This window comes from Achromobacter sp. Root565, assembly GCF_001427425.1.
In the GTDB taxonomy this organism is placed as follows: Bacteria; Pseudomonadota; Gammaproteobacteria; order Burkholderiales; family Burkholderiaceae_B; genus Achromobacter; species Achromobacter spanius_D.
On sequence record NZ_LMGO01000001.1, the window covers coordinates 793,377 to 851,047 of the forward strand.

Here is a 57,671-nt window from a genome sequence, read left to right on the forward strand (position 1 = left end):
GGGCTGGGACGGCGCAACCTGGAAGGCGCTCGCCGAGGCCGGCTGGACCTCGGTCACGGTGCCGGAACATCTGGGCGGATTGGGCCTGGACGCCGAGGTCCTGGGCGCGATTGCCACCGCCGTCGGCGAGTCGCCCCTGCCCGAGCCCTATCTGGGCGCCGGCGCCCTGGCCGCGCTGGTGCTGCCCGCGTTTGCGGACAATGCCCTCGCGCGTGAACTGCTGAACGACGTCGTCAGCGGATCGGCGGTGTTGGGTCTGGCGTGGCAGGAAAACCCCGGCGAACTCATCCCGACCTCGGTGTCGACCTCCGCCAGCATCGAAGGCGACCGCCTTCGTCTGGTGGGGAGCAAACGCTGGGTGTCACCCGTGGGCGCGACGGGCTGGCTGGTTCACGCCCGGCGCGGTGAACTGCCCACGCTCGTCTGGCTGCGACCGGACGATGCAGGCGTGAAGATCGAGACCGAGCTGCGCGCCGACGGTAGCCTGCTGTGCACGCTGCAGCTGGACGTGTTCCTGCCCGCCGGCCGCATCGTCGCGCAAGGCGAGGCCGTTGACCGCATCTGCCAGCAGGCGCTGGAGACGACCCGCCTGCTGCAGAGCAGCGAGCTCTACGGCATTGCCCGCCGCGTGTTCTGCATGACGCTGGACTACCTGAAGACGCGCGTGCAGTTCGGCAAGCCGATCGGCGCCAATCAGGCGCTGCAGCATCGCATGGTGGACGCCTATGTCGGCGTGATGGCGTGCGGCGCCCTGCTGGCCGATAGCTATCGCGAGGTGGCCGACGATCCCACCACCCTAGCGCGCGTGGCCGCGCTGGCCAAATCGCGCATCGCGGAACGCGTCATCGCGCTGTGCCGCGAAGCCGTGCAACTGCACGGCGCCATCGGGTACACCGACGAATACGACATCGGCATCTATCTCAAACGCGCCCTGCATCTGGCAAGCTGGCTCGGCAGCCCGCGCACGCTGCAGGCGCGCTACCTTGCCCTGCGGCCGTCGCGTGGCCACCAAGTTCAGACCGAAGGCCTTGCCGCGTCGGGCGACGATTACGCCGCCATGACGGACGACGGCTTCCGGCTGATGGTGCGCGCGTTCCTGCGTTCGAACTACCCGCAGCACCTGCGCCACGTGCCCCGGCGCCTGCGCCTGCACGAGGTGCGCGACTGGTATCAGACGCTCTCACGCAGCGGCTGGCTGGCGCCCGCCTGGCCGCGCGAACACGGCGGCATGGCGCTGCCGCCCGCCAAGCTGCTGATCTTCTTCGAGGAAATGGAAGGCTGGGGCGCGGCGCGCCTGCCAGACCAGGGCATCATCAACCTGGGTCCCGTGCTGATCCAGCACGGGACGTCTGAACAGAAGGCGCGCTACCTGCCCCGCATCCTGTCCGGCGAAGACATCTGGTGCCAGGGCTATTCCGAGCCCAACGCCGGCTCGGACCTGGCATCCCTGCACACCGAGGCCGTGCGCGACGGCGATCACTTCATCGTCAACGGCCAGAAGATCTGGACCACGCTTGCGCACGACGCGACCCATATCTTCGCGCTGGTGCGCACCGACAAGACCGTCAAGCCGCAGGCCGGGATCAGCTTCCTGCTCATCGACCTGAAGTCGCCCGGCGTCACCATCCGGCCGATCACCAACATCATCGACGAACAGGAGTTCTGCGAAGTCTTCTTCGAAGAGGTGAAGGTGCCGGTCACGAATCTGGTGGGTGAGCTGAACATGGGCTGGACCATCGCTAAGGACCTGCTCGGCTACGAACGCATCTTTGCCGGCAGCCCGCAGCAGTCGCGCCAGGCCCTGCACCACCTGGAGCAGTTGGCCGACAGCCAGTCGCTGTTCGAGTTGCCCGAATTCAGCCAGTCGTACGCGCAGTTGCTGGGCGACGTGCGCGAACTGGAGGCGCTGTATGGCCTTTTCGCCGACATCGTGCGGCGCGGCAGCCTGCTGCCGCCGTCCGTCTCGGGCCTGAAGGTGCTGGCCACCGAAACCTACGTGCGCATCGCCCGCGAGATCGTGCGCTGGGCCGACGAATCGGGCGGCACCTGGACCGGCGTTACGATGAACGACGGCACGTCGCTCCTTCCGCCCGCGCCGTTCCTGCAGTCGCTGGTCACCACGATCTATGGCGGTTCCAACGAGATCCAGCGCAACATCGTGGCCAAGGCCGTGCTGGGCATGCCGAACCGATAAGGAGTCCTCTTGAAAGCCGCCTTCTTTGACACCCCCGGCGCCGCCCGGGACGTGCTGCGCGTCGGGCACATGCCGGTCGAGCCGCCCGGCCCCGGCATGGTCCAGGTCCGCATCGCGGTTTCGGGCGTGAATCCTTCCGACGTCAAAACGCGCGGGGGCTTGGGCGCGCGCGCCAATCCGTGGCCGCGCACGATTCCGCATCAGGACGGCGCGGGGGTCATCGAACAGGTTGGCGCGGGCGTGGACGCGGGCCGGGTTGGCCAACGCGTGTGGCTGTACGAATGCCAGCTTGGACGTCCGCATGGCACTGCCGCGCAATGGGTAACCGTACCCGAAGGCCTGGCGGTGCCCCTGCCCGATGGCGTTTCAATGGAAACTGGCGCGTCGCTGGGCGTGCCGGCGCTGACGGCGTGGTACTGCACGGCGCAGGTCGAGGCAAAACCCGGGCGTTGCGTGCTGGTGCATGGCGCGGTGGGCGCGGTGGGCTTCTATGCCGCGCAGATGGCGCGTCTGCGTGGCGCCGAGGTGCTGGCCAGCGTATCGAATGAAGGCCAGGCCCGCATTGCGCAGGCCGCCGGCATCGAAACCGTGCCCCGCGGCGCCGACCTGCCGGCCGCCGCGCGGCAATGGCTGACGCAGCGGCAACGCGAAGGTTTCGACGCCTTCATCGACCTGGATTTCGCCGGCAACCTGCCCGTCAATCTGCTGCTGGCTGAAAACGGCGCGCAGATCGCGGCCTACGCGTCGGACACCGACCTGCACCCAACTCTGCCCGTGCGCGACCTGATGCGCCGCAACGTGCGCTTGGCCTTTCTGCTGGTGTACACCATGCCGCCGATCTTGAAGCGACAGGCCATCGCGCAGCTCACGCATTGGCTAAAGGATGGCAGCCTGCATCATGCCCAGGTGCATCCCTACGCGCTGCACGATATCGCGCTGGCGCACGAAGCCGTCGAGACGCGCAGACACGTGGGCAAGGTGGCGGTGATTCCTGATGGGGCTCCCCTGGGGTGATTCCGAAGGCGCGACGCGCTAACTGGTGGAAATTCCGCCCCGCAAACGCGGCGCGGGCCCGTTCAGCACCGTCATGCACGCCTCCAGCACGCGCCCCGGGTGAATCGAATTGATCTCTGACTCCCCCGCCTCGGGCACGACGTCGCGTGTGTAGTCCCGCGCCCAGAACCACTCGGGATTCGACTCGTTGAACACGCCCACGTAGGGCACGCAAAGCCCTTGGGCAATGTGGGATGGGCCGCAGTCGTTCGAGACGATCAGGCGGGCGTGCTGCATCAGCGCGACCAGCTCGGCCACGGAACGGGAGCATTCAAGGCGGAAGTCCGGCCGATTCATGTGTTTCAGGCGCTGGCGTTCGGCCGCTTCATCAGGACCGAGGACAAACGTGAAGCTGGCGTTCCCGCCCAGCCGCGCCTGGAGCAGGTCAGCCAGGGCGATGTAATGGTCCACCGACCACCGCTTGAACTGCCCTGAGCCGCCACCCGGAATCAATACGATGTCGGCCGGCTGCACCGTGCCCGCGCAAGGCCGTCCGATCTCGACGAAGCATTGGCGCGCGATGGCTTCGGGGTCGTGTTCCTGCACCGTGGACAGCAGCCGCAAGTTCGCCAGGCCGATGTATTCGCGGGTGTCCTTGATGTGGGAATGCGTCCAGACGCAGTCGCCGAGACGGCGGTTTCTGAAACCCAGGCGCAGCGCAGGCCGGCGCAGCAGGTTGATGAGCGCAAAGCGCTCGCTGGAATGATGCAGCGTCAACGACGCGCTGGCGCGCGGAGGCAGCGCCTTGACCTGATCGCCGAACGCTTCCGCGCGGACAAACTGGTCCACCCAAGGCAGCTGCGTATAGAAGTCCTCCACCTCAAACCGGGAGACGACGCGGACGCGCTTGTCCGGCCACAGTTTCTTGACTTGATACAGCGCCGGGAACGCCACGATCTGGTCGCCATAGCGCGACTTGCTGCGAACGAATACAACGATATCGGACATGGCTCCTCACCTCATGAAATCACGCACGAAATCCTGATTTCTTGCAGAAATGCGCACAATCGGAAAACTCTGAAATCGATGCGCAGGGGGGCTGACCTCAGCCCGGGCAGCCCGCGCCGGTGCGCGTCGCCGGCAGGGGCGTATCGCCCGACGTATTTCCCGCAAACTTGCGAATCTTTTCGGCCAGCTCGGGCGTGGCCTTCTCGTAGCCGTAGCAGTAAGGCGGCGTCGGCGCCGACTCGGGGCGGTAGTCCTTCAGCACCGGCTTGGCATCGCCCAGATACAGGTTGTCCTTCAAGCGCAGGAAGGCCTTGTAGTCGCGGGTGTAGCCGTGGTCCGCCTTGCGCTTTTCATACGCGCCGCGATCCGAGTCGCCGTTGTCCAGCGCGCTGCGCGCGGGCGCGATCGGGATGTAGCGGCAATAGTTGACGTTGATGCCTTCCACCGTGGGGAAGAACTCGGGCTCGACGCACTTGCGCTGCGCGTCGTTGTTGAAGATGTTGCCTTCGACCAGCGCCTTGGCTTCCAGGCTGAAACTCATGCCGTAGAAGTCCCAGTTCTCGAGCAGGTTGTTGAACAGGTGGAAGGTGCCGAACTGCGCGCGCGGATTGCGCTGCACGGTATTGAAGAAATAGTTGTGATGCAGCGTCACGCGCGCAATCGAATCGCGCTCGTAGTTCTGGAACAGATTCTTGGACGTGATGTTGTTCAGCAGCATGACCTTGTTCGAGTTGTGGAACTTCGTCCACGAGATCGTCACGTCGGTCGAGCCGTTCTTCACATTCAGCAGGCGGTCCGACATCCGCGACAGGTCCATGTGGTCGACCCACACGTCGCGGCTGTCGTTGGCCACATTCACGGCCTGCGTAAGCCGCGTGAGCCGCCCGTCGATCGTCAGATGCGTCAGGATGACGTTCTTCGCGCCATACACGCCCAGGCCGTCGTCGATCAGGGCGACCCGCTTGCCGCGGCCGTCGATGGTCGTGTTGGACGGGACGCGCAACTGGGTTTTCAGGACGATCGTCATGTCGGACGCGAAGCGTATCCATGCCGGTCCCTTGCGGGCCTGCGCCAGCGCGGCGCGCAGCGTGCCGGGCCCGGCGTCCTGGTCCGAGGTCACCTCGATGAACTTGCCGCCCAGGCCGCCCGTGGCCTGGGCCCCGTATCCTTCGCGTTGCGCGAGCAAACTGGAGACGAACGGGCAGTGTTCATCGGGCGCCTCGCATTGCCCGCTTGCTGCCGCCGTGCCGCCATACAAACCGGCCAACGTCAGCAGCCACACCATCACTGTCTTTCGTAGTCGCATCGCAACCGCTCCCTAAATCTTCATGCAGACGGATCCGCCGCCGTCACGTGGCGCCAGATGCCGCCACTCAACCGCAGGTTCTCCGGCGGGCCGGCCACGTGCTCGCGCAGCCGTTCGAAGTACGCCTTCTGCCAGCGCTGCGCATACGCGTCCGCGTCCTCGCCCGGATTGGCGGCCGGCAGCATTTCCAGCGTGTAGGCCACCTGCCCGTTTTCCCAGCGCGGCGCGTAGAACACCGACGGCACGCCCATGCGATGCGCCAGATGCGCCGCGAAACCGGAATAGGTGACGTCCTGGCCTTCGAACGTCGTGCGCGGCGCGGCGGGATTTGCCGCGCCGTCGATGGCCAGGCACAGCACGAATCCCGAATTGATCGCGCGCATGCAGGCCTTGGCGACCTGCGCCTCGGTCTGGTCGGCCGTCGAAATCAGCGCCTCGGCGTAACTGCTGCGGGCGATGCTGGGCGCCGACGCCAACCAGCGCGACGGGATGCCAACCAGTTCCAGCGCCATCAGTCCCGCATACATCGGCCCGACGTGCGCGGTGGCGACCACGACACCGCGGCCGGCGGCCAGCAGCGGCGCAAAGAAGCGCTCGCCGGTATCCAGTTCGCCCAGCATCGCCATCGCTTCTTCGACGCGCTCCTCACGGCACTCGAGCCAGTCGAACAGCAGATGGTCGATCAGGTGGCCCCAGCGCGCGCGGCGTTCCCACGTCGCACGGTCGATGTCCTTGTCGCCGCGCATCGACCAGGCCCAGTCCAGCCGCGCCTGCGGAATCGGCGCGGTGTCGAGCTGTTCTTCCATGCGCGCCAGCGCTTCCTGGAAGGTCTCCGGCAGCCGTGCGCCGCGCTTGGCGACGTATTGCTCGAACAGGGCCTCGGCCTCATCCTTGCGGCCCGCTTGCGACAGCGCACCAATGGCCGACCGCTGCCACAGCAGGTTGTCGGGCGACTTTTTCAGCAGGAACATCATCTGCTCGGCCGCCGCGTCGTACTGCAAGGTGTAGCGCAGCGCGCGGGCATACAAGCCCCGCGTCTGTTCAAGATCGGGCGCCAGTTCGATGGCGCGCGCCAACGGCGCCACGGAATCCTTGTAGCGCCCGGCGCGCAGCAGGGTTTCGCCGTGCAGCGTCAGCAGCCGCACATCGTCGGGTGCGGCCTGCAGGCCGGCTTCGAAGTGCGCCAGCGCATGGGTCTTGCGATCGGCTTCGGTGCCGCGCCGCAGATGCGCCAGGCCCAGCGACGATCGCAGCGCCGCGCAATCCTGGCCAGCGCTCAGTGCGCCGTCGCCAAGACGGATTGCCGCCGCGGTGCGGCCGTCGGCCAGCAACGCACGCACGGCCATCGTCGCCACCCGTTCATTGGGCAGCTTGTCCGGATCCAGCGAGGCCGCGATGCCCGACGCGTCGGCAACGTCTCCATTGCGCACGAATGCCATCATCCACGCGTAAGCGTCTTCGGGCGCGCTCTGCGCCAGCGGTAGGGTCGTGCGGGCGACTTCCGCCGCCTCGGGCACGCGCCCCGCCTGCACGCGCATCTGGATGCGCGCGGCATGCAGCGACGCATTGCCTGGCTCGATGCCGGCGGCGGCATCAGCTTCGGCGATCGCCCTGTCCCACTGTTCCAGACGGCTGAGCAGACTGGCGAGCAGGCGCCTGTCGTCCACCCGCGCGGGATACACGGCGACAAGCGTCTCCAGCGCCGCGATGGCGCTGGCCAGCTTGCCCTCTTTCACGTCGGGCGAGACCAGCAGCCGCCGGACGTCGCGCCAGCCGTCCTTGGCCTGGCGCAGCGCCGGTTCCAGCGCGGCCATGTCGCGCGCCGGGTCTGCCGACGCGCGGATCTGTCCGATGACATCACGCAGGCGCGCCGTAGCGTCCTGCGGTTCGGCGCCGGCTACAGGCACGCGGTTCTCGATAGCCGTATCAACCATGACGCAGCCCCCTCAACAAAGCCATCGCGACGCGTGCGATGAACATGAGCACAAATCCCAGTGCCAGCGCCTGCAACAGCAAGATGCCGGTGCGCGGGCTGCTGGGCCGGTCCGTCGGCACCGGCTGCGCGATGATCGACAGATACCGCTGCAGGCGCAGCGCGTCCGTCATCGCCTGCTGGTACGACTGCTGCGCCAACGTCAGGTTGGAATCCGCAAACACCTGGGCATTGCGCAGCGCCTCGTATTCCTTCAGTTGCTTGGCTTCCGTGTTGCCGTCGCCGCTCAGGCGCTGACGCACGGACGCCAACCGCTTTTTCAGAGCCGCCACCTGCATCTGCGCGGGCTTGAGCATGAAATGGTCCTTGTTCTCCAGCGCCCGGATCTTGTCCAGATTGATCTGCGCGGTGCTCAGCTCGCCTTCAAGCTGGCTGGACAGGTTCAACAGCATCGACACGGTCGCGCTGGGATCGATGTTGCCGTGCTTGGTGCGCCACGTCGTCAGCGCGTCGCGCGCCGCCAGCGCCTTCTCCTCGGCAAACTTGACCGACTCCTCGCTCACCTTCAGCTTGTCGGCCACGCCCTTCTCGTTCATCGAACTGACAAATTCCTCGGCCAGACCGATCAGCTCCTTGGACAGCGTGGCCGCGTCCGCCGACGAAAACGCGCTGACCCGCAGCACGTCGATCTGTTCCAGCGCGTTGAACGACACGTGCACCGACGCCTGATAGGCGCGATACAGATCGTCTTCGCTGGAGTCCTCGGCCAGGCGGTTGAACGGGTCCAACCCTTCGTTCATCAGGTAGCGGCGCAGGCCGACCTTGCGGTCAAGTTGCTGCATGCTGTCGCGCGACTTCAGAAAATCGGCGACCGCCCACCCGTCGACGAACCCGCCCAGCATGCCGCCGGAGTTGCCCGTGGTGAGCAGGCTGGCCGCCGCGCCGGCGCCGCCACCCTGGTTGGACGCCGACTGGACGAAGAACCGCGATTCGGCTTCATAGCGCGGCGTGGCGACGATCGACAGGTAGACCACCGCCAGCGCCACCGGCACCAGCACGATCAACGCGTTGATCCAGCGGTGGCGGCGGCGTTCGCGCAGCGCCGACTGCCGCTCGCGGCGGCGGCGTTCGATCTCGGAGCCACCGTCAGAACCCGAGCTGGCCTTCGTCGAAGCCGCCTCCGAGGACGTCGTCGCCTGTGCCGGAGTCGCTCCGTGATCGTCGCGGGGGATACCTGCGGAGGCACTGGTCGAGGTCGTCGTCGATGCTGAGCGCGCTTCGTTCATAGATCAAGCCTTTGAAGCAATAGTCCGCCAACTGATTCTGGCGATAACTGGAAAAAATGAGTGTCCGGCCAACCAGCCGCTCTTCGAAGAGCGCCAGCCAGAGCCGGGTGAAACGGCAGGGCTCGAAGGGGATGCTCCCTTCGATCACGTAGACATCGAACGCGGGCGCCAGCGCCAGCGCGAACGAAAACTCCTGCCGCACATAGAGCGGCCAATGCTCCATGGGCTTGGCCAGCATCTTGGGATCGCTGATCAGGTCCGCGACCAGTTCGTATGTGGCATCGGGGTCGATCTCGTACATTTCGCTGACGAAGTCGATCATGGAGAGGCCGCTGGCCTTGCCGCGGATGAAACCCTGCCGGCCGATCGCCCAGGAGACATTGCCGTCGTGCTTGACGAAGCCCTGCCGCGGCGGACGCAGACAGCACAGCACGTCCACCAGCTGGCGATGCATCTCCGGCGCGGGCGACAGCAAGGCGTAGCGCCCGGCCGGAATGTCGAGCGTGGCGTTGGCCAGCAGCGGCTGCCTGCTGCCGAAGGAATAGGGTTCGTCGGTTACGCCATTGAGATGGATCATTTTTCTCCCTCACATTGGCTGAACATTGGGACGGGCCAGACGCTCTGCCACCAGCGCGATCACCATCATGAACACCAGCGAGGTCAGGAAGTAACCCAGGCTGGCATCGTGCGATTCGTACGCGTGGAAATACGCCGAACGCAGCAACTGCATGCCGTGCGCCAGTGGCGACCACAGCATCCACGGCCGCAATTGCTCGGGAAACTGCTCCGATACGAAGAACACCGCCGCGAAGATCTGCAGGAAGCGTTCGATGATCGGCGCCAGCCGCAGAAAGAAATGCCAGTAGGTCGCAATCGACCCGAACAGCACGCCCATCGCCGCGCCCGCCACGCCCATCAGCACCACAAAAAGAATGAAGCCCGCCCAACTCTTGGGCAGCGTGATGAGTCCGATCGCGTGGCCCGCCGTGATCAGCACCGCAAACACCACCACGTACACCGCGACGTAAATCATGGCCTGCACCAGCGCGCACATCAGCGGCGTGACGCCCTGGAAATTCAGCAAGCCGCGCGCCGAGACATATGCCGTACTGCTGCGGAACGCGATCTGGCGGAACATGATCCAGGTCGTGGCGCCCAACAGTGAGAACGTCTGCACGTCCATCCCCAGGATGTAGTGCGTGCCCATCAGGATGTACAGCGACGAAATCAGCGTCAGCAGCACCACCGGACCGACCAGCGCCCACACCAGCGCGATGCGGCTTTCGCCGTGCATCACGCGCAGCTGATAGATGAACATCGCCATCAGCGTGCGGCCGATCGGCCGATGGCCGGCCGTGTCCTGAGTATGTCCCTCATGCAGGGAACGCAGCCGGTCGCGCAGGATGGCGAGGTCGCCCGCTTCGGTCTGCGCAACCTCGATCTCCAGCGCGATGTCGTTGCGCGACGCATGGCGACGCGCTTCGCGCGCCTCGTCCTGCTTGCGCCGCTCCACGCGGCGCGCATGCGCGGCGGCCAGCCGCTCGTCCTCGGCCACCAGCTTGGCCGGCATGTAGCCCGGCGCAAACACCTCCACGCCCGCGCGGATGTCCTGCTCCAGCAGGCGCACGATGATGCGCAGGCGCCGCCGGGAGAAATCCGCCAGGGTCTCATCGACTTCGCTGCGCGCGATCTCGGCATCCAGCTCCGCCTGCACGGCCTCGTACACCGCGCGCCGGGCCGCCACGGAGTCGTGCGGCTCGCCCTGCAGGCGGGCCAGCAGCGGCTTGAACAGCACGCCCGGCGGGGCCTTGGCCTCGAACAGCGCGGCCGGGTCCAGCCGCCAGTTGGCGACTCCGGACCCTACCGCGTAGCTGTTTTCCTTGCGGCGCGAGCGCCAGCCCTTTATCCGATCCTCGTTACTCATGGACGCGTTATTGGGCCACGCCGGTCGAACCGCCGCCCGAATCGCTGTCGATGGCTCGCGTGGCGCTGAAGCCGGCGCTCATCGTGACGCGGAAGGCCGACAGCACCTTCTGCACCTGCGTGAATGGCGCATCCGAGATATAGATGGCCTGTCCTTCATGCACCGTGAACTCGCGCGCCAGCGCCACCTGCTCCGGCCGCGTGAGGTCGAACTGGTACACGACGGGCAGCAAGTCCGGCTTGCCTTCGGCCCCGGCCCTTGCAGGCGTGAACAGGAACACCGACCGCGGATCGGCCAGCTTGTCGTCCAGACCGCGCGAATCCGCCAGCGCGTCCAGCACGCTGTAGTTGCGCTTGCTGATTTCCACCCGGCCCTGCTGGCCGGCCGCGCCCAGCACGGTCAGGAATTCCTTGGCGTCGTAGGCGGTGATCACATCGCCCGAGCGCAGCAGGATGTCGTTATTCTGGTTGCGGTAGATATCCGCCAGCCGCACCGAGGCCACCTGGTTTTCGCGGCGCAGGCTGATGATGAGCTGCTCGGGATTCGTCTGCACCGGCGCGGCCTGCGCTAGCGCGCTGCTCAGGCGCTGGGCGGTCTGCGTGATGGGATACATGCCGGGTTTGGTCAGGTTGCCCTGCACCGTCACCATCTGCCCGCGCGCGTCGGCCGCGCGCGTGACGCTGACGTCGGCGCCCACCACCAGCTTGCTCAGGCGCGCCACGATGGCGTCATGCAACTGCCCCAGCGTCCGGCCCTCGGCCTGGAACTTGCCGATGATGGGGAACGTGACATTGCCGGAACGGTCGATCTCCTGGTTGCCCAGGTCGCTGACGCCCGACGGGTCCGGGGCGAACACGCCCAGCCCGCCGCGCTCCCAGACGCGCACGTTGATGCCGTCGCCCGGCACCAGCTTGTCGAATCCCGCCTGCGTCAGATCGCGATAGCGCACGGGAAAGTCCGCCACGTCGGGCACCCGGCTCTTTTGCGCGAGTTCGCGCGACACGGGCATCACGATGACATCCTTGTCATCGTGAGCCCCGGTCATTTCGCTGAGCATCGGGCCGGACCGTGGGAGCTGGCAACCCGTGAGTGTCAGCGCTGCCAAGAGCAGCATGGCAAGCGTCGCGTGGCGTCGCGCGCCCAGGGCCGGGACGTTCATTTGCATAAGATCCTTCAGCTTCAGCACTTTAAAAAAGAGCAACTGCCCGTCACGCCTGCATCAGGCGCTTGGGCGCAACATCGATGCGCTCGTCGTTCTCGGACTCGGTCATGGCGGGCATGCAGATGCTCATGAACTTCGTGAGCATCGCGTCCAGCGAAAACAGCTTCTGCGCCCGCTGGCGGCTATTTGTCCGCATGTCCGCATTGCTGCGCACCTGGTCCACCATGTTCAGGACCTTCTCGCATGCCTCGTGCATGTCGGGATGATCCACGCAGTTGAGCAGGTGGCCCGTCTCGTCCTCGACAAAGCACTCTTCCGCGCCGCCGGCCGGCGTGGAAATCACCGGCACGCCGAGCAACTGCGCCTCGATCAGCACATTCGGCAGGCCTTCGTAGCGTGACAGCAGCACGCTGGCGTCCATCTTCGAATACCAGAAGCCCACGTGATTCGACAGCCCCACCAGCAACAGGCGCTCCAGCACGTCGTGCTCCAGCGCCAGCGCCTCGATGTTTTCGCGCAGGCGTCCGTCGCCCACAAGGAAAAAGCGCGCCTGCGGCCGCTCTTTCAGGTAAAGCGCCGCCAACTTGATGAAGAGCTGCGGACGCTTGTCCGGCTCCAGGCGGAACACGCCGCCGATCGTTTCCGTGGCGTCCTTGGTGCGCTCGTGGAAGGCTTCCCACTTTGCCTTGTCGGCGTCCGATGCATCGGTCGCCAGATCCGGCACGCCGTTGTACAGGATGTGGAATCGCGCAAGCGGCAGGTCCAGCCACTCGGCATACGCTTCCGCGGCCTTGCGGCTGTTGCTGACGAACACCACGCCCGGCACCAGGGCCAGCGCTTGAAACAGCTCGGGATACTCTTCGCGGAAGCGGTCCTTGCGGATGTTCGGCGGCAGGCCGCGGAACACCAGGTGGATCGTCGGCGTGCCGGCCAACAGCGCCGCGAGGGCGCCAAAGAGGCACGTGCCGTCCTGCCACAGGCTCACCACGTCGAACCGGTTGGCGCGCAGCACCGGCGCCAGACGCGTCACGCCGTAGTGCACGGGCGGGGGCAGTTGTTCCAGCAGGCGGCCCAGATTGCCTTCGGGCACCGACTGGTGCGCCACCGAGATCGCCGGCAGGCGGTTGATCTCCGTGACCGGAATCTGCGCCTTGATGAGCACCGGCAGGAAGAAATCGTCCTGCTTCTTGGGCGACCCGGACGGTTCGGTGTGCTGCTTGACCAGCACCTCGACCTTCTTGGGCCGCATCAGGATGTCCGGCGGCTGCTGGTCCGGCGACGCGGCCAGACGGGTCAGCTCGCCCGCCAGGCGGGTCAGCTGGCGCTCGGCGCCGCCCGGTCCCAGGCTGCCAGTGACCAGCGCCACCGACACCGGCTTTTCCGGGGTGTTTTCAGCGATCTTGCGGTTGCGGAAATGCAGGATCGCGTGCTTCATCGACACGATGCGCACGTCCTTGCCCGCCAGCGATTCTTCGGATTCGAAGCGCTGGTAGAACGCGAAGTCGCTGGCCAGCCCCTCGGCCAGTTCGGCCGCCTTGCTGCCGGGCGTCAGATGCTTGGCCACGGGCGCGATCGCGTCCCATGCGTCGGCCAGCAAGCCGCGCTTGCGCAGGCGCTTGGCAAACTCCACGCGCATGTTGCGATCCGTGTGCTGCGAGATCAGACGCCGGAACAGCGCGTCGGACTGCTCGTGCGCGCGGATGTCGCTCAGCAGCTTTGCCCGCGAGAACAGGCGGTCCGGATTGGTCGTCTCGGCCGGCAGGTGACGGTCGACCAGCGCCATGGCTTCGTCCAGGTGCCGTTCCTTCACCAGCCGCGTCGCGCAATAGCGCACGATCTGCAGGTCATCCGGGCATTCCTCGAGCAGGGTCGCCCACTGCTCGGCCATGCCCTCGTTCAGGCCCGCCGACTCCTGCAGGCGAAGCAGCAGGAAGCGAACCTTCGAGTCCTCCATGTAATCGCGGCCAAGCGCCTTGGCGCGTGCCAGGTTTTCCTGAGCGACTTGAACCCGCCCCGATGCCGCAACGATTTCCTCCAACTGCGCTTGAACTTGCTGAAGATCGGACTTGGCGTCCACTCGCTCGGTTATCAGAGGTGGATTCATGCTGCCTTTCTCCGGTTGATCTTCTCGATCCAAACAAGGCAGCGCTCGATGTAGTGGTCATACTGCGCCGGGTTCTCGGAACGTTCCTGCAACTGCTTCCAGTACGGCAGGGCCTGTTCGAAGCGGTGCAGACGCATGGCGCCGACCGCGGCCAGGCGCAGGCCGATGGGATCGTCAGGCACCAGCGACACGATGCGTTCGCCCAGCGCCAGGCGCTCGGTGGTGCTGGACGGTTCCAGGGCGCGCGCTTCGGCGTACAGGTAGGCCAGGATGCGGCGTTTCTCGTGGTCCACTTCCGGCATGCCGGGCCACGACTGCGCGACGCGATCCAGCAGCTTCCACGCGGCCTGATGGTCGCCGTTCGACAGGATCTCGCGGGCGCCGCGGATGGCGCGCGGGCCGAGCCTGCCGAGCTGACGTTCGGCTTCGTCCTTGGCGCTTTGATCGGCGCCCGAGTGGCCAAGCACGTCCTTGTACGCGTCGATCGCTTCACCGAACCAGCCGCCATTGAAGGCCACGCGGGCATAGTGCAGCTTGGCGCTGAACGGGGCGGCATCGCCGGCGGCGGCCACTTCCAGGTGGCGCATCGCCGTCTTCTTGTCGCCCAGCGCATCCGCCGCACGGCCACGCATGGCGTGCAGTTCGGGGAAGTCCACGTTGGTGTCGATGGCCAGATTGGTCAGGTCGATCACTTCCTTATGGTTGCCGGCCACCAGCGCGGCCCGCACGCCCAGGCGCATGGCACGTTCGAAGGCGCGCTGCGCACGGGCGCCAGCCAGCGCGTCGGGGTTCAGCAGACGATGCGCGCAGATGCGTTCGGCGGCGTCGCGCAGGCGTCCTTCCTCCAGCGCGCGGTTGCCTTCTTCGGCCCACGTCGCGGACTGCGATTGCAGCCATGCGCTGATATCTTCGTGCTCGCTCTTGGCCAGGCCGCACGAGGCCGCCAGCGTCGCCGCAGCCATGATGCAACCGCGCCACGAGGCTTCCTTGACCAGTTCCAGCGCGTCGCCCTCTTCCAGCTTGGGCTGTTCGCCGGCCAGATCGCGCAGCGCTTCGCGGTCGCCTGCCAGCAGGCGGTCGCGCCACAGCACCGCGAAACCGCGGCCGTAGCTCGGGATCGCCGCGCGCACTTCATGCACCCAGCGAATCGCCGATTCCATGTCGCCGCCCGTCTGCAGCAGCGACAGCACCGTGTCGGCCGCTTCCAGCGCCATCGCGTCGGTCGGCTCCGAGATACGGAACAGCTGCTTCCAGTTGCCCAGGCTTTCGTCCACATAGCCCAGGTGGCCCGCCGACACCGCCGCGATGCGGACGATTTCCGGCGTCTCGATTTCGTCGCCCAGGAGGCCGGCGGCCAGCGAGTACGCCACGTCGTAGCGGCCCAGCTTGAACTGGTTGCGCATCAGGATCTGCTCGGCCTTGCTGCCCGAGGACAGCGCATCGGCGCTGCCCAGGAGGGCCAGCGAGCCTTCGTAGTCGCCCAGTTCTTCCTGGATGCGCGCGAAGAGCACCACGTGATCCGGCAGGCTGGGGTAGCGGCGCAGCACATCGCGCACGCGGCGCGAAGCTTCGCGCAGCTCGCCCGAATCCCACAGCTTCTCGATGCGTTCGACGCTTTCTTCCGCGCCCAGCTTGGGCACCGAGACTTGCGGGGTCGAGGAGCTCATGCGCGGACGGATGAAGTTCTTGAACCAGTCGGTGTACAGGCGCTCGGCGAAGGCCGGCGTGTAGTGGGTCAGGTCCAGCCCGCCGTCTTCCATGGCTTCGGCCTGGCCCAGCTTGTTCATCAGCGGCGTCGGGTCGTAGCACGGCACACCGATGCGTTGCGCGGCGGCGGCAATGGCGGCGATCAGCTGCTGACGCTGTTCGATGGGCACGTTATCCGGCGTGTGGGCGTTGACGTGGGTGACGAACACGACCTTGTCGCGGCCCAGCAGCTCGACGAGCTGGCGCATCTCCTGCTCGATCTCCTCGTCCGTCTGGTCGCGCTTGACGACGCGGGCGAGCAGGTCGCGGTCTTCAGTGTTCAGGCTCTTGAAGACCGGGTCCTGGTCGAGCTGCGCGCGGCGCTCGGCCAGGCGGTCAACGGCGGCCATCGACCAGAACGCGCGGGTACGGGCGCGGTCGGCAAAGAACTCGCTGAAATAGCGGACCAGGTAATTCGATTGGATGGGATGGCCGTCGATCGTCAGCAGCTTGCGCGAGGAAAGCTCGACCATGTACAGGTCGGCCGGCTTGTGCGTGCCGCGGCGAGCCTGCTCGCCATTGGACGGACGGAAGATCAGGCGCTGCACGTCAGCCGGGATGTCGCTTTGGCTGAACATGAAACGCGCCTGCTGGAGCGCTTCGGCGGCCGTGTGCACGAATCCGTAATTGCGGCCGAGCTGAAGCTTGATCGGGTAGCGGCCCACGGCATCGCGCAGCGGCGTATGGATGCGGCAGGTTCCGATCGGAGCGATGGTAAATGCGGTCATTCAGGGTCTCTCCTGTATTGATGGATTACGAGCCTGAACTAGAGAGTCCAGTACAAAAGGTCGGCCGGGAGCCGTTTGGCATCCAGGACGGACTTCAAGTCGCAGACCATGCCGCCGTTCTTGACGAGCTGAGGCAGGTCTTCCCAAAGGGTTTCCATGGTTTCGCGGTGCGGCACCGCCAGGATCAGGACGTCCATGTCGCGGAAGTCTCCGCGGTCGGCGAGCTTGATCCCGTACTCGTGCTCCATCTGCTCCGGATCGACCATCGGATCGCACGCGACCGGGGTGATGCCGTACTGGCCCAGCGCGTGGTACAGATCGACGATCTTCGAGTTGCGGATGTCGGGCACGTTTTCCTTGAACGTCATGCCCAGGATGCCGACGCGGGTAGACGCATTCAGGCGGCCGCTGCGCGCAAGCTGCTGCACCAGACGCGAGGCGACGTGCGCGGCCATGCCGTCATTGATGCGGCGGCCGGACAGGATGACTTCGGGGTGATAGCCCAGTTCCTGGGCCTTGGACGTGAGGTAGTACGGATCGACGCCGATGCAGTGGCCGCCCACCAGTCCGGGCGTGAACTTCAGGAAGTTCCACTTGGTGCCGGCGGCCGCCAGGACCTCCGAGGTGCGGATGCCGACCAGATCGCAGATCTTGGACATCTCGTTCATGAGCGCGATGTTGATGTCGCGCTGCGTGTTCTCGAGCACCTTGGCCGCTTCGGCCACCTTGATCGAGGAGGCGCGGTGCACGCCTGCGTCGATGATCTGCTCGTACACGCCGGCAATCACTTCCAGCGATTGCTCGTCCTGGCCGGACACGATCTTGACGATCTTCTCCAGCGGATGCTCCCGGTCGCCCGGGTTGATGCGCTCGGGGCTGTAACCCAGCTTGAAGTCGACGCCAGCGCGTAGACCGGAAGCCTTCTCAAGCTCGGGGCCGCAGATTTCCTCGGTGGCGCCGGGGTGAACGGTCGATTCGAAGACCACGATGCAGCCCGGGCGCAGCACGGGGCCGATGGCCTGGCACGCCCGCACCAGCAAAGAGAAGTCGGGGTTGTTTTTCTCGTCGACCGGCGTCGGGACGGCCACCACGAAAAAGTCGCAGCCTTCCAGTTCCGACAACTGGTCGGTGAACTGCATGGGGGAGGCAATCAATACGTCGCGTTCGATCTCGCCGGTCCAGTCATCACCCTCTTTCAGCCGTGCGATTCTTCGCTTGTCCACGTCAAAACCGATGACATCAAAGCGCCTGGAAAATGCCACTGCCACGGGCAGGCCGACATATCCAAGGCCACACACTGCGATTCTCTTTACCACGGGGGACCTCACTGTTTTCGTCGTGTCGCAGACACTAGAAATCGACGCCCCGAAGCGAGTACGTCGACATGAAATCGAAATACCCTTGCCGTATAGGGGCGGACGTATAGCTAAAAATGAATTTGGCTCGGTATCCGGTTAACTATCCGGGTAGCGAGCCTGGGCATCGTAGAGGGGTCGCGCAGCAAACTTTTTGCTAAATATTTTTATTGCTGCGGAAATAAATCAGGACAACCCGTAATAAACCCGGGAAATCCCTAGAAAAATTACATTCATTACACAAACCGCAACATGCGACAGATGTGCAATGTAATCAAATATGAAAAGACGTTTTTCTTGGTCTGATTTAACCAAATTGAAAAGTCATTATCCAGATCGGTAGCTTATTTAGTTATTGCGTAAGGCAATATAAAAAACTGCACCATCCTGGATCACCGCTTCCCATTATCCGCACGAAACAGCCCGGATTTTCATTGCCCGGTAATAAATGACCGGGTCGCGGACAATCTAGCGGGCGATGTGGGAGGTCACGCTATATGAGGTGTCTGACACCCAGGTGAAATGACCTCAGGCTGGACGCAATGCCTCAAGGGTGTCAGACACCGGCCGAAATGACCTCAAGCTAGACGCAATGCCTCAAGGGTGTCAGACACCGGCCGCTGAGCAATAGTTTTTGCATTCAGCCGCGCAAATGCAAAAAAGCCGGCAGCGCTTGCGCGATACCGGCTTTCAGCCAAAAGGTGTCGGGAAACACCTTCTTGAATTCTCGACCACATGAAGTGGTCGGGGCGAGAGGATTCGAACCTCCGACTCCTGCGTCCCGAACGCAGTACTCTACCAGGCTGAGCTACGCCCCGATCTTGACTACTCATTTAGCGGTGCTCAGACCCGCTAAACGTTCACTGCACTTTCTTTACTGCACTTGCTTCACTGCTTTTTCACCTAGGCCATCTGACTGCTCAGATCGTTTCGGTGAACCTCGCCTGTGAATTTTTACCGCCGTTTTTTGCTAGCGATCTCTATTCACCGCGAAAGCGCAGAATTCTAACAGAGAATTTTGAAAAGGGGAAATGGGGTAGATCGAAAGGGCTTCGCGGGCCAGTTCGGCCTCGGCCACGGCGGCCAGGCGGGCGTGCTCCAGCGCGTCCGTGGCCTGGATGGCGGCGGCCACGGCGGCAAAGTCGGCGTCGCCCGTCTTGATGGCGTCGCGGATCAGTTGCTGCTGTTCGGGCGTGCCCACTTCCATGACACGGATCAGCGGCAGCGTGGGCTTGCCTTCGCGCAGATCGTCGCCGACGTTCTTGCCCAGCGCGGCGGCGTCGCCGCTGTAGTCCAGGACATCGTCGACCAGCTGGAACGCGGTGCCCACATGGCGGCCATAGGCGGCCGCGGCGGCCTCCTGCTCGGGCGTGGCGCCCGCCAGCACGGCGCCCACCTGGGCGGCGGCTTCGAACAGCTTGGCGGTCTTGTAGCGCACCACTTGCAAGTAGCGCTCTTGCGAGACGTCCGGGTCATGCACGTTCAGCAGTTGCAGCACCTCGCCCTCGGCGATCACGGTGGTTGCTTCGGACAGGATGCTCATGATGCGCATCGAGTCGGCCTCGACCATCATCTCGAACGAGCGCGAGTACAGGTAGTCGCCCACCAGCACGCTGGCCGCATTGCCGAACACGGCGTTGGCGGTCTCGCGGCCGCGGCGCAGATCTGATTCGTCCACCACGTCGTCGTGCAGCAGCGTGGCCGTGTGGATGAATTCCACCACGGCGGCCAGCAGTTGGTGATGGGTGCCTTCGTAGCCCAGGGCGCGCGCCACCATCAGCACCATGGCCGGGCGCATGCGCTTGCCGCCCGCCCCAATGATGTAGTCGCCGATCGTGCGGATCAGAACCACATCGGAATTCAGCCGCTCGCGGATAACCGCATCGACGGCTTTCATATCGTCAGCTATGGGGGCAATGAGCGCGGGGAGATTCAAGACGTATCCGACAAGTGTGAAGCGAGCCGCGTGACGGCTCTTACCGCTGGGCCCGCCAGCGGTCGGCGGGGGATTCGACCACGGATTATACGGGGAGTGCGCGGGAAATCCGGGCACGCATGCCGCAAGCGGCAGAGCCCGGCGCCACGGGCCCTGCCCCAGGTCGGATCCGCCGGCAGGCTCAGCGCCCGTACGGCAGCAGACCTCGCGCGGCCAGGTTGGCGTAAAGCGCGCGCACGCCAAAGGTCCAGGGCGGGATTTCGGTGGCCAACTGCACCTCGTTGACCAGCGCACCCAGGCGCTCCGAGGCAATGACGACCCGGTCGCCCGTCACGTGCGTGAAGCCCGAGCCCGGCCCCTTGCGATCCTTCGACGGCGAGAACATGGTGCCCAGGAACAGCATGAAGCCGTCGGGATACTGGTGGTGCGCGCCGAAGGTCTGGCGAACCAGATCCAGCGGGTCGCGGCTGATTTCGCGCATGTGACTGACGCCGTCCAGTTCGAAGCCGTCGGGGCCTTCGATGCGCAGCGAGACGTCGGCGTTGCGTACGCTGTCCAGCGTGAAGCCGCCGTCGAACAGCCGGATGAACGGACCGATGGCGCAGGAACCGTTGTTGTCCTTGGCCTTGGTCAGGAGCAACGCGCTGCGGCCTTCGATGTCGCGCAGGTTCACGTCGTTGCCCAGCGTGGCGCCAACCACCTCGCCCCGGCTGTCGACAGCCAGCACGATTTCCGGCTCGGGGTTGTTCCACTGCGATTCCGGCAGCACGCCGATCCGCGCCCCAAATCCCACGGACGCCATGGGCGGCGTCTTGGAGAAGACCTCGGCATCGGGACCGATCCCCACTTCCAGATACTGCGACCACTGGCCGCGCTCGACCATTTCGGCTTTCAGGCGGACGGCTTCGGGCGATCCCGGACGCAGCCGGGACAGATCGGAGCCGATCAGCGCCTGCATGCGCACGCGGATTTCCTCCGCGCGGCCGGCGTCGCCGCCCGCCTCTTCCTCGATCAGGCGTTCCAGCAGGCTGATGGCAAAGGTGACGCCCGCCGCCTTCACGGGCTGCAGATCGCACGGCGCCAGCAGGCGCGGCCCGTCCGCGCCTTGCAGCGTGGCAGCCATGAGGGCATGCGCGTCGCCCAGGGACTCGCCCTTGGCCTCGCGCGCCAACGAAACGCGGTCGGGATGGTCCAGCAGATCGGACACCGTCGGCACCGTGGCGGTGATGTCGATCACCTCACCCGCGCGGACAACGACCACGCTGGGTCCGCCGGCAGGATCGGGGCGCCACACGCGGCCCACGAGCAGGGCGTCGGGCAGGTCGGCAGGCAGCAGGTTGTTGTCGTTCATGGCGTCTCCTCGCTTGTGCCCGGTCAGTGGCGGGCGCGTGATTGTTTTGTGCCGGGCATGGCGAGACCAGTCTAGGAGACTTCATTTATCATGTCCAACATATTGCTTTTCAGTCCAACCTATTGGAATAATCGCCATCATGGCCGCCGATTACGACGTTCCCGCCATCCGCCGCGCGCACGACATCCTGCGCGTGCTGTCCGGCCGTCCCGCACCGGTGAAGGCCGCCGAACTCGCGCGAGCCTGCGAAATGCCCAAGAGCACGCTGTACCTGCTGCTCGACTGTCTTGAGCAACGCCGGTGGGTCGAACGCCAGGATGGCGGCTACATCATCGGACTGGAATTGATGGCGCTTGGCGCCGCCTACCTGCGGCACGATGGGCTGCAGGCGGCCTTTCACCAGGCCGCCGCCGGTTTCGTCGAGCGCTGCAACGAGGTCGTGCAGCTGGCGGCGCTGGATGGATTTGACGTGGTGTACCTGGCGCGGGAGGACGCGCGCCGCCCCGTGCGCCTGGTGTCCGACCTGGGCCTGCGGCTGCCCGCGCACGCCTGCGCGCTGGGCAAGGCGCTGCTGGCCAGCCTGCCGCCCGAGGACCTTGCCGCCCGGCTCCCCAAGACTCTGCCCCGCGTCACCGACCGCACGATCTCGGACCCCGCGCACCTGCACCGCGATCTCGACGACGCGCGGCGGCTCGGTTTGGCCCAGGAGCAGGAGGAGGTCGCCACGGGTCTGGTGTGCTTTGCGGCCTTTGTCGGTGTGACGCCGCTGGGCAAGCGGGTGGCGGTCAGCACGTCCATCCCCACCGACCGGCTGGACGACGCCCACCGGCAAGCGGCGATGGACGGCATCCGCCGGGTGGCGCGCGACATCGCGCTGCGTGTGATCCCGGGCGCATGAAGCCTTCACGCCACACCTAAGCCCTTAGCCTGCAACGGCTTTTTGACTTTCCAAAAGTCCCGGGCTAATATCTCGGATTCGGTCAGCAATGGCCGAATTACGTCGGTTGTTCGTGCACGCCGCCTGGCATCATCGGAAGTCCTGATTCAGCGGATTTTCGGCTAGTACAAGCGCTAGTACCAGCACTGGTACGGCAGGCCAGCACGGCATTCTTGCCCAGCAGGGCAGGCAGCTCGAACGAACCCATTTACCTATTTAAGGAATACCCCATGTACGCGGTCGTAAAAACCGGTGGCAAGCAGTATCGCGTTGCCGCTGGCGAAAAACTCAAGATAGAACAGATACCGGCTGACATTGGGCAAGAAATCACCCTGGACCAAGTGCTGTCCGTGGGCGAAGGCGACCAACTGAAAGTTGGCACGCCCCTCGTCTCCGGCGCCGTGGTCAAGGCAACGGTTCTTGCGCAAGGCCGCCACGACAAGGTCAAGATCTTCAAGATGCGCCGTCGCAAGCACTATCAGAAGCGTCAGGGCCACCGTCAGAACTACACCGAAATCCGCATCGAAGCCATCACGGCTTAAGAAGCGACTCGGTACCACTTAGCAGGAGCTAAACATGGCACAGAAAAAGGGCGGCGGCTCTACGCGGAACGGACGCGACTCAGAATCGAAGCGTCTGGGCGTCAAGGCATTCGGCGGCGAATTGATTCCCGCTGGTTCGATCATCGTGCGTCAGCGCGGTACTCGCTTCCACGCTGGCGTGAACGTCGGCATGGGCAAGGACCACACCCTGTTCGCGCTGATCGACGGCAAGGTTCAATTCGGCTTCAAGGGCGCATTGAACAAGCAGACCGTTTCGATCGTCGCTGCCGAGTAATTCGGATAGCGCGCCCGCGGACGCCAAGTCCGCGGTTGCAAACGATCTGGGACGCGGTCCGCCGCGTTTCCCGAACGGCAAAAGCCCTGTCGCGTGCGGCAGGGCTTTTTTGTTTGAAGGCAATTGGCGAGTAAGCTCTCGATTGCCTCCCGGCGGCTCCCCTGTAGGGACGCCCGCCCTCACCCACTACACGCGCAGACACCATGAAATTCGTAGACGAAGCCACCATTGAAGTGGTCGCCGGTAAAGGCGGCAATGGCGTGGCGAGCTTTCGCCGCGAAAAATTCATTCCCCGTGGCGGTCCCGACGGCGGCGACGGTGGCCGCGGCGGCACCATCTACGCGGTGGCCGATCGCAACATCAACACGCTGATCGACTTCCGCTACGCGCGCCTGCACCGCGCCAAGAACGGCGAAAACGGCCGCGGCTCGGACCAATACGGCGCAGCCGCTCCGGACATCACCCTGCGCGTGCCGGTGGGCACGATCATCCATGACGCCGACACCGGCGAAGTCCTGTTCGACCTGAACAAGCACGAGCAGCAAGTCGTGCTGGCCGCCGGCGGCCAAGGCGGCATGGGCAACATCCATTTCAAGTCCAGCGTGAACCGCGCGCCCAAGCAGTGGACGCCGGGCAAGGAAGGCGAGCACCGCTACCTGCGCATGGAACTGAAGGTGCTGGCCGACGTGGGCCTGCTGGGCCTGCCCAACGCCGGCAAGTCGACGCTGATCACCCGCATCTCCAACGCCAAGCCCAAGATCGCCGACTATCCGTTCACCACGCTGCATCCCAACCTGGGCGTGGTGCGCACGTCGCCGTCGCGCAGCTTCGTCGTGGCTGATATTCCGGGCCTGATCGAAGGCGCCTCCGAAGGCGCCGGTCTGGGCCACCTGTTCCTGCGCCATCTGGCGCGCACCCGCGTGCTGCTGCACCTGGTGGACGTGTCCACGCCCGACCCGGACGCGGATCCCGTCGAGCAGGCCGTCACGGACGCGCGCGCCATCGTCGAGGAACTGCGCCGCTATGACGCCGACCTGGCCGCCAAGCCGCGCTGGCTGATCCTGAACAAGCTGGACATGGTGCCCGATCCCGAGGACACCAAGCGCCGCTTCCTGGAACTCTACGGCTGGACCGGCCCGGTATTCGGCATCTCGGGCCTGTCGGGCGAAGGCACCCAGGACCTGATCTACGCGCTGCAGGACTACCTGGACGCCGAACGCGAGAAGGAACAACTTGCGCAGGATCAGGCCGAAGGCACCTACGTGGCGCCGGATCCCCGCTTCGACGAGACGCGCAGCGACGCTGACAAGCCGGCCGCGCCGCGCGGCGGTAACGAATAAGCCATAATCGCAGTCCTTTCGATTACGCTTTTTTTCGCCGCAGCCGGCCGCCATCATGTCTGCTGAATCACCCGCCGTTTCCGTCGTCACCCACGCCCAGCGCATCGTCGCCAAAGTCGGCTCATCGCTGGTCACCAACGAAGGCCGAGGCCTGGACCGCGCCGCCGTCGCGCACTGGGCCGCGCAGATCGCCGCCCTGCACAAGCAGGGCAAGCAGATCGTGCTGGTGTCCAGCGGCGCCATCGCGGAAGGCATGGCGCGTCTGGGCTGGCGCAAGCGCCCGTCGGTCATGCACGAACTGCAGGCCGCGGCAGCCGTGGGCCAGATGGGACTGTGCCAGGCCTACGAGGCCGCCTTCGCGGAACACGGGCTGCGCACCGCGCAGATCCTGCTGACCCACGAAGACCTGGCCGACCGCCATCGCTACCTGAACGCGCGCAGCACCCTGTTCGCCCTGCTGCGTCTGGGCGTCGTGCCCATCGTGAACGAAAACGACACCGTCGTGACCGATGAAATCCGCCTCGGCGACAACGACACGCTGGGCGCGCTGGTCACCAACCTGATCGAGGCCGACACGCTGGTCATCCTGACCGACCAGCGCGGCCTGTACGACTCGGATCCGCGCAAGAATCCGCAAGCCAAGTTCATCTCGCATGCCCAGGCCGGCGAACCCGCGCTGGAAGCCATGGCGGGCGGCGCGGGCAGCGGCATCGGCACCGGCGGCATGCTGACCAAGGTGCTGGCCGCCAAGCGCGCGGCCCACAGCGGCGCGCACACCGTCATCGCATCGGGCCGCGAACGCAACGTGCTGACGCGACTGGCCCAGGGCGAGTGCATCGGCAGCGAACTGCAGGCCGTCCTGCCGGTGTGGTCGGCGCGCAAGCAGTGGCTGGCTGATCACCTGCGCCTTCGCGGGCGTGTCGTGCTGGACGACGGTGCCGTGCAGGCACTGCTGCGCGAAGGCAAGAGCCTCTTGCCCATCGGCGTGACCGACGTCGAAGGCGAGTTCGGCCGCGGCGACGTCGTGGCGTGCGTGGACAGCCAGGGCCAGGAATGCGCCCGCGGGCTGATCAATTATTCGTCTGCCGACACGCGCCGCATCTTGCGCCAGCCGTCGTCGCAGATCGCGCGCATTCTGGGCAGCATGACCGAACCCGAGCTCATGCATCGGGACAATCTGGTGGTGCTGTAAGTCAGGCGCCGTCCATCCCCGAAGGCGCCCTGCCCGCGCCCTCGGGCAGCAGGATGTACCCCCAACCCCGCACCGCCAATAGCGGAAGTTCGATATTGAACCGGCGCGCCTTGCTGCGCAGCCGGGACACGACGACGTCCACGCGCCGCGCGCTGTCCAGGGGATCGCGCGCTTCCGCCGGAAAGAAGTTTTCGCGATGAAGACAGTGGCCCGGCGCATTGAACAACCGCACCAGCACGGCGCGCTCGCGAAGCGTGAGCGGCAGGCGTTGACCCGCGGGGCCCACCAGCACGCGTCCCGGCGACACGACGCGCCACGCCCCGGGTCCGCATCGCGCGCGCCGGTACAGGCTACGCAAGAGCGCATCCCATTCCAACGGCTCCGTGCCGGCCGGCACACAGGCGTCGACGCCCGCGTCCAGCGCCGCCGCGCGCTGGATCGCGGTGGCGCCACCGTCTTGCCACACCACCCGCGCGCCGGGCGCCGCGTGGCGCAAGCGGCCGATTAGATCGGCAATGCCAGCGCAAGGCCCCTGCAACGCGAGCAGATCCGGCGCGTCGTCAGGCAGGTGTTCCTGCAGCGCGTCCACCGATGCGAAGACGCGGGTGTCCCATTGAAATTGGCGCAGCACAGCGGCAAGCCGCCACCCCGCCACATTTTCAGATGGCATGATGAACACGCTGCCCCGCTCCCACATGCGACCGCCCCAGAAGTTATCACCCTAGTGTTATTTATATCCACCAACGTGACCGCCCCGCAAGCTTCAATCGCCGTGTGAAAACATTCTCAGACCGACTGAAGCATGCGCGTCTTCTTCGTGGCCACACGCAGAAGGCGCTCGCCCGCTTGGTGCGCATCTCCCAAAGTGCTATCGGCAGCTACGAAAGTGGTTTGCGGCATTCGAGCCGATCCGCGCGCAAGCTGGCGCAGGTGTTGAAGATCGAAGTCGAATGGCTGGAAACCGGCAAGGGTCCCATGGAGCTTCCCCTGGAAGCCTACGACTTGAGCAATACCTTGCCAGTATCAGGCGTTTCCGACGCGGCGCCGCGTCCCGGCGGCCGGCCCCGGCCCTTGGCGCCGTGGCCCTACCCCAATATTTCGCCCTCGCAGTTCGAATCGCTGACGCCTGACGAACGGGCAATGCTCGAAGCGTTGACCCAGACCTTCATCGAAACGACCCTGCTTCGCCGCGGCGTCAAGCCGCGCGGCCGCAAGATCGGCTGATTGCGAAACGCGCTGGCGGCCGTCGACGCGGAACCCGTCATCCCGCTCGTTTCCGGCCTGGCGCACACCATGCAAGCGCTTTCCCTTCCCGCCCAAAGTCGCGACGCAAAAAAACCCGGCTACAAGAGCCGGGTTTTTTGCGCGCCCTGAATCAGGGCTTGGCGGCGGGCGCAGGCGCGGGGGCCGTGCCACCTGCCGCGGGTGCGGCGTCGCCACGGATGCGGGCGGCGATTTCAGAGGCAGCCTGAGCCGAAGGCACGCCGAACGCCAGGACGCCGCGGTTGAGCGGTTCGCCGATCAGCGGCGCGGCAACCAGTTCCTGATCGATCACCAGGGCGAGCACGCTGCCGACGTTGGCGGTGCTGACGGTGGTGAGCTTGCGCGTACCGGCTTCGGAGAAACGCAGGCCAACGAAGTTCTGGCCTTGACGGTCGACCAGCGCGGCGGCATCGGTCAGGTCAGCGCGCGTGAGGACAGGCGTTTCCTGCAGATAGAGCTTGCCGTCCGGGAGGCTGACTTCACGCAGGCCGGCGCCGGGTTCGCGCTTGGCAAGATAGAAATCCACGCGCGCGGCGGTCGCGGGCGTGGCCGATTGCTGGCCTGCCTGAGGCGTGGCCGCGGCGTCGGACGTCTTAGTCGGGGCGGTCTTGCAACCCGCTAGCGCCAATGTCACGACAACGAGGGCGGGCGCCAAAGTGCGTAGGTTCAGTTGCATGCTCGATTCCTTCTTAAGTGGGCTGATGCCGAACGGTAAGACTCTAAGACTGTACACGCGGCGTGTGGAAAAAAGTGTACCGAACCTGCATGACGGTGTCTGCCTAGACTGAATCCAAATGTAAAGCAGTAATACCAGCCTGCTGGAAAAGCCCTATTTCTGCGGCTTGGCGGGTAGCGCGCAGATTGATGGCGGCACCGGGCGCACTTGGCTCTATACTTCGCGTTCACGCAGGGGTACTCGTCCCGCTTCAGGGCGGCGACGTGTTGAGAGAGTCCCTTCGTACCAGTACGGATAATGCCGATGCTGGGAGCGTATTCCCGCCGCGCGTCTTCGCACGCCTGGACGGGAGTCCATCCCGATCGGCTCCAACCACTCGCTTGGAGCTTTCCATGAACGCCAATCCCAAATTCCTGGCCGCTACCGCCGAAGTCGACGCGGCGGCCGTCGCACCGCTGCCCAAATCCCGCCGCGTGTATGAAGTGGGCTCGCGCCCCGACATCCGCGTGCCCTTCCGGGAAATCGAACAGGACGACACCCCGACGATGTTCGGCGGCGAAAAGAACCCGCCGCTGACGGTGTACGACTGTAGCGGTCCCTACACGGACCCCGAAGCCAAGATCGACATCCGCCGCGGCCTGCAGGAACTGCGACGCGCCTGGATCGATGAGCGCGGCGATACGGAGCTGCTGTCCGGCCCGACCAGCGAGTACGGCAAATCGCGTCTGACCGACCCCAAGCTGACGGCAATGCGCTTTGACCTGCAACGCCCGCCGCGCCGCGCAAAATCGGGCGCTAACGTGTCGCAGATGCACTACGCGCGCCGCGGAATCATCACGCCTGAAATGGAATACGTGGCCATCCGGGAGAGCCTGCGCCGCGAACACTACCTGCAAACGCTGCGCGACAGCGGCCCCGACGGCGAGAAGATGGTCAAGCGCCTGCTGCGCCAGCATCCGGGCCAATCGTTCGGCGCATCGATTCCCGCCGCGATCACGCCGGAATTCGTGCGCGACGAAATCGCCCGCGGCCGCGCGATCATTCCGGCCAACATCAATCACCCGGAAGTGGAACCGATGGCCATCGGCCGCAATTTCCTGGTGAAGATCAACGCGAACATCGGCAATTCCGCGGTCAGCTCGGGCATCGGCGAGGAAGTGGAAAAGATGACGTGGGCGATCCGCTGGGGCGGCGACACGGTGATGGACCTGTCCACGGGCAAGCACATCCACGAAACCCGCGAATGGATCATCCGCAACTCGCCGGTGCCGATCGGCACGGTGCCGATCTACCAGGCGCTGGAGAAGGTGGACGGCAAGGCCGAGGACCTGACCTGGGAGATCTTCCGCGACACGCTGATCGAGCAGGCCGAGCAAGGCGTGGACTATTTCACGATCCACGCAGGCGTGCGTCTGCCGTTCATTCCGATGACCGCGGACCGGATGACGGGCATCGTGTCGCGCGGCGGCTCGATCATGGCGAAGTGGTGCCTGGCGCATCACAAGGAGAGCTTCCTGTACGAACGCTTCGAAGAGATCTGCGAGATCATGAAGGCGTACGACGTGAGCTTTTCGCTGGGCGACGGCCTGCGCCCGGGCTCGGGCTACGACGCAAACGACGAGGCGCAATTCGCCGAACTGAAGACGCTGGGCGAGCTGACACAGGTAGCCTGGAAGCACGATGTGCAGGTGATGATCGAAGGGCCGGGGCATGTGCCGATGCAGATGATCAAGGAAAACATGGAGCTGCAGCTGGAACACTGCCACGAGGCGCCGTTCTATACGCTGGGGCCGCTGACGACGGACATCGCCCCTGGCTACGACCACATCACGTCGGGCATCGGCGCGGCACTGATCGGCTGGTACGGCACGGCGATGCTGTGCTACGTGACGCCGAAGGAACACCTGGGCTTGCCGAACAAGAAGGACGTGAAGGACGGCATCATCACGTACAAGATCGCGGCGCATGCGGCCGACCTTGCGAAGGGACATCCAGGCGCGGCGATCCGCGACAACGCGCTATCGAAGGCGCGGTTCGAGTTCCGTTGGGATGATCAGTTCAACCTGGGACTGGATCCGGATACGGCGAAGGAGTTTCATGACGAGACCTTGCCGAAGGATTCGATGAAGGTGGCGCACTTCTGCTCGATGTGCGGGCCGCATTTCTGCAGCATGAAGATCACGCAGGACGTGCGGGATTATGCGGCGGCTCAGGGAGTTAGCGAGAAAGAGGCGCTGGCGAAGGGGATGCAGGAGAAGTCGGTGGAGTTTGTAAAGAAAGGGAGTGAGGTTTATCACCGGCAGTGAGTTGCTGGCGGGGGATGATGTTGATGGAGTGTGGGGGTTGCGGCTTGCGGCTTGCGAGCTTGCGGCTTGCGGCGGATCGGGTTCTTTAGACGCCCGGCGCGGCGTGGGCCTGGGGCGGGCGGGGCTCCGATTGCGGTCCGGAGCCTTCGCTCCGGACTACCCCGTCCTCAACCTCGTCCGCCTTCGGCTCCCTTCGGTTTCCGTCGGGCGCATCTGAACGCCCCGCCCGCCCCAGGCCCACGCCGCACCGGGCTTTGTTGGTTTGATCTTCACGGGGGCCGGGGCGAGTTGGGTTCTTTAGGTTCTTGCCCACGGCGGAGTGGAAGAGAAGCGTCTTACGGTGCCCGCCCCCAGCCGGCCGCGCGGGCGGCCTTTGGGGGCTTACGCGCTGTCTTGCGTCGTGGTGAGGACGCTTCGCGAGTGGCAGCTTTCGGGTCAGGTGTCTGACACCCTGGTGAGATTCGCTTCATGCCAGGWTCATCTCCCGAGGGTGTCAGACACCGGCAGCRGCAGACGATCTCGCCAAGCTCAACCAAGKGAGGTGTCTGACACCCTGGTGAGATTCGCTTCATGCCAGGTTCATCTCCCGAGGGTGTCAGACACCAGCAGCGGCAGACAATCTCGCCAAACTCAACCAAGTGAGGTGTCTGACACCCTGGTGAGATTCGCTTCATGCCAGGTTCATCCCCGAGGGTGTCAGACACCAGCAGCGGCAGACAATCTCGCCAAGCTCAACCAAGTGAGGTGTCTGACACCCTGGTGAGATTCGCTTCATGCCAGGTTCATCTCCCGAGGGTGTCAGACACCGGCAGCGGCAGACRATCTCGCCAAGCTCAAGCAGTGCCGACACCGATCGCCACTTGAACTCCAATGCCCGATGACGACGGGGGGCCGCCTAGGCAAGTCCGGAGCGAAGGCTCCGGACCGCAATCGTGGGCAATCGTGCCCACGGGGGCCACTGAGTCGGGCGACCTACGAAGATCCGCCGAGACCTATGAGACTCAGACCCTCAACACCGCCTACAACAACTTCCCAGGATTCATGATCCCCGCAGGATCCATCACCTTCTTGATCTCCCGCATCAACCGCAGCTCCACCGCATCCTTGCTATGCAAGAAATGCTCCCGCTTCAACTGCCCGATCCCATGCTCCGCAGAAATACTCCCCCCATACCGATTCACTTCATCCAACACCGCATCCGTGATCGCCGCCCCATGTTCGGCCACCCAGTTGCGGTCGGCGCCTGCCGGGCGGGACAGGTTGTAGTGCAGGTTGCCGTCGCCGAAGTGGCCGAAGATGAAGGGGCGGATGTCGGGGTAGAGGGCGCGTACGCGGGCTTCGGCGGTCTGCATGAAGTCGGGGATGCGTTCGATCGGTAGCGACACGTCGTGCTTCAGGTGCGGGCCGTCGGCGCGTTGGGCTTCGGAGATTTCCTCGCGCAGCTTCCAGAGCGTCTGCAACTGCGCAAGCGAGGCCGAGACGGCGGCATCCAGGCACAGACCGCGTTCGAGCGCCGTGCCGATGACGCTTTCGAGCAGCGTGTTCAGCGCGGCTTCGTCGGTCGTGTCGGCCAGTTCCACCAGCACGTAGGCCGGGTAGCGCTGTTCGAACGGTTCCTGCACGCCCTCGGCGTGCGTGAGCACCAGGTCCAGGCAATCGCCGGTGAAGAATTCGAACGCCTGCAGGCGCGCGCCGCATTGTTCGAACAGGATCTCGAAGAGTTGCAGCGCCTGCGCGGGCGATTCGACGGCGGCCAGCACGACCGAGCGCACGTCGGTGCGCGGGTAGAGGCGCAGCGCGACGGCGGTGATGATGCCCAGCGTGCCTTCGGAACCGATGAGCAGTTGCTTGAGGTCGTATCCGGTGTTGTCTTTGCGCAGGGTGCGCAGGCCGTGGAAGATTTCGCCGGTGGGCAGCACCGCTTCCAGGCCCAGGACCAGTTCCCGCGCCATGCCGTATCGCACCACGTTCACGCCGCCGGCATTCGTGGCGACGTTGCCGCCGATCTGGCTGGAGTCTTCGGCAGCGAGGCTGAGCGGCAGCAGGCGGCCGGCGTCCTGGGCGGCGCGGCGCAGGTTGCCGAGGATGGCGCCGGCCTCGGCAACCATGGTGTTGGCCACGGTGTCGATGGCGCGCACGGCGTTCATGCGGTCCAGGCTGATGACCACGTTGGTGGCCTCGCCGTCGGGCGTGGCGCCGCCGCACAGGCCGGTGTTGCCGCCGCGCGGCACGACCGGCACGCCGGCCTCCTGGCACAGGGCAAGGCACGTGGCGACCTCGGCCGTCGTACGCGGACGAACGACGGCCTGGGCGTGGCCGTTATACAGGCCGCGCCAGTCGGACAGCCACGGCGCGATGTCCGCCGGGTCGGTGAAGACGGTGTCGGGGCCCAGGGCTTGGACCAGCCGTTGAGAAAAGTCGGATGCGCTCATGAGATGTGGGATGCGGCGGGAGAGAGAAGATCGAGTTGCAGGCGGCCGGCGGCTTGCTGCAGGTGGCGGATGGCGGCCTGGCGGGCGCGGTCGGGATCGCGCCCGCGGATGGCGTCGAACACGGCGACGTGTTCCTGGTGCACGACGGCGGTCAGGCCTTCCTGCAGGCGGCTGTTGGATCGGGCAGTGCTGACCGCCAGGCGCAGCTGCAGGTTCAGGTATTGCAGCAGGTCCTGGTAGTAGCTGTTGTGCGTGGCGGTCGCGATGGCGACGTGAAAAGCGATGTCGTGCTCGACGCCGGCCTCGGGGTGGTCGAGATGGGCTTGAAGCGAAGCCAGCGCCGCTTCCATGGCGTCCAGGTCCTCCGGCGTGCTGCGGACAGCCGCCAGCGCGGCCGCGCCGCCTTCGAGTTCCATGCGCAGTTCGTAGACGCTGGCGAGCTTCTTGCGGTCGACCGCGATGCCGGTGGACACCTGAAAGCCTTGCGCCCCGGTGCGCGAGACAACGGTGCTACCCGAACCCTGCCGGCTCTGGATCAGGCCTTGGGCGCGCAGGCGTTCCGTGGCTTCACGGATGACGGCGGCGCTGACGCCGTACTGCTCGGCCAGCACGCGGCCGGACGGCAGCTTGGCGCCGACGGCATGGACGCCATCCGCGATGTCGCTGGCGAGTTGCCGGGCGACCTGCTCGGTGAGGGTGAGGCTCTTGGTCAACATGGGCGGATTATAGACAGATTTTTCAGGTTATCTGATAACTTTTAGCCAGATTCGGACCAATTGGGACAATCGTGCCGGCCTATCAAGCCGCGACTGACGCGCTCTGCAATGCTTCGCTTTCCGCGACTTGCTCGCCCTGATCCACCACGCAGCAGCGGCCGCCCTGCGCCTTGGCGCGATAAAGCGCGGCGTCGGCGGAGTCCAGCGCGCCTTGCGGGGTGCGGTTGGCGCCGGACATGATCGAGATGCCGATGGACAAGCCCACGCAGACGCCGTTGCCGTCGGTCAGCGTGATGGGCTGGGACACGTCGCGCAGCAGGTGTTCGCCCAGCCGGAGCGCGGCCGTGGCGTCGATGCCGGTGACCAGCACGATGAATTCGTCGCCGCCGATGCGCGCGGCGACGTCGTCGACCCGGAGCATGGCCCGCATGCGGTCCGCGATGGTTTTGAGCACCTGATCGCCGCCGGCGTGGCCGTGCGTGTCGTTGATGCGCTTGAAGTCGTCCATGTCCATGTAGAGCAGCGCCGCGGCGCTGTCATGGCCGCGGGCGCTGGAGCACACGCGTTCCAGCGCGGCCTGCAGGCCGGCGCGGTTGGCCAAGCCGGTCAGCGCGTCTTCGCTGGCGCGGCGGTCGCTGTCGCGCTCGGCCAGCATCGTGGACACCAGGATGCGGTTCAGGCGGTGCGAGGCGATGACCATGCTGATCAGATAGAACGGGATCTGGATGAAGACGATCGCCATCACCCATTCACCGGTGAAGAGCGCGCCCAGACACATGGGCCCCAGACTCAGGAAGATCATGGCGCCCACCAGCCGCGGCGCGCCGTAGTTGCGGAAGCAGATCCCGCCGGCCATGGCGCCGCAGGATACGCCCGCCAGTGTCGCGGCGAGCCAGTCGCCGTTCAGGAAGGTGATGAAGACGCCATAGCCCACGCTGAACGCCCAGAACAACGCCAGCAGGATGTACAGGTCGGTGTGGGTGTTGCCGCCCTTTGGGGCCGCGCGCAGCGCGGATCGCAGGATGACGACGCGCACCAGCGCGAGCACGACCTCCAGGATCAGCCACGAGATATATAGCGGTTCGGGCCGCCGCCACGCGACGACGCCCGAGATCATCAGTGTGTTGATGACCCCGCCGGCAAAAATGGGAAGCGTGCCGAACAGACTGGCGATGAGCGCCGCGCGGATGTCCGCCGGCGTGTCATGCCCGGAATGCGTCAGCCAACGTGTCAGCCGCCACTTGGGCAGGCTGAACTTCAGTCCTGTTTCCACGCCGTCATGTCCATGCCCCTCTACCCGAATTCAGTAGGCTGGCTGGCGTTATAGCAGGTATTTGAAACCTTTAGTATTGTTCTTAAGTGCAATGCGGGCAGACTTCAGGCGTGCTCGCGGTGGCCGCAGACCGTGCATTCGGGGTCACGTTGCACGTTGACGCTGCGCCATTGCATGGTGCGCACGTCCAGCCAGAGCAAGCGGCCGGACAGGCTTTCGCCTACGCCGGACAGCAGTTTCAGGGCTTCGGCGGCCTGCATGCTGCCAATAATGCCGACCACCGGCGCGAAGACGCCCATGGTGGCGCAGTTGGCTTCTTCGACGTCGTCGGCTTCGGGAAACAGACAGTGGTAGCACGGCGCGTTGTCGTCGCGCAGGTCGTAAACGCTGACCTGGCCGTCGAAGCGGATGGCGGCGCCCGACACCAGCGGCTTGCGGTGCTGCACGCAGGCGCGGTTGATGGCGTGCCGGGTGGTGAAGTTGTCGGTGCAGTCCAGCACCAGGTCCGCTTGCGCGACGGCATCGGACAAGGCCTGGTCTTTCAGGCGCTCGACCCGGGCGTGAACGCGGGTCTGCGGATTGAAGGCGCCCAGCATGTCGCGGCCGGACTCGGCCTTGGGCCTGCCGACGCTTGCGGTGGTGTGCAGGATCTGGCGCTGCAGGTTGCTGAGTTCGACGACATCGTCGTCGGCCAGCGTGATATCGCCCACGCCGGCGGTGGCCAGGTAGAGCGCGGCGGGCGAACCCAAACCGCCCGCCCCCACGATGAGCACACGCGCCGCCAGCAGTTTTTCCTGCCCTTCGATCCCGAGTTCGTCCAGCAGGATGTGACGGGCGTAGCGCAGCAGTTGCTCGTCGTTCATTTGTCCTTGCTGGGCTCGACTCCGGTCGGCGTGATCTTCATGCGCTGGGGCGTTCCGCCGCCGGCCTTGGCGTCTGCCTTGGCCTGGGCGCGGGCCGAGCCCTTCTGCACCGGCTTGCCGGCCAGCAGATTCAGGGCCTGCTGGAGCTGGAAGTCGTCCTTGCCGCCGAATTCAAACACCTTGGCCGGCAGATCCACATTGTCCTGGTCGGCGCTGGACTTGATTTCGTTGGTGGTCTGCTGGTTGGACAGGTGACGTTGCAGGTCGGCTTCGCGCGGCAGGCGGAACAGGTCGCCGTCGGCCGTATCGGCAACGACGTAGTCCGGTTCGATGCCGGTCGCCTGAATGGAACGGCCGCTGGGCGTGAAGTAGCGCGACGTGGTCAGCTTGACCGCGGTGGTTTCGGACAGCGGCAGGATCACCTGCACGGAGCCCTTGCCGAAGGTGCGGTTGCCCAGCACCTTGGCGCGCTTGTGGTCCTGCAGCGCGCCGGCCACGATCTCGGAGGCCGAGGCCGAACCCACGTTCACCAGCACCACCATCGGCACCGTCTTGGTCCAGGCCGGCAGGCCGGACAGGTAGTTGCTTTCACCGCGGGCGTATTCCGAAGGCGTCGCCAGGTACTTGTGGCGGGCGTCCGGCGTGCGGCCGTCCGTGGACACCACGAGCGCATCGGGCGGCAGGAACGCGCCGGACACGCCGATGGCGCTGGTCAGGAGGCCACCCGGGTCATTGCGCAGGTCCAGCACGAGACCCTTGGGCGGTTCCTTCGCGCCCAGCTCCTTGAGCTGGCGGGCGAGGTCGGCGCCGGTCTTTTCCTGGAATTGGGCGACGCGCACGTAGGCGATGCCGTTGTCCAGCATCTTGCTGCGCACGCTGCGCACCTTGATGATGTCGCGCACGATCTTCACGACGATCGGCTGCGGGCGGTCCGCGCGCATGATCGTCAGCGTGATGGGCGACTTGGGCGCGCCACGCATGAGCTTGACCGCGTCGTTCAGGGTCATGCCCTTGGTGGGCGTGTCGTCGATCTTGATGATGAGGTCACCGGCCATGACGCCGGCGCGGGCCGCAGGCGTGTCCTCGATGGGCGAGATGACCTTCACGAAGCCGTCTTCCGCGCCGACCTCGATGCCCAGGCCGCCGAACTCGCCTTGCGTCGCAGTCTGCATTTCGCGGAACGCGTCGGCATCCAGGTAGGCGGAGTGGGGATCCAGGTTCGACACCATGCCCGAGATGGCATTGTCGATCAGGGTCTTGTCGTCGACGGCCTCGACGTAGTTGTTCTTGATGGCGGCAAAGACATTGCTCAGTTGCCTGAGCTCGTCCAGAGGCAGGGGGCTGCCGCGCTGGGCGACCGCAGTCACGCCAACACTCAGCAACACACCAGCCACCGCACCGATGGCAATCAGACCGAAACCGCGAAACTTACGAGTGCCCATGCACACTTCCCGAATTTTGTTTTCGCCGATGGGTTTGGTAATTTACCAACGGTATTTTTCCAACGACATTCATTTACCGACAGCGTTTACGCCGATTGCATTCCAGCAAACCGGCTGCACCAGCCGACACATCTACTGCGCCAGCCATTGGGCCGGGTCCACTGGAGCGCCACGATGGCGAATTTCAAAGTATAGGCCGGATTCCACTTGGCCGCCGGTTGCGCCCACGGTAGCAATAGTATCCCCGCCAGCCACCGCATCGCCCACCCGTTTGAGCAGACTTTGGTTGTAAGCATAGACGGTCAGGTATTGCTGGCCATGATCCACAATGATCAGGTTGCCAAAGCCGCGCAGCCAATCGGCGTAAACCACAGTACCCGGGGCCACGACCTTGACGGGCGTACCCTCGGCCGCGCGCAGCACCACGCCACGCCACACGCCGCCGTCCGGACGATCCACCCCGAACCTGCCCTGCACCTGGCCGCGCACCGGCATGGTCAGACCATGACGCAGGCCGTTGCCGCCGCCCACGGGCGGCGCCTTGGCGGTCTGCTGTGCCGATGCACTGCGCGTTGGAGTGGCGGGCTCCTCAATCGGTTCCGCCTTTTTGGGGGGATCCGCGGGTTTTGTGGGCGGCGGGGTATCAGCCGGGCCGCCAATGCGGGTCTGCCGCTGGTCGGCGGGACGCAAGCCGGCGGCGTCGGGGTCGGCCACGGCCACCGGGCCGCGATTCTTTTGGGCTGCCGCTTCGACCTGTTCGCGCGCCTGGGCGGCCTCGCGGGCTTCGCTGTCGCGGCGCGCGCCGTCCTCGGCGGCCTTGCGGTCTGCCTCGGCCTTGCGGCGGGCGTCCTGCGACCGGCGTTCGGCCTCGGCGCGCTTCTTGGCCTCTTCGGCGGCGCGGCGGGCTTCCTCGGCCGCACGTCGCGCTTCCTCGGCACGGCGGGCTTCTTCGGCGCGTTTGCGCGCCTCTTCGGCCTTGCGGGCTTCCTCGATCTGCTTGGCGATGGCCGCGTCCAGGTCGGTGATCAGCCGTGACAGGCGCTGGTCGTCGCGCCCGAGCTTGTTGGCCTCGGCGCGCTGGGCGGCGATCTGTCCTTCAAGCTGGGCCAGCAGGCTGGCGCGCTCTTTTTGCTGGGCGACCAGCGCGGTTTTCTGTTCGGAGGTCTCGGCAACCCCCTTTTCGATTTCGGTGCGGCGTTCGTCCGCGCGCGCCTGCAGGGCGGCCAGCCGGTCGATGTCGGCTCGCAGGGCCTTCACGGCGTCGGCCCGGGCACGGGACACGTAGTCCAGGTAGCCCAGATTGCGGCCCAGCACCTGGGGATCGTCGCCGGAAAGCAGCGCCGTCCAGGGCGACAGGCCGCTGGTGTATTGGGTGCGCAGCTGGTCGGCCAGTTCGGCGCGGCGCTTGGCCAGCACGGCCTCCTGCGCGGTGATCTGCTTTTCCAGCGACGCGAGATCGGCCGTCGCCTTGCGATTGGCGTCGGCCAGTTCCTTCAGGCGCAGGTTGATCCGGGAAATCGACGATTCCGACTGCTTGAGCGCGTCGGCGGCCTCTTTGCGGGCCGCCTCGCGGTCGTCGATGTCCTTTTGCAGGCTCTCGATGCGGTCGCGCAAGGCGGCCTGCTGTTTTTCGGCGTCGGACTGACGCCCGGCGAGGTCACTGGGCGCGGCACGCGCAGGCAGCGCCCCACTGGCCAACATGACCGCCAACAACAACCCCGCCGTGCGACGCATAGAAATATCAGTCCTTCTTGGCCTTGCCCTGGGCTGCAACCGCAGCCATGGCCGCCTCGATCTCGGCGGCATCGCCGAGATAATAGTGGCGGATCGGACGCAGGTCATCATCCAGTTCATAGACGAGCGGCTGGCCGGTCGGGATATTCAGGTTGACGATGTCGTCGTCCGACACGTTGTCCAGGTGCTTGATGAGCGCGCGCAGGCTGTTGCCGTGGGCGGCGATCAGCACCTTGCGGCCGGAACGGATGGCCGGGGCGATGGAATCGTTCCAGAACGGCAGCACGCGGGCAACGGTGTCCTTCAGGCACTCGGTGGCGGGCAGCTGGTCGGCCGGGATCTTGGCGTAGCGGCTGTCAAAGCGCGGGTGGCGTTCGTCGTCCAGATCCAGCGGCTCCGGGGCGATCGCGTAGGCGCGGCGCCAGATCAGGACCTGCTCGTCGCCGTACTTGGCGGCCGTTTCGGACTTGTTCAGGCCCTGCAGAGCGCCGTAGTGGCGCTCGTTCAGGCGCCAGTTCACGCCGACCGGGGTGTACATGGCGTCCATGGCGTCCAGGGCGATCCACAGGGTGCGGATGGCGCGCTTGAGCACCGAGGTATAGGCCAGGTCAAAGGCAAAGCCTTCTTTCTTGAGCAATTCGCCCGCCTTGCGGGCCTGTTCGCGGCCGGTGTCGGTCAGGTCGACGTCGGTCCAGCCGGTGAAACGGTTTTCAAGATTCCACTGGCTTTCACCGTGGCGCATCAGTACGAGTTTGTGCATGGTTTGGGACGCCCGCCGGGCGGGTTAAAGTTGGAGGATGGTTAAGGAATGCGCTCATTTTATAATTGAGTGATTTTGCCCGTGATTTTGCCCCGGCGCACCGCGTCCATGTCCTGGACGCGTCGCATCAGGGTTCGCCCCTACCAGGCTGGCCGGAAGACTTGCCAACAGGCAAGCCGACGTAGCGCCCGCCGACGTACTACAGGAAGCCTTCGTGGACCTTTTGCAATTCTTGCTCGATAAAAACAACATTTTCATCGTCGCCGTCGCCGTCGTATCCGGCGTGATGCTGATCATTCCCGCCCTGCGCAAGGGCCGGACCGGGTCCGCCATCAGCACGACTGAAGCCATCCAGATGGTCAACCAGCGCAATGCCGTGTGGGTCGACGTGCGCCCCGTCGAGCAATTCCAGGCCGGCCACATCGCTCAGGCACGAAACGTGCCGGCAGCCGACATCGAGCAGAAGGCCAGCTCGCTGCCCAAGAACAAGCCTCTCGTGGTGGTTTGCGACAACGGCCGCGATTCGGCCCGCGCCGCCGCCAAGCTGCGCGCCCAGGGATTCACCGACGTCGTGCCGCTTGAAGGCGGCATGCGTGCCTGGTCGGCCGCCAGCCTGCCGGTAACCCAGAAGGGTTGAAGCAGGGGGACTTGCCCCCATCTACCTATTCTTGTACCCACAGGAGCGCCCTATGAACAAAGTCGTCATGTACAGCAAGGACTATTGCCCCTACTGCTCCCGCGCCAAGGCGCTGCTCGAGCAGCGTGGCGTGGCCGACCTGGAAATCATCCAGATCGACCGGGAACCGTCCCAGCGCGATGTCATGATCGAACGCACCGGCCGGCGCACCGTCCCGCAGATCTTCATCGGCGATACCCATGTCGGCGGTTGCGACGACCTGATGGCCCTGGACCGCTCGGGTGGCCTCACCCCCTTGCTGAACGGCTAATCGCCCCTTTTTGCCCCTCCCACCAACGGAAACACTCATGGCTGATCAAGACCAAAACACCCAGCAAGAAGGCGGCAACGACGCGCCCTCGTTCAATCTGCAGCGCGTCTACCTGAAAGACCTTTCGCTGGAAATGCCGAACGCGCCTCACGTGTTCCTGGAGCAGGAAGCGCCCCAGGTCGAAGTGAGCATCACCGTGGGCGGCCAGCGCCTGGCCGAAACCGTGTTCGAAACCACGGTCACCGTCACCGTCACCACGCGCATCAACGACAAGGTCGTGTACCTGGTTGAAGGCACGCAAGCCGGCATCTTCGAAGCCGCCAACATCCCCGAAGAGCAACTTGATCCGCTGCTGGGCATTGTCTGCCCCACGATGCTGTACCCGTACCTGCGCGCCAACGTCGCCGACGCGATCACCCGCACCTCGATGCCGCCGCTGCACCTGACCGAAGTCAACTTCCAGGCCCTGTACGAGCAGCGCATCGCCGAACTGCAACAGCAGCAGGCCGCCGGCGCGAACGGCGCCGAATCGGGCATCATCCTGCCGCCCGGCGCCACCCGCCAGTAAGCACCCCGCGGCGCCCCATGAACCAACCCGCCGAGCCGCGCCTGCGCGTCGCCGTCCTGGGAGCGGGCAGTTGGGGCACCGCCCTGGCGGCGGCCGCCAGCCGCCGCCACCCCACCCAGCTCTGGGCGCGCGAAGCCGCGCAAGCGGCCGCCATGGCCGCCGCCCACGAAAATGCCCGCTATCTGCCGGGCATTTCCCTGCCCAAGACGCTGCAATATTCCGCTGACCTGGACGCCACGCTGCGCACCTTGCAGGACGACGCCGCGCGCCGCCTGATCGTGCTCGGCGTGCCCGTCGCGGGTCTCACGTCCATCTGCGAGGCGCTGTCGCAACGGCTGCCCGCACTGGGACTGCAAGACACGCCCATCGTCTGGACGTGCAAGGGGTTTGAGGCCGACACGGCCAGACTGCCCCACGAAATCATGCGCGAGGCCCTGCCCGGCGCGACCGGCGGCGCCTTGTCGGGCCCTTCGTTCGCCCGTGAAGTCGCGCAAGGCTTGCCCGTCGCCTTGACGGTCGCCAGCAGCAGCCCCGCCCTGCGCGAAGCCACCACGGCCGCCTTCCATGGTGCGGCGCTGCGCGTTTACGCCAGCACCGATCTCGTTGGCGTTGAGGTCGGCGGCGCGTTGAAGAACGTCATTGCGGTGGCCTGCGGCATTGGCGATGGCCTTGCGCTGGGCACCAATGCCCGCGCGGCCCTGATCACCCGCGGCCTGGCCGAGATGACCCGTTTTGGCGTCGCGCTGGGCGCGCAGGCCGAAACCTTCGCCGGGCTGACCGGCCTGGGCGACCTGGTGCTGACCGCCACCGGCGAGCTGTCGCGCAACCGGCGCGTGGGCCTGGAGATCGGCGCGGGCCGCAAGCTGGCCGACATCCTGGCCAGCGGCATCACCGCCGAAGGCGTGCGCTGCGCCCGCGCCGCGCTGGACCGCGCCCGCGCCATCAATGTCGAATTGCCGATCACCGAAGCGGTGTGCGCCGTGCTGTTCGAAGGCGTCGCCCCCATGACCGCCGTCTCGGCCCTGCTGGCGCGGGATGCGCGCTATGAAGGGCTGGGCTGACACGACAACTACCCGAGGAGACATCCTTCATGACGCATACCCGCAAGTTCCGGGTCGGCCCGCTGCTGCGTGGCCTTTGCCTGAGCCTGGCCGCCATCCTGCCCATTGCCGCCCACGCCGACTGGCCCGAGCGCCCGATCCACATGGTCGTGCCCTTCCCGCCGGGCTCGTCGCCCGACATCCTGGCGCGCACGATTTCCGAGCCGCTGTCCCAGGCCCTGGGCCAGCCCATCGTGATCGACAACAAGCCGGGCGCCGGCGGCAACATCGGCACGCGCATGGTGTCGCAGGCCAAGCCCGACGGCTACACGCTGCTCTACACGATCAACGGTCCGCTGGTCACCGCGCCCACGCTCTATAAGAAGACGCTGGGCTACGACCCGCTGACCGATCTGGAACCGGTATCGCTGGTCGGCACCAGCCCCAACGTGCTGGTGGTGCCCGGAAGTCTCAAGGTCGACAACGTCCAGGACTTCGTCAAGCTGGTCAAGGGCCGCGGCAACTCGCTGAATTACGGTTCGGTCGGCCCGGGCAGCTCGGCCCACCTGGCCATGGAGATGTTCAAGGAACGCGCGGGCGTGGACCTGGCCCACATCCCGTATTCCGGCTTTCCGCAGGTCATCACCGCCATCATCGGCGGCGACGTGCAGGCCGGCTTCATGGTGCCGGCGATCGCCGTGCCGCAGGCGCGCGACGGCAAGGTGAAGCTGCTGGCCGTGACCAGCCTGCAGCCCAGCGACGCCCTGCCCGGCGTTCCGACCATGGCCTCGCAGGGCTATCCGGACTTCGAAGCCATCTCGTGGAACGCGATCCTGGCGCCGGCCGGCACGCCCACGCCGATCGTCGAACGGCTCAACAGCGAACTGGCGCGCATCATCAATAGCGAGGCCGTGCGCAAGCAGCTGGCGCTGCAATACTTCACGCCGGCCCCATCCACGCCGGAAGCCCTGACCCACCGCATCAAGAACGAGAAGGCGCGCTGGGATCAGGTGATCGACAAGCTGAAGCTGTCGCTGGACTGATCTTCAGACCGAGGGGCGGCGCCTACGCGCCCCCTTCGTAGCCCTGCTGGCGCCAGGCCTCGAACACCGTGACCGCCACGGCGTTAGACAGGTTCAGGCTGCGCTGGCCGGTGCGCATCGGCAGCCGCAACCGCTGCTGGGGCGGAAACATCGCCTGATGCTCGTCCGACAGGCCCGCGCTTTCGCGGCCAAACACGAACACATCGCCCGGCTTGAAACTGACATCGGCCACGCTGCGCTGCGCGTGCGTGGTCAGCGCATAGATGCTGGAAGCGACCGCGCCGGTGTCGTCCAGTGCCTCTTGCAGCGTGTCGTGCACGCGCACGGGCTGCCACTCGTGATAGTCCAGCCCCGCGCGCCGCATGCGGGCGTCATCCAGTTCGAACCCCAGGGGACGCACCAGATGCAGTTGCGCGCCGGTATTGGCACACAGCCGGATGGCGTTGCCGGTGTTGGGAGGGATCTCCGGGCAGACGAGAATGACGTGGAACATGGCGCGCGCAATGGGGGGAAAGGTCCGCGGCCAGGAAGCGGCCGCGCGAGCGTGATTGTCGCCGATTTGGCGGCGAGGTCTGGAACGGCGGCCTGTTGGCGGCTTCGTGAAGGCGGGGATACCGGCGGCCGTACAGACAAGGTCACGGCGTGCGCGCCGCCACCAGCACCGTCACGCTGGCCGCGCCCGCCGCTATCAGGGCGGTCGCGGCGGCGCCGACGGTGCTGCCGGTGGTCATGACGTCATCCACCACGGCCACGTGCCGCCCGCGAATCGGACCTGCGCAGACGAAGAGACCCACCGCCCCCCGCTGCCGTGCACGCCGGCCGAGCGTGGCTTGCCGAGGCGTTTCACGCCGCCGTGCAAGCAGGAGACGCGGCGCCGGCAGCGCCAGTTCCGCGGCCAGGCTGCGCGCGATCTCGGCCGCCGGGTTCATGCCCCGCTGACGCAACGACGCCCGGCTTGCGGGAATGGGCACAAGCAGCAGATCGGGCGGCAGGTGAGCGCCGGGCTGTGCCGCGGCCTCCCGCAGCGCCTGCGCCATCAAGCGCGCCAGCACCGGCGCCATGCTGAGCCGCAACTGCGTCTTGAGCATCAGGACCAGCGCGTCGCCGGGCGGCGCATAGTCAAACGCCGCGATCGTACGGCTGAACGCCTGCGGTTGCGCCAGACAAGCCGCGCAATGCTGTCCGCCGCCCTGAAGGCGCAACGCGCAGCGCGGACACCTTGCCGAGGCCCCCGCCGGACCGGCCAGGATGTCCGCCTGACACCCGGCGCACAGTCGCGCGCCCGCGACCCGCGCGCCGCACAACGGACAATCGCAACCCAGGCGCGACAGCAGCCGTCGCCCCATGTCGAGTAGGGGCAATCGGGGCCTGCCGCCGGGATGGGCAATAATGTGAGCCATCCCTGATCAAACCATGCTCCGCTCCGGGTGATCCCGCGAGCGCGACCGAAATGTCCCTGCCAGAAACCGCAACGCCCCCCTCCCTGCCCCTCGTCAGCGCCGACGTGCCGCGCCAGTTTGCCCGCCGCGGCGACCTGGCCGACGCCCAATTCCTCTATGGCGAAGTCGCGCGCCGCATGCTCGGCCGCCTGCAGTACATCCGCGTGCAACCCCACGCAATGCTGGACGCCGGTTGCGGCGCCGGCGACAACCTGCCGCTGCTGCGCGAACGGTATCCCGAGGCGGCCTACACCGGCCTGGACAACTGCGAGCCGCTGCTCGAACAGGCGCGCAAGCGCCACGCGCCGGGCGGGTTGTCGGCCTGGATCGGCAAACTGGCGCGGCGCGGCCCGGCCGCCCCCGCGTTTGTGAACGCGGATCTGGCCAACACGGGCCTGCCGCCCGAATCGCTGGAACTCGTGTGGTCGAACATGGCCATGCACTGGCACCGCGAACCGCACGCCGTGCTGGCCGAATGGCGCCGCATTCTCAAAGTCGGCGGCCTGGCGATGTTTTCCTGTCTGGGGCCAGCCACGCTGCGCGAACTGCGGCAGGCACTCGCGGATGCCGGCCTGCGCACGGCCACGCCGTCCTTTGTGGACATGCACGACTTCGGCGATTTGCTGGTGGAAAACGGCTTCGCGGATCCGGTCATGGACCAGGAGATCCTGACGCTGACCTACCGCAGCCCGGAAAAGCTGCTGCAGGACGTGCGCGCGCTGGGCGGCAACCCGGCCGAAGGACGCCGCGGCGGACTGGTGGGCCGCGATTGGCGCGACCGCCTGTGCGCGGCGCTGGAAGCGCAACGCAACGCAGACGGCCTGATTGTCTTGAGTATCGAAGTGGCCTACGGCCACGCCTGGCGCGCCGCCTCGCATCGGACCGTGGCGGGAGAGACCCGCCTGTCCATCAGCGCGATCGGCGGCCGGCAGCGCGGAACCCCCTGATCAGGAAGTCCCGCACCTGCCCGGCTTAGTGCAGGCGTTCCGGCACGGTGACGCCCGGCTCGGACGCCGACAGACCCTGCATGGGTTCGGACGTTGCCCGGATACGGCGGCGAAGCACCGCGGTCGGCTCTGCCGGCGGCGCAACGGGCGCCGCCGTACCACGCCAGGCGTTCGACATGGCTTCCACCACCAGCGGCAGATCGCGCAGGCGATGGTACTGGCTGCGCAGCCAGCGGGCGTCGTTGCCGGCGCGCATGGCGTCGTCGCGCAGGGCGGCGATCATGTCGCCCGTGCCCAGTTCCTCGGCCACCGGCATCAGACGCTGGAACAGCGCGCGCAGGTGGTCGATCAGGCGCACTCGTTGCCCGTCGGGCGTGACGTAGCTGCCCTGCAGGCCAAAACGGCAGGCCTGGAAGTGATTGCTGCGGTAGGACAGCCAGGCGTTGTCGCTGGGGTCTTCCTCGCGCATCAGCAACACGGCGAGCGCCTGCGCAAACGCGGCCACCTGGCACGCGCGCTCCACCGTCAGCGGCGTGTCGCACACGCGGATCTCGACCGTGCCGAATTCGGGCTTGGGACGGATATCCCAGTACAGGTCCTTGATGCTTTCGGCCAGGCCGAAGGCGCGCAGCTGGGACAGGTGGGCCTCGAACTGGTACCAGTCCTTGACCTCGGCCGGCATGTGACCCGCCAGCGGGAAGCTGTTGACGGCGTTCAGGCGCGAGCACGAGAACAGCGTGTCCACCCCCTCGCAGTAGGGCGAGGAAGCCGTCAGCGCGATGAAATGCGGCACGTAGGGCGACAGGCGGCGCAACAACTTGATGGAGTCGTCGCCGCTTTTCACGCCCAGATGGATGTGTTGGCCGAACACCGTAAATTGACGCGCCAGGTAACCGTACATTTCGGCCAGGTACTGGAAGCGCGGGGTATCCGAGATGGAGCGTTCCTGCCAGCGCATGAAGGGATGGGCGCCGCCACCCGCCACCGACACGCCGACCGCATCGGCCGCTTCGACCAGGGCGTCGCGCATCTCGCGCATTTCAGCCAAAAGGCCCATGGGGTGATCGTGAACCGAGGAGTTCAGTTCGATCATGGACCGCGTGATTTCGGGTTTGACGCGGTCGGCAATAGGATGATTGGCCATTTGGGCCAACAGTTCGTCAGAGGCTGCAGCAAGGTCAAAACTGCGGGGGTCGATCAGTTGCAACTCAAGTTCGATGCCCAGGGTGTTGGGGGCCGACGAAATGAACGGGATTTGTTCCATCTCGGACTCCTTTGAATGTTTGATGAGGGTATGCGCCGTTCGACCTTGAAGCCCGGCAACTTCCCGGGGGGCACTAGACGGCGGCTTGTGAACGCATGATAGCCGCAGGTTTGTGGCAAAACGATTGAAAATCGTGACATTTGTGTGCAACATCGCGAATCATCCGGTTTTGCCCTCTGAGAGAAAGTGAGCAAGCGCTTACAACACAGGATTGACGCGGGTCGCGAGCGCGCGCCCGCCTGAAAGCCAGCGCTGGCGGGGGTTTCGAAGGGGGATGGGATAACCCTTATTCGGGCTATCCCTTATGAAAAGACGCCTTTCGGGCGCCTATTTGCGCCAGAAGATCGGCGTGAAGAGGACCAGCACGGTCAGCAGCTCCAGGCGGCCGATCAGCATGGCAAACGTGCAGACCCAGATCTGGAAGTCCGACAGCACCGCAAAGGTGCCCATGGGGCCCACCGGCCCCAGGCCGGGCCCCGTGTTGTTCACGCTGGCGAACACGGCCGAGAACGCGGTGATGGGGTCCAGGCCCGACAGCAGCAGCAGGCTGGTGAACACCGCGATGGACATGCCATAGAACAGCATGAACGCCAGCACGGACGACATGGTGCGCGTCTCCACCGCCCTGCCGTTGATCCGGACCGGGCTGACGGCATGCGGGTGCAACATGGTGACCAGCTCATTGCGGGCCTGCTTGACCAGCAGGATGGCGCGGATCATCTTGATCCCGCCCCCCGTCGACCCGGCCGACGTCGCAAAGCCCGACAGCAGCAGCATCGTCAGCGGCGCAAACAGCGGCCACTGCGCGAAGTCGGTATTGGCATAGCCGGTGGTGGTGGCCATGGAAATGGTGTTGAACATCCCGTAGCGCAGCGCTTCCAGGGGATCGGTGTAGACATCCTTGATGAACAGGTACACCGAGATGACCAGCCCCACCCCCAGCACGACGACCAGGTACGGAATCGCCTCCGGACAGCGCCAATAGGCGCGCGGGCTGCGCTGGCGGAAGGCATTGAAGTGCGTGGCGAAGTTGATGCCGGCGATCAGCATGAACACCATCGCCACCATTTCGACCGCGACGGAGTCAAAGTGCGCGAAGCCGTCGTCCCAGGTCGAAAAACCGCCCAGACCCATGGTGGTGGCCATGTGGCACCAGGCCTCGAACCAGGACAGTCCCGCCACCCGGTACGCCAGGAAACAGAGGATGGAAAACACGAAATACACCGCGTACAGCGCCTTGGCCGTGCTGGCGATGCGGGGCGTCAGCCGCTCGTCTTTCATGGGCCCCGGGGTCTCGGCCCGAACTACCTGGTGTCCGCCGACGCCCAGCAGCGGCAGAATGGCGACGGCCAGCACCAGGATGCCCATGCCGCCGATCCAGATCAGCGTGGCGCGCCACAGGTTGATCGACGGCGGCAAGGTGTCCAGGTTGGTCAGGACCGTGGCGCCGGTGGTGGTCAGCCCGGACATCGCCTCGAAATAGGCCCCCGTGAAGGACAACGGCAGCCCGGCGCCATGGAAGTACAGCAGCAGCGGAATGGCCGCCAGCAGCGGCAGGCCGGCCCACACCGCCGACACCAGCACGAAGCCGTCGCGCGCCCGCAGTTCGCTGCGGTTGCGCCGGGTCAGCGCGGCCAGGCCGCCGCCAATCCCGACCGAGATCAGGAAGCCATCGCGGAAGGCGTCGCGCGCCGCGTCGCCCCCCACATAGGCGATGAACAGCGGGATCAGCATGGTGAGGGCGAACATCACCATGGTGAGGCCCAGGATGTACAGGGTGGCCAGGACGCGCTTCATGGAGGTCTATCCGGCCGCGCGCGGCCCACGCAAGGGGCGGAGAGCGCGGCGCATCAGAAAAAGGACGCCGAAACCTGGAACAGCTTTTCCACGCGCGGCATCTGCTGGCGCGAGGGCACGAAGACGATGACGTGGTCGTCGGTTTCGATCACGGTGTCGGCGTCCGGCAGGATGATTTCTTCGCCGCGCACCAGCGCGCCAATGCTGGCGCCCTTGGGCAGGCTGATCTTGCCCACCGCGCGGCCCACCACCTTGGACGTGGAACGGTCGCCGTGGGCGATGGCCTCAAGGGCCTCGGCCACGCCCTGGCGCAGCCGGTGCACGGCCACCACGTCGCCGCGGCGCACGTGGCGCAGCAGTTCGCTCATGGTGGCCTGAGACGGCGACACGGCGATGTCGATGTGGCTGCCCTGCATGAGTTCGCCATACGCGTGGCGGTTGATCAGCGCGATCACCTTGCGCGCGCCCAGCCGCTTGGCCAGCAGCGAGGACATGATGTTGTCCTCGTCGTCGCTGGTGAGGGCCAGCCAGGTGTCCATGTCCTCGATGTTTTCGCGCTCGAGCAGCGCCTCGTCGGTGCCGCTGCCGTGCAGGACCAGCACGCTGTCCGGGAGCTGGGTCGCCAGGTATTCGCAGCGCTTCAGGTCGTGCTCGATGATGCGGACGCTGTACTTTTCCGCGGCAAGCTGGCGCGCGAGCCGCAGGCCGATGTTGCCGCCGCCCGCGATCATGACGCGGCGCACCGCGCGCTCGGCGTCGCGCAGCTTGCGCACGGCGCGCCGCGCGTGGTCGGAATCGACGACCAGCACGACTTCGTCGCCCGGCGCGATGACGGTGCCGCTGCCCGCCCGCAGGGGACGGCCGCCGCGCAGCACGTCGATGACGCGCGCCTTGACGTCCGGCCAGACGTCTCGCAGCTTATCCACGGAAGAATGCGCCATCGGGCTGCCATGTCCCACCCGGACGGTCACGACGCTGACGCGGCCTTCGGCGAATTCCACGACCTGCAGGGCCTCGGGGAACTCGATGAGGCTTTGCAGGTATGTGGTGACGCTGCGTTCGGGGCTGATGAGCGCGTCGATGCAGAAGCCTTCTTCGCTCATGAGTTCCGGATGCTCGGGAAATTCAGCGGAGCGGATGCGGGCGATGCGGCGCGGGATGTTGAACAGCTGGCGCGCGATCTTGCACGCGACCATGTTGGCGGAGTCGGACGCCGCACAGGCGATGAACAGATCGGTGTCGGCAGCGCCGGCGTTTTCCAAAACGGAAACCTGCGAGCCGTCACCCAGGACGACACGCAGGTCAAAGTGCTCTTGCAGGTACTGCAACTGGGCGGGGTCGGAATCGATGACCGTGATGTCGTTTTGCTCGGACACCAGGTTTTCCGCCACGCTGGTGCCTACGCGACCAGCGCCCATGATCAGGATCTTCATGTGCTGCGCTTGCGCGCGGACTCGATGCCCAATTGCTTGAGCTTGCGGTAGAGGTGGGTGCGCTCCAGCCCGGTCCGTTCGGACACGCGCGTCATGCTGTGGCTTTCCCTGACCAGGTGGTATTCAAAGTAGATGCGCTCGAACTCGTCGCGCGCCTCGCGCAGCGGCTGGTCCAGCGAGATGCTGCCAAGCTGGCCATTGGACGTGGCCGGCGCATCGCTGGCGGACACGGCGGCCAGCGCGGCGGGCGGATCCAGTTCGTCTTCCAGTGCCACGACCGGGCTGGCGGCAGCCGGATTGGCGGCGGCAGGCGCCGCATGCGGCACGCGGCCGCGCGCCAGGCCCGCGGCAACGGTCTTGAGCAAACGCTGCAGCGTGATGGGTTTTTCGAGGAAATCCATGGCGCCGATGCGCGTGGCTTCCACCGCCGTGTCGATGGTGGCATGGCCGCTCATCATGATGACCGGCATGTCCAGCAAGCCCTGCGAGCCCCACTCCTTGAGCAGGCTGACACCGTCGGTGTCGGGCATCCATATATCCAGCAACACCAGATCGGGACGCATGCGAAGACGAGCAGCGCGCGCTTGCGCCGCGTTTTCGGCCAGCTCGACCGTGTGTCCCTCGTCGTAAAGGATTTCCGACAAGAGCTCGCGTATACCGACTTCGTCGTCAACCACCAGAATTCTGGCCATAAAGCATCCACCTATTGCGTAGCCGCATTATCCTTTTCTTGCGCGGTGGCGTCCATAGTGTCGGACCCGGGCGCGAGCCGGGTCAACAGGATGGAAATCCGCGCCCCTCCTTCCTTGCGGTTGGCAAGGTCGATACGTCCGCCATGCTCTTCCACGATCTTGCGGACGATTGCCAATCCTAACCCAGTCCCGTGGGACTTTGTGGTTACGTAGGGCTCAAATGCGCGCTGCATGACCTGCGGCGGGAAGCCCGGACCGGTGTCCGCCACCGTGAAACGCAGCGCCTGATGCGCCACGCGATCGGGCTGTTCGCTGCGCATGAGCTGGGTCGTCACGCTGACGCGGCCCTGCCCGCCCAGTTCCGCGATCGCGTCGCGCGCATTGGAAAGCAGGTTGTGGATCACCTGCCGAAGCTGGGTCGGATCGCCCTCGATGTCGGGCAGGTCGGCGCCCAGGCTGACGTCAAGATTCAAGGCCTTTTCCGTCAGGCGCGGCGAGGCGCCCTCCGGCTCCCAGCCATAGAGCGTCAGCACGTCCGCCACCAGCGCGTTGAAATTGATGCGCTGCATGACGGCCGGCGGCGTGCGCGCGTACTCGCGGAAGTCGTCCACCATCTGCTTGAGCGACGCCACCTGATTCACGATCGTGTTGGTGGAGCGCGCCACGATCTGCGCCTCGGCGGGCGGCAACTTGCCTTCCAGCTTCATGGCCAGGCGCTCGGCCGAGAGCTGGATCGGGGTCAGCGGATTCTTGATTTCGTGGGCCAGGCGGCGCGCCACCTCGCCCCACGCCACCGTCCGGTTGGCGGAAATGACTTCGGTGATGTCGTCGAACACCACCAGATAGCCGTTGCCGCGCCCGTCCACCCGCAGGTGCGTGCCCCGCGCCAGCAGGGTCAGCGGCTGGGATGCGGTTTCGCCTTCGGCCTGGGCGGGCGCAATTTCGAACTGCTGCTGCCAGTGCTGGCGTTCGGAGCCGACCGCCGCGTGCGTCGAAAACGCCTGGCGCACGATATTCGCAAATTCCAGCATGCCGTCGGCGGTCTCCAGCGGGCGGCCGATGACCGAGCGCAGGTCCGCGCCCAGGATGGTCTGAGCGCCCTGGTTGACGGTGGTGACGCGGAACGATTCGTCGAACACCAGCACGCCGGAAGACAGGTTGGACAGCACGCTTTCCAGATAGACATTGGAGCGTTCAAGCTGCTGGCGGTTGCTTTCGACCATGCGGCGCGCCTCGTCGAGCTGGCGGGTCATGGCATTGAACGACCGCGTGAGCTGGCCGACTTCGTCACGTTCCGGCGGCTCCGGCAGGGGCCGGTAGTCGCCCACGCCCACCGCCTGCGTGCCGCCCGCCAGGCTGAGCAGCGGGCGCACCAGGCGCTTGGACAGGGACAGCGCGACCGCAATGGCGCCGAACGCCGCCAGCAGAAGGGCCAGCGTCAGCGTGATGCCGTAGAGCTTGCGCAGGCCCAGGCGCGACAGCGCCAATTCCTGGTAATCGCGAAAACCTTGCTGCACGAGGTTGGCGTTGTGCGCGATCTGTTCGGGCACCGGCTGCAGCAATTGCAACCAGCGCGGCTCGGAGGCCGGACCCAGCAGGTTGTCGTAGCGGTCCGGGCCGGTCAGGGGGATCACCACCCGCAGATGCAGGCCGCCTTCGGCGCCCGGCGTGACGGGGTCGTCGGCTTCGGCGGCGGAATAGCCGCGCGCCAGCCGCAACTGGTTCATTACCGTAGAGGGCGGCATGGCCGGCAGAAGCTGGCCGTACTGGCTGGTCGAAAACGCCACCATGCGGCCGCTGCCCGTGAACACCATGGCTTCCTGCACGCCGTTGGCCTCCCGCAGCCGGGTCAGCGCCAGCGTCACGCCGCTGTCGGTGCTGCGGTTCAGTTCCACGGCCATCGAGCGGGCCCGCGCGTCCAGGTCGGCCAGCAGCGAGTCCAGCGCGGCACGGCCCAGGTTCAAGCCGGCTTCCAGCGCCGTGTCCACGCGCACGTTGAACCAGGATTCGATCGAGCGCGACATGAACTGCACCGACACGGTGTAGATGAGCGCGCCGGGCACCACGCCGATCAGGGCGAACGCCAGGGAAAAGCGGGCGGTGAGCCGCGCGCCGAACTGCCGGCGCCGGATCTGCCGGGCCAGCCGCACCGTCAGCGCCACCACCCAGATAAAGAGCGCCAGCGCGAAAATGCCGTTCAGGACCAGCAGCGTGTCGTAGTAGCGCGCAAAACGCGAGGCGTTTCCAGTGGACCAGGCCAAGAGGCCCAGCAGCGCCAGGCCGCTCACGGCGCCGACCATCAGCGCCAGCCGAAGCAAAAGCCTCATGAGGGATCTTTCTCCTTGTCGCCCAGCATGAACGAGAAGTCCATCCACGGCGTCGCCTGCGCCCACGAACTGCTGTTCAGGGCGTTGACCTGAAACGGCCGGGGCAACAACGACGTATCCAGCCTCAGGCGCACCTGCCCTTCATATTGAACGCCCACGTCAAACTCGGCGGCATCCGCGACCTGCCAATTGCGGATATGCCGGATGACGCTCATGGCGTCGTCCAGCGAGGCCACCGGAAAGGACAATTCGCCCACGCCCGCCCGCCACTGACGGGTCAGCGCGTTATAGACCACCCGCCAGGTGCGGGACGTGTCCACCAGCGATTTGTCGAACCAGTACCAACGCTCGCGCGTGATGGTCAGGTCGGCCGTGAAATACAGGGCGACGCCGCGCTGGGCGGCGTCGCGCAACTGCTGGTTAAGCTCGAATTCGACGTCTGCGTCGATTTCCAGGTTACCGCCGCGCACCGCCGGCTCGACGCGTGTGACCCGCGGCTCGGACGCGTGAGCCACGCCCCCCGGCGCAGTCAAAAGCACGGCAGATACCAGCAACAACCCAAGAAATACGCGCGAAATAATGGACATACGGCACCGGAACTACGTCATGCCCCTATTCTTCGGGATTCAGGACTGCTTGGCAAACAAGGCGTAGAAAAACCCGTCGTGTTGCGCCGCGGGTGTTGCATCGACCGCAACTGGCAGCAATTGGCCGGGCGCGTCCAGGCGGATCGCGTCGGGGTGGCGCTGCAGGAATTCCAGGGCCTGGCGCGTGCCTTCGATCGGGAACACCGAGCACGTCACATAGAGCAGACGGCCGCCGGGGGCCACGGTGGACCACAGCGCGTCCAGAATCCGAATCTGCAGGCTGGCGGTGCGGCGCAGGTCGTTTTCGCGGCGCAGCCAGCGGATGTCGGGGTGGCGCCGGACGATGCCCGATGCCGTGCACGGCACGTCGGCCAGTACCGCGTCAAAGGGTTTGCCGTCCCACCAGGCGTCCAGGTCGGCGGCGTCGGCCGCCTTCAGCCGGACGTGGCCGCCGCCCAGGCCCAGCCGCGCCAGGTTCTGTTCGACGCGGCCAAGGCGGTCGGCGTCGGTATCCAGGGCAAGCAGGTCGATGTCGGCGAGTTCAAGCAGGTGCGCCGTCTTGCCGCCGGGCGCCGAGCAGGCGTCCAGCACCCGCATGCCGTTGGCAGGCGCCAGCAATTCAGCCGCGAGCTGCGCGCCCGCGTCCTGCACCGACCACCACCCCTCGGCAAATCCCGGCAGCTGCGTCACCGGTTTGGGCGTGGCAAGCACCACGCCCGACTGGCCCACGGCTTCTGCCGCCAGACCCGCATCGTCAAAGGCAGCCAGCACCTGCTCGCGCGTGGCGCGGCGGCGGTTGACCCGCAAGGTCAGCGGGGCCGGCAGGTTGGACGCCGCCAGGATCTCGCGCCATTGCTTCGGATACGCCACGGTAAGTTGCTTGACCCACCAGCCGGGATGATTGAATTGCGCCTCGGGGCTGTCGGCCACCGACGCCTCCAGCGCGGCGCGCTCGCGCAGGAAGCGGCGCAGGCAGGCGTTGAGCATGCCCTTGAAGGACGCCAGCGCGCGCGAGCCGGCCGCCGCGGTCACCGCCTGGTCCACGACCGTGTGCGGGGCGTAGACCGGCATGCCCGGCAGGCTCGCCGCGGCATCGCCCTCTTCCTTGAGCAGCGTCAGCGACACCAGCAGCAGGGATTCGAACAGCACGCTGGGATAGCGCTGCACCATCTCGCGGCCGACGGCGTCGGCCCAGCCCAGGTAGCGCATCGCATGGAACGACACGGCCTGCGTGGCCGGACGCAGCGCGCCATCGACCTCGGCCAGCGCCTCCGTGAGCGAGCGGCCGTCGAGCACGTCCTCCACCACCCCCGCGCTGGCAAGAAGAACGGAAGAAAGCGGGGGGGCCAGATTGGGGGAGTCAGGACGGGTGGACATGGTGCGAAATCAAAGAGTAAGACCGCTATGGTAGCCCGGACCTGGACGGACGGCGGCGCGCGCGGCACACTGGCTCCCTGCCCCGGAGCCCCGCCATGTCCTTCGCCACGCTACTGCTTTTCGTCCTGGCCTCTGCCGTCGCCATCATCACGCCCGGCCCGACCGTGCTGCTCGCCATGAGCAACGGTTCGCGCCACGGCGTGCGCGCCGCCTTCTGGGGCATGGGCGGCGCGGTGCTGGCGGACCTGGTCCTGATCGGCGCCGTGGCCTGCGGACTGGGCGTGCTGCTGGCCGCCTCCGAGGTCGCCTTCCAGATCGTCAAATGGGTGGGCGCCGTGTATCTGGCCTGGCTGGGCTGGAAGCTCCTGCGGTCCGACGCGGCGCTGACCCTGCCGTCCGAACGCGCCCACGATGCGCGCCCGGGCGGGCTGGCGCTGGGCCTGCGCAGCTTCGTCGTGGCCCTGACCAATCCAAAGGCCCTGCTGTTCATGTCGGCCTTTCTGCCTCAGTTCATCAACCCCGCCGCCCCCCTGCCCGCCCAATACGCCATCCTGGCCGGCGTCCTGGCGCTGCTGAACGTGGCGACGATGCTGGCCTATGCGGCGCTGGGCGCGCAGATGGTGCGCGCCTTCCGGGCGGGCGGCCTGCGCTGGCTGAACCGGATCTGCGGCGGCATGTTGATCGGACTGGCGGGCACGCTGGCGCTGTATCGCCGCGCCGCGGCCTGAATCGCGGATCCCGATCACTGTCCGCGCGCCGGTCCGTCCCTCGTTGCCGGACCGGCGCCACCACGCCGCGCTACCCCCGCCTACGGCAATGCCGTATAATTCCGCGCTGCCCCGCTATCCCCATTGGTGCGGCCGCCGGCTGAATCCTGCCGGCGGGCATAGACGCCGCACCGCCCCCTCCCAGTGATCGAGTTATGAAGAAGGCTGTACCGCCTGCCCGGCCCGTCCGGTGGCAGGCGTCGCATATCAGCGAAGCGCGCAATCGCGTGGGCCTGCCGCAGGCGGATTTCGCGGAGTTGTTGGGCGTGAGCGTGCGCACCTTGCAGGATTGGGAGCAAGGCCGGCGCAACCCCTCCGGCGCCGCGCAGACTTTGCTGCGCGTCGCCATGCTTCATCCGGAAACGCTGCGCCACCTGTCCTCCCAAGACGCCCCGGCCTGGCCCTGAACCTTTGACGATGACCCCGCCGCACGCCGAATGCCCGTGCGCGAACCTACGGTGAATTAGATTGGAAGTTATTGAACAATCCCGGCCCGGCAAAGGCGCCGGCACTGCCCCCAGCAACGGCAACAGCGCGACTCTCGACGCCATCACCGCCGCCGCGCAAGAGGCCAACCCCGGCCGCGCGCCGCGCGTCGGCTTCGTGTCGCTGGGCTGCCCGTAAGCTGCTGTAACTAAACTGCTCTGCCCCCTGCGGTAGAGCGGTTCTTCTTCCCTGCTCCGTCGGGCCGTCCGGCCTCCAGCGAGCTATTAATCCCTGTCGAAATCCACCGACAGCGCATCCCCAGGAAAGCTCCCATATGAGGTCGATACCCCATGCGGACGCAATCGCGTTCCGCGGTCAACTCGCGTCCTTTGAATTTCCGTCTACTGCGCGCGACGCCCGCCAGGCTGCTCGTACTTGGTTCGAAGCGGCCCCGGATATGAGCCCGGCTCAGTACCGCGACCAGCTATTTATCGAACATTGCAAGGGCAAGACGGACTCGCCCCTCGAACGAAGAATCCGGCGGGACGCCTTCAAACAGGCGTTCGCCCAGGCCATAGGCCACATCGTCGTAGAGGAGGCCCGGCTTCATGCGCTCCCTGCTTGAACGCCCGATTACGTTTCGACTGTCCGACGCCGCTCGGCGGCGGTATGAGCAGGCCGCTGCGGTACGAGGGATGACGCTTTCCGCGTATCTGCGGGATCGGCTCGAAATCGACGACCAGGTCGCCGAACACGTCTCGCAACTGCGCCTCACCCTGCTGGACGGCGGGGTTGGGGGGCAACCCGGCGAGTCTCTACTGCCCCTTTTGGTGGAAATGCTGTTGCTCACACGGAGGATTACCTCCCCGGGAGACCTCCGCGCCATTCACCTAGAACTGGACCGTCAAGGCATCACGCCCTGGACTGCCCCGTAACCCCTCAAAACTCTTCGGTCTATGAAAACTGCTTACGCTGCCTTCCGCCTGTTCTTACTTTCGATCTTCCTTCTGCCACAGACCGTATTGGCGCAGCCTGTACTGGATCTGCCTACGATCCTCCCACGTCCGGCGGACCTGGTTCGTCGTCCTATTCCCCCGTTGCCTCCTCTTCCGCAGCTCATACGAGAGAACCTCGACCGCGATACTTGGTCCTCGGCCGACGGATTGGATTGGGGCATCAAGATTGCTGAAGATGACGACGCCTATGTCGTGATGTACCTATCGTCGTCGGCATGTGAACGCTGGCAGCGAGAAGGCAAGCGATTGAAATTGCGGACTCTATATATAAACGGAGAGTCGACGGAGACGGCCGCGTGTCGCCCCGGCGTCAACAAGGCTCAGTACATGAGCCCCCGGCTGGACGCGAAGGACTCTGAGGCAATCCTGTTCAAAAGCCGCCCCGCGCCTTAGCGCAAGCTGAGCAGCTCCTGTCGCCAGGCCTCGTCTGTTCGCTGCCAATTCGGCATCGCTTCTTGGCAGGCGCGACCATCCCCTTCCCGGCGAACTCGCCAAGCTCCCTACGGAGTATTCCCAATGCAAGCTTTCCATTTGGCGGCCGTGTTCTCGGCGGCCTGCCTCCTTTCGGCCTGCGGATTCGTTCCGCCTGCCCCTCCGACACCTCCGGACTCCGGACGAATCCTCATCAACCACGCGGATCCGCGCACCGTTCTACCCGGTAAATCGCCGACAGCTCTGGCTTCGGCGGACATTCCCCCAATCCCGGTGCCGGAAGCGCCGCCCAAGCTTGGAGATCCAGCGTCCCCCGCAAGCGCCACGTCGCCGATGGCTAGCAATGCAGCTGCTGCTGCCCCTGGCGCCAGCTCCACCGCGACGCCGGCACCAGCTGCCGGGACGACGGCACAGGCCACTGAGGCGGGCACAAGTCCGCAGCAGGTCGCGGCGGCGCCCGGCCCTGTCATCACCGTGGAGGTCGCTTCGACGGAGCCGGTCGCCGAACCGGAAATCGTGGAACCTCCCAAGCAAATTTGGCGCATCAGCCCGCAGGACGGGACGGTCCGCCAAGCGCTTGTGCGCTGGGCGTCCGACGCCAACTGGACGTTTGGGCCTGACCAGTGGGAACTGAATTTCGACATACCGATACAGGCCCCGGCCGAGTTCGAGGTGGCCTCCTTCCGGGAGGCCACCCAGGCGCTGTCCCAGGCGGTCGCGATGGGCGAGTCGCCTATCCGCCCCTGCTTCTACGGCAACCGCGTCCTGCGCA

At 66.0% G+C, this 57,671-nt stretch carries 51 protein-coding genes, 1 tRNA gene and 1 riboswitch (2 of these 53 cut by a window edge); of the genes, 20 read left to right on the top strand and 32 right to left on the bottom strand.

Annotated features, from left to right (window positions below; genetic code table 11):
- Positions 1-2,194 carry the 3' portion of an acyl-CoA dehydrogenase gene (locus ASD71_RS03535; protein ID WP_056559912.1) on the top strand. The gene continues 131 nt to the left of window position 1, outside the view, so the window shows 2,194 of its 2,325 coding nt (coding positions 132-2,325); the start codon falls outside the window, past its left edge; its stop codon occupies positions 2,192-2,194.
- A 9-nt stretch (positions 2,195-2,203) separates the two neighbouring features.
- On the top strand, positions 2,204-3,208 hold the full coding sequence (locus ASD71_RS03540) for an NADPH:quinone reductase (protein ID WP_056559914.1): 1,005 nt from the start codon (positions 2,204-2,206) through the stop codon (positions 3,206-3,208).
- Between the two features lie 18 nt (positions 3,209-3,226).
- Here ASD71_RS03540 and ASD71_RS03545 read toward each other — a convergent pair whose 3' ends face one another.
- The 13 genes from ASD71_RS03545 to ASD71_RS03605 form a co-directional block, all read right to left on the bottom strand.
- Positions 3,227-4,195 carry a glycosyltransferase family 9 protein gene (locus ASD71_RS03545; RefSeq protein WP_056559916.1) on the bottom strand — a complete coding sequence of 323 codons (969 nt, stop codon included), beginning with the start codon at positions 4,193-4,195 and terminating at the stop codon, positions 3,227-3,229.
- A 97-nt stretch (positions 4,196-4,292) separates the two neighbouring features.
- Positions 4,293-5,501: a polysaccharide lyase family 1 protein gene (locus tag ASD71_RS03550; RefSeq protein WP_056559918.1), complete on the bottom strand. Its 1,209-nt coding sequence runs from the start codon at positions 5,499-5,501 to the stop codon at positions 4,293-4,295.
- A gap of 20 nt (positions 5,502-5,521) precedes the next feature.
- The gene (locus ASD71_RS03555; protein ID WP_056559920.1) at positions 5,522-7,435 is read right to left on the bottom strand and encodes a tetratricopeptide repeat protein; all 1,914 of its coding nucleotides are present in this window, start codon (positions 7,433-7,435) and stop codon (positions 5,522-5,524) included.
- Complete coding sequence (locus ASD71_RS03560; protein ID WP_162253562.1) at positions 7,428-8,459, bottom strand: sugar ABC transporter; 1,032 nt, start codon at positions 8,457-8,459, stop codon at positions 7,428-7,430. Before ASD71_RS03560 ends, ASD71_RS03555 begins: the two co-directional genes overlap by 8 nt.
- Positions 8,460-8,580: 121 nt before the next feature.
- Positions 8,581-9,297 (bottom strand): hypothetical protein, encoded by a 717-nt coding sequence (locus ASD71_RS03565; protein WP_056559922.1) that lies wholly within the window; start codon positions 9,295-9,297, stop codon positions 8,581-8,583.
- A 9-nt stretch (positions 9,298-9,306) separates the two neighbouring features.
- A complete protein-coding gene (locus ASD71_RS03570) occupies positions 9,307-10,644 on the bottom strand; it encodes an ABC transporter permease (RefSeq protein ID WP_056559924.1) in 1,338 nt (445 codons plus the stop codon).
- A 7-nt stretch (positions 10,645-10,651) separates the two neighbouring features.
- The gene (locus tag ASD71_RS03575) at positions 10,652-11,809 is read right to left on the bottom strand and encodes a polysaccharide biosynthesis/export family protein (protein ID WP_056566372.1); all 1,158 of its coding nucleotides are present in this window, start codon (positions 11,807-11,809) and stop codon (positions 10,652-10,654) included.
- A gap of 43 nt (positions 11,810-11,852) precedes the next feature.
- Positions 11,853-13,910, bottom strand: a complete 2,058-nt coding sequence (locus ASD71_RS03580; RefSeq protein ID WP_056559927.1) for a glycosyltransferase — start codon at positions 13,908-13,910, stop codon at positions 11,853-11,855.
- Positions 13,907-16,384: a hypothetical protein gene (locus ASD71_RS03585; protein ID WP_056559928.1), complete on the bottom strand. Its 2,478-nt coding sequence runs from the start codon at positions 16,382-16,384 to the stop codon at positions 13,907-13,909. Before ASD71_RS03585 ends, ASD71_RS03580 begins: the two co-directional genes overlap by 4 nt.
- Positions 16,385-16,422: 38 nt before the next feature.
- Positions 16,423-17,682: a nucleotide sugar dehydrogenase gene (locus ASD71_RS03590; RefSeq protein WP_082578769.1), complete on the bottom strand. Its 1,260-nt coding sequence runs from the start codon at positions 17,680-17,682 to the stop codon at positions 16,423-16,425.
- Between the two features lie 798 nt (positions 17,683-18,480).
- Positions 18,481-18,557 (bottom strand) — tRNA-Pro (locus ASD71_RS03595).
- A 152-nt stretch (positions 18,558-18,709) separates the two neighbouring features.
- Positions 18,710-19,675 (bottom strand): octaprenyl diphosphate synthase, encoded by a 966-nt coding sequence (ispB, locus tag ASD71_RS03600; protein ID WP_056559932.1) that lies wholly within the window; start codon positions 19,673-19,675, stop codon positions 18,710-18,712.
- 181 nt (positions 19,676-19,856) lie between these two features.
- Complete coding sequence (locus ASD71_RS03605; protein ID WP_056559934.1) at positions 19,857-21,026, bottom strand: fumarylacetoacetate hydrolase family protein; 1,170 nt, start codon at positions 21,024-21,026, stop codon at positions 19,857-19,859.
- Between the two features lie 139 nt (positions 21,027-21,165).
- On the opposite strand from ASD71_RS03605, the gene ASD71_RS03610 reads away from it, so the two are divergent.
- The 5 genes from ASD71_RS03610 (at position 21,166) to proB (ending at position 25,332) form a co-directional block, all read left to right on the top strand.
- Positions 21,166-21,924, top strand: coding sequence for an IclR family transcriptional regulator (locus ASD71_RS03610; RefSeq protein WP_056559936.1), 759 nt, complete (start codon positions 21,166-21,168; stop codon positions 21,922-21,924).
- Between the two features lie 269 nt (positions 21,925-22,193).
- A complete protein-coding gene (gene rplU / locus ASD71_RS03615; RefSeq protein WP_006216228.1) occupies positions 22,194-22,505 on the top strand; it encodes a 50S ribosomal protein L21 in 312 nt (103 codons plus the stop codon).
- A gap of 34 nt (positions 22,506-22,539) precedes the next feature.
- A complete protein-coding gene (rpmA, locus tag ASD71_RS03620; RefSeq protein ID WP_006216229.1) occupies positions 22,540-22,800 on the top strand; it encodes a 50S ribosomal protein L27 in 261 nt (86 codons plus the stop codon).
- A 203-nt stretch (positions 22,801-23,003) separates the two neighbouring features.
- Positions 23,004-24,140 (top strand): GTPase ObgE, encoded by a 1,137-nt coding sequence (gene obgE / locus ASD71_RS03625; protein WP_056559938.1) that lies wholly within the window; start codon positions 23,004-23,006, stop codon positions 24,138-24,140.
- Between the two features lie 55 nt (positions 24,141-24,195).
- On the top strand, positions 24,196-25,332 hold the full coding sequence (gene proB, locus ASD71_RS03630; protein ID WP_056559940.1) for a glutamate 5-kinase: 1,137 nt from the start codon (positions 24,196-24,198) through the stop codon (positions 25,330-25,332).
- Between the two features lies 1 nt (position 25,333).
- On the opposite strand, the gene ASD71_RS03635 is transcribed toward proB, so the two are convergent.
- Positions 25,334-26,002 carry a winged helix-turn-helix domain-containing protein gene (locus ASD71_RS03635; protein ID WP_235512015.1) on the bottom strand — a complete coding sequence of 223 codons (669 nt, stop codon included), beginning with the start codon at positions 26,000-26,002 and terminating at the stop codon, positions 25,334-25,336.
- A 125-nt stretch (positions 26,003-26,127) separates the two neighbouring features.
- Between ASD71_RS03635 and ASD71_RS03640 the strand changes: the two genes are divergently transcribed.
- A complete protein-coding gene (locus tag ASD71_RS03640) occupies positions 26,128-26,556 on the top strand; it encodes a helix-turn-helix transcriptional regulator (RefSeq protein WP_056566375.1) in 429 nt (142 codons plus the stop codon).
- 151 nt (positions 26,557-26,707) lie between these two features.
- Here ASD71_RS03640 and ASD71_RS03645 read toward each other — a convergent pair whose 3' ends face one another.
- Positions 26,708-27,271 carry a hypothetical protein gene (locus ASD71_RS03645; protein WP_056559944.1) on the bottom strand — a complete coding sequence of 188 codons (564 nt, stop codon included), beginning with the start codon at positions 27,269-27,271 and terminating at the stop codon, positions 26,708-26,710.
- Between the two features lie 222 nt (positions 27,272-27,493).
- Positions 27,494-27,600: riboswitch (TPP riboswitch) on the top strand.
- 63 nt (positions 27,601-27,663) lie between these two features.
- Here ASD71_RS03645 and thiC point away from each other — a divergent pair.
- The gene (gene thiC / locus ASD71_RS03650) at positions 27,664-29,577 is read left to right on the top strand and encodes a phosphomethylpyrimidine synthase ThiC (protein ID WP_056559946.1); all 1,914 of its coding nucleotides are present in this window, start codon (positions 27,664-27,666) and stop codon (positions 29,575-29,577) included.
- 1,019 nt (positions 29,578-30,596) lie between these two features.
- Here thiC and ASD71_RS03655 read toward each other — a convergent pair.
- From ASD71_RS03655 to gpmA, 7 genes are all read right to left on the bottom strand, one after another.
- A complete protein-coding gene (locus ASD71_RS03655) occupies positions 30,597-32,009 on the bottom strand; it encodes an FAD-binding oxidoreductase (protein WP_056559948.1) in 1,413 nt (470 codons plus the stop codon).
- Complete coding sequence (locus ASD71_RS03660) at positions 32,006-32,725, bottom strand: FadR/GntR family transcriptional regulator (protein ID WP_056559950.1); 720 nt, start codon at positions 32,723-32,725, stop codon at positions 32,006-32,008. The genes ASD71_RS03655 and ASD71_RS03660 overlap by 4 nt, the downstream gene beginning before the upstream one ends.
- 82 nt (positions 32,726-32,807) lie before the next feature.
- Positions 32,808-33,998 (bottom strand): diguanylate cyclase, encoded by a 1,191-nt coding sequence (locus ASD71_RS03665; RefSeq protein ID WP_056559952.1) that lies wholly within the window; start codon positions 33,996-33,998, stop codon positions 32,808-32,810.
- A gap of 104 nt (positions 33,999-34,102) precedes the next feature.
- On the bottom strand, positions 34,103-34,861 hold the full coding sequence (locus ASD71_RS03670; protein WP_056559954.1) for a molybdopterin-synthase adenylyltransferase MoeB: 759 nt from the start codon (positions 34,859-34,861) through the stop codon (positions 34,103-34,105).
- Positions 34,858-36,303 (bottom strand): S41 family peptidase, encoded by a 1,446-nt coding sequence (locus tag ASD71_RS03675; RefSeq protein ID WP_056559956.1) that lies wholly within the window; start codon positions 36,301-36,303, stop codon positions 34,858-34,860. The genes ASD71_RS03670 and ASD71_RS03675 overlap by 4 nt, the downstream gene beginning before the upstream one ends.
- A gap of 132 nt (positions 36,304-36,435) precedes the next feature.
- Positions 36,436-38,037 (bottom strand): peptidoglycan DD-metalloendopeptidase family protein, encoded by a 1,602-nt coding sequence (locus ASD71_RS03680; RefSeq protein ID WP_056559958.1) that lies wholly within the window; start codon positions 38,035-38,037, stop codon positions 36,436-36,438.
- Positions 38,038-38,044: 7 nt separating this feature from the next.
- Complete coding sequence (gene gpmA, locus ASD71_RS03685; RefSeq protein WP_056559959.1) at positions 38,045-38,797, bottom strand: 2,3-diphosphoglycerate-dependent phosphoglycerate mutase; 753 nt, start codon at positions 38,795-38,797, stop codon at positions 38,045-38,047.
- A 214-nt stretch (positions 38,798-39,011) separates the two neighbouring features.
- Here gpmA and ASD71_RS03690 point away from each other — a divergent pair, with 214 nt between their 5' ends.
- The 5 genes from ASD71_RS03690 to ASD71_RS03710 are packed head-to-tail and all read left to right on the top strand — an operon-like array spanning position 39,012 to position 42,395.
- Positions 39,012-39,434, top strand: coding sequence for a rhodanese-like domain-containing protein (locus tag ASD71_RS03690; RefSeq protein WP_056559961.1), 423 nt, complete (start codon positions 39,012-39,014; stop codon positions 39,432-39,434).
- Between the two features lie 52 nt (positions 39,435-39,486).
- A complete protein-coding gene (grxC, locus tag ASD71_RS03695; protein WP_056559963.1) occupies positions 39,487-39,744 on the top strand; it encodes a glutaredoxin 3 in 258 nt (85 codons plus the stop codon).
- A gap of 37 nt (positions 39,745-39,781) precedes the next feature.
- Positions 39,782-40,312 (top strand): protein-export chaperone SecB, encoded by a 531-nt coding sequence (gene secB / locus ASD71_RS03700; RefSeq protein ID WP_056559965.1) that lies wholly within the window; start codon positions 39,782-39,784, stop codon positions 40,310-40,312.
- A gap of 17 nt (positions 40,313-40,329) precedes the next feature.
- Complete coding sequence (locus ASD71_RS03705) at positions 40,330-41,373, top strand: NAD(P)H-dependent glycerol-3-phosphate dehydrogenase (protein ID WP_056559966.1); 1,044 nt, start codon at positions 40,330-40,332, stop codon at positions 41,371-41,373.
- A 29-nt stretch (positions 41,374-41,402) separates the two neighbouring features.
- Positions 41,403-42,395: a tripartite tricarboxylate transporter substrate binding protein gene (locus ASD71_RS03710; RefSeq protein ID WP_056559969.1), complete on the top strand. Its 993-nt coding sequence runs from the start codon at positions 41,403-41,405 to the stop codon at positions 42,393-42,395.
- A 22-nt stretch (positions 42,396-42,417) separates the two neighbouring features.
- On the opposite strand, the gene ASD71_RS03715 is transcribed toward ASD71_RS03710, so the two are convergent.
- The gene (locus ASD71_RS03715) at positions 42,418-42,888 is read right to left on the bottom strand and encodes a tRNA (cytidine(34)-2'-O)-methyltransferase (protein WP_056559971.1); all 471 of its coding nucleotides are present in this window, start codon (positions 42,886-42,888) and stop codon (positions 42,418-42,420) included.
- Positions 42,889-43,030: 142 nt separating this feature from the next.
- Positions 43,031-43,756 (bottom strand): ComF family protein, encoded by a 726-nt coding sequence (locus ASD71_RS03720; protein ID WP_369818917.1) that lies wholly within the window; start codon positions 43,754-43,756, stop codon positions 43,031-43,033.
- Positions 43,757-43,845: 89 nt separating this feature from the next.
- Here ASD71_RS03720 and ASD71_RS03725 point away from each other — a divergent pair, with 89 nt between their 5' ends.
- Positions 43,846-44,781: a methyltransferase domain-containing protein gene (locus ASD71_RS03725; protein ID WP_056559973.1), complete on the top strand. Its 936-nt coding sequence runs from the start codon at positions 43,846-43,848 to the stop codon at positions 44,779-44,781.
- 25 nt (positions 44,782-44,806) lie between these two features.
- On the opposite strand, the gene ASD71_RS03730 is transcribed toward ASD71_RS03725, so the two are convergent.
- The 7 genes from ASD71_RS03730 to rsmB form a co-directional block, all read right to left on the bottom strand.
- Positions 44,807-46,045, bottom strand: coding sequence for a YbdK family carboxylate-amine ligase (locus tag ASD71_RS03730; protein ID WP_056559975.1), 1,239 nt, complete (start codon positions 46,043-46,045; stop codon positions 44,807-44,809).
- A 327-nt stretch (positions 46,046-46,372) separates the two neighbouring features.
- Positions 46,373-47,842, bottom strand: a complete 1,470-nt coding sequence (locus ASD71_RS03735; protein ID WP_056559978.1) for a TrkH family potassium uptake protein — start codon at positions 47,840-47,842, stop codon at positions 46,373-46,375.
- Between the two features lie 53 nt (positions 47,843-47,895).
- Positions 47,896-49,275: a Trk system potassium transporter TrkA gene (gene trkA, locus ASD71_RS03740; protein WP_056559980.1), complete on the bottom strand. Its 1,380-nt coding sequence runs from the start codon at positions 49,273-49,275 to the stop codon at positions 47,896-47,898.
- Entirely contained in the window at positions 49,272-49,967 is a 696-nt protein-coding gene (locus ASD71_RS03745; protein ID WP_056559982.1) for a response regulator, read from the bottom strand. Before ASD71_RS03745 ends, trkA begins: the two co-directional genes overlap by 4 nt.
- 11 nt (positions 49,968-49,978) lie before the next feature.
- Positions 49,979-52,294 (bottom strand): ATP-binding protein, encoded by a 2,316-nt coding sequence (locus ASD71_RS03750; RefSeq protein ID WP_056559984.1) that lies wholly within the window; start codon positions 52,292-52,294, stop codon positions 49,979-49,981.
- Positions 52,291-52,881: a DUF4390 domain-containing protein gene (locus tag ASD71_RS03755; RefSeq protein ID WP_082578771.1), complete on the bottom strand. Its 591-nt coding sequence runs from the start codon at positions 52,879-52,881 to the stop codon at positions 52,291-52,293. The genes ASD71_RS03750 and ASD71_RS03755 overlap by 4 nt, the downstream gene beginning before the upstream one ends.
- 39 nt (positions 52,882-52,920) lie before the next feature.
- The gene (gene rsmB, locus ASD71_RS03760) at positions 52,921-54,258 is read right to left on the bottom strand and encodes a 16S rRNA (cytosine(967)-C(5))-methyltransferase RsmB (protein ID WP_056559986.1); all 1,338 of its coding nucleotides are present in this window, start codon (positions 54,256-54,258) and stop codon (positions 52,921-52,923) included.
- A gap of 95 nt (positions 54,259-54,353) precedes the next feature.
- On the opposite strand from rsmB, the gene ASD71_RS03765 reads away from it, so the two are divergent.
- From ASD71_RS03765 to ASD71_RS27890, 3 genes are all read left to right on the top strand, one after another.
- On the top strand, positions 54,354-54,986 hold the full coding sequence (locus ASD71_RS03765) for a LysE family translocator (RefSeq protein ID WP_056559988.1): 633 nt from the start codon (positions 54,354-54,356) through the stop codon (positions 54,984-54,986).
- A 194-nt stretch (positions 54,987-55,180) separates the two neighbouring features.
- Positions 55,181-55,432: a DNA-binding transcriptional regulator gene (locus tag ASD71_RS03770; RefSeq protein ID WP_056559990.1), complete on the top strand. Its 252-nt coding sequence runs from the start codon at positions 55,181-55,183 to the stop codon at positions 55,430-55,432.
- A 61-nt stretch (positions 55,433-55,493) separates the two neighbouring features.
- A complete protein-coding gene (locus tag ASD71_RS27890; RefSeq protein WP_235512016.1) occupies positions 55,494-55,649 on the top strand; it encodes a hypothetical protein in 156 nt (51 codons plus the stop codon).
- A 286-nt stretch (positions 55,650-55,935) separates the two neighbouring features.
- On the opposite strand, the gene ASD71_RS28485 is transcribed toward ASD71_RS27890, so the two are convergent.
- Positions 55,936-56,061 (bottom strand): hypothetical protein, encoded by a 126-nt coding sequence (locus ASD71_RS28485; protein WP_255357160.1) that lies wholly within the window; start codon positions 56,059-56,061, stop codon positions 55,936-55,938.
- On the opposite strand from ASD71_RS28485, the gene ASD71_RS03780 reads away from it, so the two are divergent.
- The gene (locus ASD71_RS03780) at positions 56,060-56,386 is read left to right on the top strand and encodes a hypothetical protein (protein ID WP_056559994.1); all 327 of its coding nucleotides are present in this window, start codon (positions 56,060-56,062) and stop codon (positions 56,384-56,386) included. The genes ASD71_RS28485 and ASD71_RS03780 overlap by 2 nt on opposite strands.
- Positions 56,387-57,415: 1,029 nt before the next feature.
- A protein-coding gene (locus ASD71_RS28130) for a TcpQ domain-containing protein (protein WP_162253542.1) crosses the window boundary here: on the top strand, positions 57,416-57,671 show its 5' portion. It continues 50 nt past the right edge of the window; only the first 256 of its 306 coding nucleotides appear in the window; the start codon lies at positions 57,416-57,418; its stop codon lies off the right edge, out of view.

Coding starts and splice junctions, on each gene's coding strand:
- ASD71_RS03770 (WP_056559990.1), top strand. CDS start 55,181: ATGAAGAAGGCTGTACCGCCTGCCCGGCCCGTCCGGTGGCAGGCGTCG.
- ASD71_RS03670 (WP_056559954.1), bottom strand. CDS start 34,861: ATGAACGACGAGCAACTGCTGCGCTACGCCCGTCACATCCTGCTGGAC.
- ASD71_RS03660 (WP_056559950.1), bottom strand. CDS start 32,725: ATGTTGACCAAGAGCCTCACCCTCACCGAGCAGGTCGCCCGGCAACTC.
- ASD71_RS03675 (WP_056559956.1), bottom strand. CDS start 36,303: ATGGGCACTCGTAAGTTTCGCGGTTTCGGTCTGATTGCCATCGGTGCG.
- ASD71_RS03745 (WP_056559982.1), bottom strand. CDS start 49,967: ATGGCCAGAATTCTGGTGGTTGACGACGAAGTCGGTATACGCGAGCTC.
- ASD71_RS03545 (WP_056559916.1), bottom strand. CDS start 4,195: ATGTCCGATATCGTTGTATTCGTTCGCAGCAAGTCGCGCTATGGCGAC.
- ASD71_RS03715 (WP_056559971.1), bottom strand. CDS start 42,888: ATGTTCCACGTCATTCTCGTCTGCCCGGAGATCCCTCCCAACACCGGC.
- gpmA (WP_056559959.1), bottom strand. CDS start 38,797: ATGCACAAACTCGTACTGATGCGCCACGGTGAAAGCCAGTGGAATCTT.
- ASD71_RS03610 (WP_056559936.1), top strand. CDS start 21,166: ATGGCCGCCGATTACGACGTTCCCGCCATCCGCCGCGCGCACGACATC.
- thiC (WP_056559946.1), top strand. CDS start 27,664: ATGAACGCCAATCCCAAATTCCTGGCCGCTACCGCCGAAGTCGACGCG.
- proB (WP_056559940.1), top strand. CDS start 24,196: ATGTCTGCTGAATCACCCGCCGTTTCCGTCGTCACCCACGCCCAGCGC.
- secB (WP_056559965.1), top strand. CDS start 39,782: ATGGCTGATCAAGACCAAAACACCCAGCAAGAAGGCGGCAACGACGCG.
- ASD71_RS03605 (WP_056559934.1), bottom strand. CDS start 21,026: ATGAACGACAACAACCTGCTGCCTGCCGACCTGCCCGACGCCCTGCTC.
- ASD71_RS03710 (WP_056559969.1), top strand. CDS start 41,403: ATGACGCATACCCGCAAGTTCCGGGTCGGCCCGCTGCTGCGTGGCCTT.
- ASD71_RS03655 (WP_056559948.1), bottom strand. CDS start 32,009: ATGAGCGCATCCGACTTTTCTCAACGGCTGGTCCAAGCCCTGGGCCCC.
- rsmB (WP_056559986.1), bottom strand. CDS start 54,258: ATGTCCACCCGTCCTGACTCCCCCAATCTGGCCCCCCCGCTTTCTTCC.
- trkA (WP_056559980.1), bottom strand. CDS start 49,275: ATGAAGATCCTGATCATGGGCGCTGGTCGCGTAGGCACCAGCGTGGCG.
- ASD71_RS03575 (WP_056566372.1), bottom strand. CDS start 11,809: ATGCAAATGAACGTCCCGGCCCTGGGCGCGCGACGCCACGCGACGCTT.
- ASD71_RS03555 (WP_056559920.1), bottom strand. CDS start 7,435: ATGGTTGATACGGCTATCGAGAACCGCGTGCCTGTAGCCGGCGCCGAA.
- ASD71_RS03705 (WP_056559966.1), top strand. CDS start 40,330: ATGAACCAACCCGCCGAGCCGCGCCTGCGCGTCGCCGTCCTGGGAGCG.
- rpmA (WP_006216229.1), top strand. CDS start 22,540: ATGGCACAGAAAAAGGGCGGCGGCTCTACGCGGAACGGACGCGACTCA.
- ASD71_RS03580 (WP_056559927.1), bottom strand. CDS start 13,910: ATGAATCCACCTCTGATAACCGAGCGAGTGGACGCCAAGTCCGATCTT.
- grxC (WP_056559963.1), top strand. CDS start 39,487: ATGAACAAAGTCGTCATGTACAGCAAGGACTATTGCCCCTACTGCTCC.
- ASD71_RS03725 (WP_056559973.1), top strand. CDS start 43,846: ATGTCCCTGCCAGAAACCGCAACGCCCCCCTCCCTGCCCCTCGTCAGC.
- ASD71_RS03780 (WP_056559994.1), top strand. CDS start 56,060: ATGCGCTCCCTGCTTGAACGCCCGATTACGTTTCGACTGTCCGACGCC.
- ASD71_RS03755 (WP_082578771.1), bottom strand. CDS start 52,881: ATGTCCATTATTTCGCGCGTATTTCTTGGGTTGTTGCTGGTATCTGCC.
- ASD71_RS03585 (WP_056559928.1), bottom strand. CDS start 16,384: ATGACCGCATTTACCATCGCTCCGATCGGAACCTGCCGCATCCATACG.
- ASD71_RS03735 (WP_056559978.1), bottom strand. CDS start 47,842: ATGAAGCGCGTCCTGGCCACCCTGTACATCCTGGGCCTCACCATGGTG.
- ASD71_RS03635 (WP_235512015.1), bottom strand. CDS start 26,002: ATGCCATCTGAAAATGTGGCGGGGTGGCGGCTTGCCGCTGTGCTGCGC.
- ASD71_RS03730 (WP_056559975.1), bottom strand. CDS start 46,045: ATGGAACAAATCCCGTTCATTTCGTCGGCCCCCAACACCCTGGGCATC.
- ASD71_RS28485 (WP_255357160.1), bottom strand. CDS start 56,061: ATGAAGCCGGGCCTCCTCTACGACGATGTGGCCTATGGCCTGGGCGAA.
- ASD71_RS03750 (WP_056559984.1), bottom strand. CDS start 52,294: ATGAGGCTTTTGCTTCGGCTGGCGCTGATGGTCGGCGCCGTGAGCGGC.
- ASD71_RS03645 (WP_056559944.1), bottom strand. CDS start 27,271: ATGCAACTGAACCTACGCACTTTGGCGCCCGCCCTCGTTGTCGTGACA.
- rplU (WP_006216228.1), top strand. CDS start 22,194: ATGTACGCGGTCGTAAAAACCGGTGGCAAGCAGTATCGCGTTGCCGCT.
- ASD71_RS03680 (WP_056559958.1), bottom strand. CDS start 38,037: ATGCGTCGCACGGCGGGGTTGTTGTTGGCGGTCATGTTGGCCAGTGGG.
- ASD71_RS03550 (WP_056559918.1), bottom strand. CDS start 5,501: ATGCGACTACGAAAGACAGTGATGGTGTGGCTGCTGACGTTGGCCGGT.
- ASD71_RS03565 (WP_056559922.1), bottom strand. CDS start 9,297: ATGATCCATCTCAATGGCGTAACCGACGAACCCTATTCCTTCGGCAGC.
- ASD71_RS03570 (WP_056559924.1), bottom strand. CDS start 10,644: ATGAGTAACGAGGATCGGATAAAGGGCTGGCGCTCGCGCCGCAAGGAA.
- obgE (WP_056559938.1), top strand. CDS start 23,004: ATGAAATTCGTAGACGAAGCCACCATTGAAGTGGTCGCCGGTAAAGGC.
- ASD71_RS03765 (WP_056559988.1), top strand. CDS start 54,354: ATGTCCTTCGCCACGCTACTGCTTTTCGTCCTGGCCTCTGCCGTCGCC.